We start from the raw sequence: 51,151 nt of genomic DNA, 5'->3' as shown, positions 1-51,151 counted from the left end.
ATTTGATTCTGGAGCCATAGGCCTCGTTTACCAGACGGTTAGATGAACTTGTCTCTTAAAGTAGATTACGCTAACCGGATTACGTTTGCACAATAAAAGCAGCGGCAGTCGAGGTCTTTCGAGTTCCTAGTCCGTCACTACTTTTTTACGAGTCGGTCTAATTCAGTTTGTCGGGTGATCGTGTCGTTAAGATTGGATCCGGAAACGGATTGGCAAGAAATCTCGGCCCTATACGATGCCCTGCCCAGGTGGCACCATCTCCCATAGTGGAAATGAACCGTGCGGTTGCAATATCGAACATATGGACCAGAGGCAGGGTTGGAGATTGTTGAGTCTTTACTTTTGGACCCGGCGTTGAAGAACTATCATTTGCTTCCGAGCGTTAAGGGTAATTTTCTTCTAAAGCTGGGGAGAAAGAGGGAAGCATTTGAAGAATTCCAGCGTGCTGCTTCGTTAACACAAAATGTACAGGAACAGAAATACCTATTAAAACAGGCGAAAGATTGTATGGAATAAAAATACATTAAAGTTTTGTCGATTTCAGAATTATTTTCTTTTGACATAAAAACTCCTCCGTATGCTGTTATTTTGGTTGGCGAACCAAAAATATTTAGCACCTCGGGAGAGTTTTTTTCATACAACGCTGAAAGCTTTTTGGAACCCTAGGCCTAGCCTAGGGTTTTCTTTTCTATAATAAAAAGGAGCTGATTCAGCGCATCGTGTGCAATGTATCAGCTCCTATAAAATTAAAACATGCTCCCATAATCCTAGCTTTCCCTTTGCTGGAATAAATTCATCCAGCATCTGCATATCCTCAACTACCCAAGCATAACCTCCCAATTTAAAGTCACCCATAAAATAGTCATTCCCTGATACGATTCGACCATCCTCCAGAATGGCCCATGTCTCATTGTTTTCAGTTACCTTCAAACAATCTACAAGTTTGCATACAGCAATGATCTGGCCAGTTGGAAGATTCTCTGGTGTGTATCCGTGCTTACCAAGCAACGACTTTATGGCTATATGGTTAGAGACGTCTTTATCTATTTTTTTACTTGTGTGAATGGCAAGTGGCCCCCGATAATTCGTTCTCCATGACCTTGTTTCATATGTTGTCTCTCTATGGACAAAAAGGCTTGCCCATGGCTGGATCATTGATAAAACCTTCATTCTGACAGCCTCCAACCTATAGAATTTTATTTTGATTATAGAGTGTCCCTGTAAAGGAATATTATGAGCAAAAGGCAGAATATCAGTTCACGGAGATCCAATTTATGAGGCATGAGTCATGACCAGTGATCATTAATATCAAATATTAATCAGCAAACTATTTTTGTTGGGTTTTACAAACTCACTAGATGTGATTGGGCACGAACTTACACATGGAGTGACCCAGTTCACAAGCGGGCTAGAATATGAAAAGCAGCCTGGAGCTTTAAACGAACATCTCTCGGATGTTTTTAGGATTGCTATAAAGCAATATCATTAAAACAATCAGGACAGGATGCAGACTGGTTAATCGGTTGCTGACTTAGATTAAAAACAAATAAAATGATTTGAAGAGAAAATAATAAAAACGTTGATTTATATGGGTTTTAAAAGTTCCGTAACACGGTATAAAAACATCAATTTATTAAGTTCGAGAAGATAGGCTCGGTAAGGTGAGGGTGAAAAATTGACCACTAAACTGACCAGTTTTTGACCACCGGTTTTGGGAATGAGCACAGTTGCGAATTCCCATGGTTATAATAAATAAGGCTAGTTTGTAATCAGAACTTCAACTTTAATGTATTTAAATATGTGCTAACTTTGCAATAGTGCTAATTTCATGCGGATTTTAGTCATCATCAAGCATAGAAAGACACGCAGTATATGTTCCGCACACAGGTTCACATTGGAACCTTCAAACCATTTTTAAACCCTTACACTATTAGGTGTAAGGGGGTTTCATATGCCTGTAAGACTTTAGAAAGTAACCAAGCCGTAACTGCATACCTTCTATAGAGGTGATGCGAGGTGCATATCAAAATCATTGAAGGAACTTCTACTGACAAAATCAGGTATTCTTGCTACTCTTATCTTAAAGATAAGTACAGAAGGGAGAAGCTCAATGATCGCGATCTATGCAAGGGTGAGTACAGAGGAGCAGGTAAAGAAGGGCTTCAGCTTGGAGGATCAGATCAAGGAATGCAGAAAGAAGGCAAAGACAGATGAAGTGATGGAGTATGTAGACCGAGGAGTTTCTGGAGAAATCCTTGATCGGCACGCTTTGACTAAATTACGAAATGACGTTAAAGAAGGGTTGATCACTAAAGTCATATGCTTAGATCCTGACCGGCTTTCTAGAAAGTTAATGAATCAGCTAATCATTACAGATGAAATTGAAAAACGGGGTGTGCAGCTCGTTTTTGTCAACGGGGAGTATACGAAGACTCCTGAAGGTAACCTTTTCTATAGTATGCGTGGAGCCATTGCGGAATTTGAAAAAGCAAAAATTAACGAGCGGATGAGCCGGGGGAGAAAAGAGAAGGCCCGGCAAGGGAAGGTTTTACGGAACTTTCAGATTTACGGATATGATTATGATAAAGAACATGGGAAAATAGTCATAAATGAAGAAGAAGCAAAAGTAATACATCTCATATTTGATCTGTTTACCCAGCCGAATACGATGGTTGAAGGCATCAATGGTATCGCAAAATATTTAACGAGCAAAGGGATACCTACCAAAAGGGGCGCAAAAGTATGGCATCGCCAGGTGGTTCGGCAGCTACTGATGAACAGAGTGTATACGGGAGAGTTTTATCAAAACCGTTGGAACACAGAAGGTATGCTAGGGAACAAGTATAAGTCCAAAGAAGACCGTGTTCCTATGACTGTCCGGCCAAAAGACGAATGGATACGAATCGAATGTCCTTCCATCATTGAAGAAGAGATATTTGAGCATGCTCAAATCTTATTGAATGAATCAAGGCGTAGATGGGCCAAAAAAAGTAAGAGTGAATATCTATTAAGTGGATTATTGCGTTGTGGTGATTGTAACAATACGATGGTTGGCGTTAAAACAAAAAACTGGGGACAGACCGTTTTTATTTATACTGATAAAAAGAATACCTCGGGTGCAAAAAATCCAGGTTGCGGTAGAAAAGTCTATGTCCCCAAATTAGATGAGGAAGTATGGGAGACAATTTTAGAATGGTTAAATGCCCCGGAGGAAATTGCAGCTGCGACCGAAAGAGAGGAGGAAGAAAAACCTATCCATTTTGAGGAGATTGAAATTGAACGGCTTCAGTCAGAAATCAAAAAAGTAAAAGCTGGACGAAAAAGACTGCTGAACTTATTCACTCAAGGATTGGATCTTTCTGAAGAAGAAATAAAGCACTCATTAAAAGAACTGAAAGAAAAAGAAATGCGTTTGCAAAAGGATTTAGATGAACTGGAAGCGAAGAAGAAAAATAACGAACAACATATATACGGGAAAAAGTTATTGGAAGAGGCTGCGGAATTTTACTTCTCGAGAGGAAAAGAGGAGTTAAGCTTTGAAGATAAAAAATCCCTTTTGCGGCATGTGATAAAAGAAATTAGAGTGTATGAGGACAGTATTCAAATCTACACATTCTGATTGGTAATATTTAACGCAATGTAATGACATTAGAATGGAAATCCTCATGCACCTGCGGGCGTTGAAGAAGACGAAAAAGGATGTTTCGCTTCATGATCCAATCGGTACGGATAAGGAAGGCAATGAAATTACCCTGATCGATGTGCTGAAAGCGGAAACCGAGGATGTTGTGGATGCCATTCAGCTGAAGATGCAGAAAAAGAAGATCTATGACTACATTCATGTGTTAGATGACCGTGAGAAGGAAGTGATTGTCGGCCGGTTCGGCCTGGATCTTCAGAAGGAAAAAACACAGCGGGAGATCGCGAAAATGCTGGGGATCTCCAGGAGCTATGTCTCTAGGATTGAAAAAAGGGCACTGATGAAGCTGTTTCATGAGTTTTACAGAAGCCGGCAGCAGGGGCAGAAGGAGAAGCCTTCGTAACTGGAGAGACCCTTACCTACCCAGACGGTAAGGGTTTTTTTATTTTAGTAATGATAAGGCTGCGGATCTGCTGGAAAAGACGATGAAAATAAAATCCCCAGACGATGTGTCAGGGGATTTCTTTTACTGCCGTTTATCGCCATCACAACATTAACTTCTTTGGTTTTATTATGACTGCGGAGGCCATTTCCTGTTTAATACATTAATAAATGTCTTAACATTCTTCTTATCTTGTAAAATCGGGGAATAAATGTAGGAAAGCGTCCTGTTAAAGGACTTATTCTTTAATTTGATCATCGTAAGATTGTTGTGCTGTACGTCTCTTTCTATAACACTTCGGGATAGTAGTGACAGCCCCTCGCCTTTAATAATGGTTTCTTTGATGCCTTGATTACTGCTGATGGTGAGCAGTGATTTAACTTTCAAGCCATTTGAGCGGATGACGTGGTTCAAGTATTCACGTGTACCTGAACCGACTTCCCTGGTTACCCATGGCTGACTTTGAAGATCAGACACTGTCACTTCTTGTTTATGAGCGAGTTCGTGATGGTTAGAGGAAACAATAAATAACTCATCTTCCATAAAAGCGTGTACGGACAGCTCCTTTTCATTGGTTTGCCCTTCAATTAATCCGATATCAACTTGATACATCCTAACGGATTTAACGATTTCATCCGTATTGCCGATTAGAACCTGAAGCTCAAGCTCTGGATATTCTTTTTGGAGGTCAATAAGTAAAGCAGGCAATATATACTCGCCAATTGTAAAACTTGCGCCAATCTTTAAAACTCCTTTAATAGAATTGTGGTGTTCCAGGATATCTTGTCTCGTCTGTTCATAGATAGTGATCATTCGCTTTGCCCTGTCGTATAAGATCTCGCCTGTGGGAGTGATTTGTAATAATTTTGGAGAGCGCAAAAATAATGTGGTCTGAAATTCTTTTTCAAGATTTTTGACATGTAAACTTACACTCGGCTGTGACATGAGAAGTATTTCAGCCGTTTTAGTAAAATTTTTAACTTCAGCAAGGGTTACAAATGTTTTTAATGCATCATAGTGCAATAGGATCCCACCTTATTATTAGAAAAGTTAATAGTTGCAATAATTTTTATTTATTTTACTAATATACTCTCTTTAGGTAAAGTAGGAAATAAAACTTTTTAACTTTAAAACCTACTTAATGGATAGGGAAAAAGTGAAATGCATGATTGACAAATGGTTTTTACTGTCAATAAAAAACAGAAAATTATGTTTATAATCCTTTGTGAGGTGATATTTTGAAACTTCAAGTAACAAACAGTCCTTTTACTCAAGAGCAGGCAGACCTCCTTAACCGATTGCTGCCGACATTCTCAGAATCACAAAAAGTCTGGCTCAGTGGTTATTTGGCCGCGTCCCAACACGTTTCCGTTCCGGGGGCATCAGAAGCTGCGGAGGTTCAATTCCCTTCGGAGCAGACCATTTCAAAAGAAGTGACCATTCTTTATGGATCACAGACAGGAAACGCACAAGGGGTAGCGGAAACCGGAGGAAAAATGCTGGAAGGCCGCGGCTTTCAAGTAAATGTATTATCTATGAACGATTTCAAGCCGAATCAAATAAAAAAGATTCAAAACTTGCTAATTGTAGTGAGCACACATGGAGAAGGCGATCCGCCGGATAATGCGCTGTCGTTCCATGAATTTCTGCATGGGAAAAGAGCGCCAAAGCTCGAGGAACTTCGTTTTTCTGTTTTGTCGCTTGGAGATAGTTCGTATGAGCATTTCTGTCAGACGGGAAAAGAATTTGATCAGGCGCTGGAAGAGCTTGGCGGCACAAGGCTTTATCCGCGAGTTGACTGCGATCTTGACTATGATGAGCCTGCGGCAGAATGGTTCGAGGGAGTGCTGGGCGGCTTAAATGAACCGCAGCGAGGCAATGCTGCACCTTCTCAAGCCACAGTACCTCAAACAGGGGAGACGGAGTATTCCAGAACGAATCCATTTCATGCGGAAATACTGGAAACAATTAATTTGAATGGGCGCGGTTCGAATAAAGAAACGACCCATCTTGAGCTGTCGCTTGAAGAGTCAGGACTCACATTTGAACCAGGGGACAGCCTCGGAATCTATCCTGAAAACGATCCATCACTCGTGGAACTGCTTCTTGAAGAAATGAATTGGGATCCGGAAGAAATTGTGACGGTCAATAAACAAGGAGATGTTCGTTCACTTAAAGAGGCGCTCATCTCTTCCTTTGAAATAACAGTCCTAACCAAACCGCTTCTTGAAAAGGCTGCACACCTGTCAGAGAATAAAGAGCTGCGTGAGCTTTTATCACCTGGAAGTGAAGAGAGGTTAAAAGAGTATCTTGAAGGGCGTGATTTGCTTGATTTGCTCCGTGACTTTGGCCCTTGGGGTGTTTCGCCGCAGGAATTTATCTCTATACTCCGGAAAATGCCAGCCCGGCTATATTCGATTGCGAGCAGCCTATCTGCAAACCCGGATGAAGTGCATCTGACAATTGGTGCCCTTAGGTACGAATCACATGGACGTGAGCGAAAAGGCGTTTGCTCCATACTTTGCGCCGAACGGCTTCAGCCAGGGGACACGCTGCCTGTTTTCATCCAGCACAATCAAAATTTTAAGCTGCCCAAGAATCCGGATACACCGATTATTATGGTAGGTCCTGGAACGGGAATTGCCCCATTCCGCTCGTTTCTGCAGGAGCGTGAAGAAATGGGAGCAGAAGGGAAATCATGGCTGTTCTTCGGGGACCAGCATTTTGTTTCGGATTTTCTTTACCAGACGGAATGGCAAAAATGGCTCAAAAACGGAGTACTGACGAAAATGGATGTCGCTTTTTCACGTGACACCAGTGAAAAAATATATGTGCAGCACCGTATGCTTGAACACAGCAAGGAACTGTTTGAGTGGCTGCAAGAAGGAGCAGTATTTTATGTTTGCGGCGATGAGAAAAAAATGGCTCATGACGTTCACAGCACTCTCCTTGAAATTATCGAAAAAGAAGGGAACATGAGCCGTGAGAAAGCTGAAGACTATCTTGCCGGCATGCAGCAGCAAAAACGATATCAGCGTGATGTATACTGAGTTCAATTTGAAAGGAGTTTTGTAACATGGTGAACCGAATTTTAAAGGCGCCGGACGGCCCGCCAAGCGATGTTGAGCGCATTAAAGAAGAGAGTAATTATTTGCGCGGTACATTGGCGGAATCGATGCTGGAACCGATCAGCAGCGGAATCCCTGACGATGACAACCGCCTGATGAAACATCATGGCAGCTATTTGCAGGATAACCGGGATCTTCGCAATGAGCGCCAGAAGAAAAAACTGGAACCGGCTTATCAGTTCATGCTTCGTCTCCGGTTACCAGGCGGAGTGGCTACACCGGCTCAATGGCTTGTCATGGATGAACTTGCCCGAAAAAACGGCAACGGTACCTTAAAACTGACAACACGCATGACGTTTCAGATGCATGGTATTTTAAAATGGAACATGAAAAAGACGATTCAGGAAATCCATGCTTCCCTTCTGGATACAATCGCAGCATGCGGAGATGTGAACAGGAACGTCATGTGCAATCCGAATCCCTATCAATCAGAGATCCATTCAGAAGTGTATGAATGGTCGAAGCGATTAAGCGATTATTTATTGCCGCGCACAAGAGCGTACCACGAACTATGGCTGGATGAAGAGAAAGTGGCAGCTACCCCGGAAGTGGAAGAAGTTGAACCGATGTATGGACCGCTTTACTTGCCGCGAAAATTCAAGATCGGGATCGCCGTTCCACCGTCAAATGATATTGATGTCTTTTCTCAGGATCTCGGTTTTATCGCAATTATCGAAGATGGCAAGCTAGTTGGTTTTAATGTAGCCATCGGCGGCGGCATGGGCATGAGCCACGGCGATAAAACAACGTATCCGCAACTCGCTAGAGTCATCGGTTTCTGCAGGCCGGATCAGATACTGGATCTGGCTGAAAAAGTGATAACTATCCAGCGGGACTATGGAAACCGCTCCAAACGGAAAAATGCACGGTTTAAGTACACAGTTGACCGGCTGGGACTAGAAACGGTCAAGGCTGAATTGGAAAACCGCCTCGGCTGGAGCTTAGAAGTAGAGAAACCTTTTCATTTTAATGATAACGGCGACCGTTACGGTTGGGTGCAAGGTGTTCAAGGGAATTGGCATTATACGCTGTTTATCGAAGGCGGTCGCATTGCAGATTTTGATAATTACAAGCTGAAGACAGGTTTGCGTGAAATTGCCAAAATCCATACTGGAGATTTCCGTCTTACGGCGAATCAAAACCTGATCATTGCCAATATATCGTCCGAGAAGAAGAAAGAAATCAGCGAATTAATGGAACATTATGGTTTGACAGACGGCAAGCATCATTCAGCACTTCGCCGCAGTTCCATGGCCTGCGTCGCTCTTCCAACCTGCGGGCTGGCGATGGCGGAGGCCGAACGTTATTTACCGGTCCTAATTGATAAAATTGAAGCCATTGTCGATGAAAACGGCCTTCGTAACGAAGAAATTACGATCCGCATGACGGGCTGCCCGAATGGGTGTGCTCGCCATGCATTGGGTGAAATTGGCTTCATCGGAAAAGCTCCCGGGAAATACAATATGTATCTGGGTGCGGCTTTTGACGGCAGCCGCCTGAGCAAAATGTACCGCGAAAACATCGGGGAGGAAGAAATTTTAAGCGAGCTCAGAGTTCTTCTTTCCAGCTATGCGAAAGATCGGCAGGAGGGTGAGCACTTCGGTGACTTTGTGATCCGAACTGGAGTTGTCAAAGAAGTAACAGATGGGACAAACTTTCATGATTAAATAAAAAACAAGCCAGCTGTTGTTGCTGGCTTGTTTTTGTCTTTATTAGAATTTCCCGCCGAACGTTTCGTAGATGAGGAGTGCATTTAAAAAGATAATCAGCGTAGCTACGATCACCAGTAAAACATTTGTAAACGGGCGGTTCGCATAGGTGCCCATGATCTTTTTGCTGCGGGTGAACATGATCAGCGGGATGATGGTAAAAGGCAGCTGCAGGCTGAGTACAACCTGGCTGATAACGAGCGCTTTCCATGTATCAATGCCCATTCCGATTATGATCAGCGCTGGGATCATCGTTACAACCCTTCTGATCCAGATCGGCAGTTTAACGTTCAAAAACCCTTCCAATATATACTGTCCTGCCATCGTTCCTGTTACCGATGAGGATAAACCTGCAGAGAGCAGGGCGATCGCAAAAGCGAGGCTGGCAAACCCGCCAAGCAATGGTGTAAGTGTAGAATAAGCATCCTCGATGGATGTGACGCTCACTCCGTTTTTAAAGAACACCGCGGCAGCCACAATAATCATTGATGAGTTAATGAACCAGGCGATGTTCAAAGCTAAAAGAGAATCGACAATGGCAAATTTGTAGACCCGGTAGTTATAGTTTGGCTGGTTCTTCTTTAAACGATTTTTCACAACCGAAGAGTGAAGAAAAATATTATGCGGCATCACAGTTGCACCAAGCATTCCAATAGCAACCAAAATGCTGGCAGAGTTTAAATGAGGTACAACCATATGGTAGCCGATTTGCCCCAGATCGGGTTTGGCATAAAATAATTCCACGATATACACGGCGGCTACAACAAGCACAAACGCCAAAATAATTTGTTCAATAAAACGATATCCATACTTATGAAGAAGCAGGATTCCAAATGTAACCGCGGCACCGATTAACGCAGCAGGAAATAAAGGAATGCCAAGCAGTATATAGATTCCGAGCGCAGCACCTAGAAATTCCGCGAGGTCTGTAGCCATAGCTGCAAGTTCTGCTGTAATCCATAAAAACACGGCAACCGGTTTTGAAAAATGCTCACGGCAGTTTTCTGCCAATGATTTTCCCGTTGCTACACCAAGTTTTGCAGCTGTAATCTGTAAAAGGATCGCCATTAAGTTACTTAGCAGTAGAACCCATAATAACGTATAGCCAAAAGTGGCCCCGCCTTCAATGTTAGTTGCCCAGTTCCCTGGATCGATATAACCGACACTCACGAGAAACGCTGGCCCGAGAAAAGGAAACGCTTTGCGAAGTTTACCTCTTTTAGGGAAAGCAGGAGCCAAGGCTTTACTATTCATCGTTTCTCACCTTCCTTGCAATAGGAGTCACAGGGTGTCCTTCAGGTTAAAAAGTTTCCTTTGTTCAACTTTTTGAGAATTGACTATAATATATGCGAGGAATCAGGAAAATGCAACAATTTAGAACCAAAAAGGAAGCATCATTTTCTATGCTTCCTTTGAACCTGTCACAGCACTTATGGCACGTTTAGAAAAATACTCAGAACGATAATAACGGCAGCATAGGAGGAAACCGTTTTTAAAATGCCTAATCATTATGGCTTTGTCCTTTTCAAAAAGCACCCGACCAGAACGGCCAGCAGGAAAGGGATGATAAAGCTGCTTCCGGTAAAAGCTGGGTACTCTGGAGCAAAGGTATAATGTATGGTTAAAAAATTTCTGTATAACGATAAATTGTGTAAATAGGAATAACATTATTCCAGCGATGGAAATCCAGGCTGGAGCCTGTTCGAATCGAATGGCGCTCGCCAAATACATAATGAAAAGAAAAATAATGGCAGGTACACTCATCAACATGAGAAAAAAGAAGACGACAGTCATCAAGGTAGAAGATGCCGGGTTAATCCAGTCTTGTGGTTGTAAGGGCTTGGCTCGCTGCAACCACTTTAGAATGTGCAGAGGGTTGAACTGGTGATTATGGGGAATAGATGTAATAAGAAAATTACATAGAAGGAGGCTGCGGTGTATGCAGGAAGCCTTGTTGTTTGCCGTTATGATGCTTACTCTTGTGTATTTTATGTATCTTTGCATTAAAGAATAGGTTTAGAGCTCTTTTCCTGCAGAGGAAAAGAGTTTTTTCATTTTAAATAAACTAAATGGTCGATTTTTATTGGAAATTTCTTTATAATGGAAAAAGATCGAATATTTAATTAACAAGGGGGATAACCATGCTATTACAAGGATTGCGCGAGAGCTGGGATTTGGATTCCATATTCAGCGGAGGAAGCAGATCAGAAGAGTTTCTTACTGCTATCTCCAACATTGAAGCACAGCTGGCTGCACTAAACAAGAAGATAGAAAACTTTCAGTTAGATTCAATGGAAGCGGTTGTGAAAGACGTGCAGGAGACCGCTGCTTTACTGAATGAATGCATCTCCTTTGTAGGGTGTCTTACAGCCCAGGACGTAAATGACAAGCAAGCTTTAACTCTCCGTGGAAAGCTGGAGTCCATGAATGCCATTTATTCTACGATTTTGGTGCTCTTAGACAATAAGATGGCAGAGATTCCTGATGGAGACTGGAACAAAGCGTTAGAAGGAGAATATTTGTCCAGTGTTGCTTTTTCGCTGAACGAAAGAAGAAACCTTGCTTCCCAAAAATTATCTTATGAACAAGAAGCACTGATGAACGACCTGGCAGTTGATGGCTATCACAGCTGGTCTACTCTCTATGACACAGTCGTAGGGAAAATCGGCATTGAAGTTGAACAGAACGGCAAGAAAGAAACGCTTTCTGTCGGACAGGCGGAAAACCGAATGACCAGTGCGGACAGACAGGAAAGAGAAACGGTGTTTACAAAATATACAGAGGCATGGGCACAGCAGGGTGATTATTGTGCGGAAGCATTAAATCATATTGCAGGGTTCCGCAACAGTGTATATAGGCACCGCCAATGGGATGATGTGCTGAAAGAACCGCTTGATATCAACCGCATGTCAGCCGACACACTGAATGCGATGTGGCAGGCGATCGATGAGAATAAAAACCTTTTTGTGTCCTATCTGGACAGAAAAGCTTCTCTCCTTGGTTTGGAGAAATTAAGCTGGCATGATGTCGATGCACCTTTATCCAGTGCGGACAGCAAAATGAGCTATGATGAAGCCGCAAACTTTATTGTCGAGCAGTTTCAGTCCTTCAGCCCGAAGATGGCGGAATTCTCAAAAAAAGCGTTCGAAAAGCAGTGGATTGAAGCTGAAGACCGAACAGGTAAACGGCCTGGAGGTTTTTGCACGGGCTTCCCGGTGAAAAATGAAACACGTATCTTCATGACGTTTTCCGGTACGCCTAGCAATGTATCCACTCTGGCGCATGAATTAGGGCATGCCTTCCATTCTCATGTCATGGATGATATGCCGTACCTGGCTACAGAGTATGCCATGAATGTAGCAGAAACGGCATCTACTTTCGCTGAGTTGGTCGTATCGGATGCAGCGGTTAAAAATGCAAAAACGAAAGAAGAAAAAATCGCCTTGCTTGAAGATAAAGCACAGCGTTCTGTAGCCTTTTTTATGAATATCCATGCCCGCTTCCTGTTTGAAACCAGATTTTACGAAGAACGCAAAAAGGGGCTTGTATCCGTAGAACGATTGAACGAATTAATGACAGAAGCTCAAAAGGAAGCGTTCTGCAATTCTTTGGAAAGCTATCATCCATATTTCTGGGCTTCTAAACTTCATTTCTATATTACGGATGTTCCATTCTACAATTTTCCGTATACTTTTGGATACTTGTTCAGCGCCTGTATTTATGCGATAGCCAAACAGGAAGGCAGCAGTTTCGAGAAGAAATACATCGCTCTTCTTAGAGATACGGCAAGCATGACAGTAGAGGAATTAGCATTGAAACATTTGAATGAAGATGTTACCAAACCGGCGTTCTGGAAAAAAGGCGTTGAAGTTGCGATGGAAGATGTAAAAGAATTTCTTGAATTGACAAAGTAAACGGCAGAAAAAACCATGGCCTGGGCCATGGTTTTTTACTTACCGTTTTTGTATAGAGATCGAACTGATCATTAAAAAAGAAAAAGCGATGATGAAAAACATAAAAACATAGGAGGGCACAAACGGGATCAGAAGGTAGCACATAGCGATGATGCACCCTGCTACAGTAATGGGAACTCCAACGAAGGATCCGTTGAATTCCGTAATATTAAACCGTGCCAGACGAATTGCGCCGCATACGATAAATAGAATAGTAAAAATAATGCCGGGAACTCCAAATTCAAAAAGGGAGCCTTGATACAGCAAGAATGCGGGTGCAATTCCAAAGGAAATTAAATCACAAAGAGAATCGAGCTGCTTGCCAAATTCTGATTCTATGTTTAACTTTCGAGCAACCATGCCATCGAATCTGTCAAAAAGACCTGCTAGAAAAATGAGGATAAAGCCGACTTTTAAATCATCTTTGAAAATAAACATGAGGGCAAGGGCACCCAATGAGAGGTTGATCAGCGTTAGTATGTTGGCCGCCTGGCCTTTCATTTTCTTAACAGTAGAGTCGATCCTCTCTCTTTCAATCATAAACATAACATCACATCACTCCCTGTACCTTTCTACATCTGAATGGAAAGAGTACTCGTGTATTAAAAATATTCACTGTTAATGAAATATATTTGATTCTTATCATTATATGTTAATTTTGTAAAATTGGAAAGGGGATAATTGGCAATAAGTCCCTGTCTCAAAAGCTGTTCTTGAAAACAAATGGACAGAGATGCAGGATCCACTCGATACGTTAGGTCGAGCAATAAATGCAAGCGCCCGTGTAAAAAGTTAAGGAATTTTTCTGTTTCTTCCTATTAAATAGAAAAACAGAAAAAGTGAAGGATGGGACGAGCAAAGAAATATTGTATATCATTTCCAGGAAATATACACTCTAAGAAAAGAGCAATAGAAATCTGGGCATAAAAAAACCCATCATTTAATGATGGGCCTTCCAAAAGTGGCTACTGAGCTGATTCTGAAGTGATCTCCGTTCAATCTCTTTTTGTATTAAAGAAATAAAGTCTGTGCTCAACTGAAGTTCTTTTGCCTTGAAATAGGATTCAATCAACAGTTCGTCCGATAAGTTTTCCATAAGTGAGATGCCAATCGGGTGGCATGTTCACCTCCTGTTTTTAATACATAAATGATGGATTTTCATCGTTGAATGTGTCATGATTTCTCTTCGATCCGCATAAAATATAAGTTCTGGTAATTTTCTAAATTCAGCTTAACATGAAACAGTAATCAGAACAATCGTTCGAATATCCACAATGTTTGGTGGATAACTTGTGGGTATATTGTAGATAAGACAGAAGATTCTGCTCATTGCATAGGAGGATAATGTTAATAAAGTTATCCACATTGTCGGAATGCGAACATTTTGTCGAAAACTTTTCCTGAAAACAATAAAAAAGTTGTTACCCGTCGAATAACTGGTACAATGTAAAAGTGTAAACTGAATGAATAGTATAGAGGTGTCCAGCATGTTAAAAAATTTTTTGCCGGATGAACACGTCCAGAGCGTTTTTGATATAACTCCTGAAATGCTAGTCCAACGTAATGTGAAAGGGATCATTACAGATTTGGATAATACCCTGGTGGAATGGGATCGTCCAGAAGCTACTCCCGAACTGCTAAAATGGTTTAGTTCTTTTAAAGAGAAGGGAATTTTAATTACCATCGTTTCAAATAATACACAGCAGCGTGTGAGCAGTTTCTCCGACCCTGTTAAAATACCATTTATTTATAGTGCAAGAAAACCAATGTCGCGTGCATTTAAGCGGGCCATTCGCGATATGAAGCTTCAACGGGAAGAGATTGTAGTGATCGGTGACCAGCTGCTGACGGACGTACTCGGAGGGAACCGACTGGGTCTCCACACGATCATGGTTGTCCCTGTAGCAAGCACCGACGGACTTTGGACACGAGTGAACAGGAAAATTGAAAGAATGATCTTATCATGGATGAAAAGGAAAGGCATGCTTAACTGGGAGGAATAAGATTGAAGGAACAAATCATTTGTATCGGATGCGGAGCACCTATACAGACCGAAAATAAGGACAAGCTGGGCTATGCACCGCCGTCCAGTTTAAAACGGGATGCTGTGATCTGCCAACGCTGTTTCCGGCTAAAACATTATAACGAAATACAAGATGTCAGCCTTACTGACGATGATTACCGCAAGATTATTTCAGGTATTGGAGATACAGATGCTCTGGTCGTCAAGATCGTTGACATTTTTGATTTCAATGGCTCATGGCTTCCGGGTATTCACCGCTACATCGGCCGCAACAAGCTGATGCTGGTGGGAAACAAGGTCGACTTGCTTCCAAAATCCGTCAATAAGAACAGGCTTACTCAATGGATGTCCTCTATGGCAAAAGACCTCGGCGTAAAAGCTGAAGAAGTGCATCTTGTTTCCGCAGCAAAAGGCACAGGATTGCTGGAGGTTGCTGAAAGAATTGATGAACTGAGAGAAGGCAAGGATGTATATGTAGTCGGCTGTACTAATGTTGGAAAATCAACGTTCATCAATGGGTTGATCAAACAGCTCGGCACAGAACAGGAAGACATCATAACAACTTCTCATTTTCCAGGCACTACCTTGAACCTGATTGATATTCCGCTGGATGCTGAAACAGCGCTCTTTGATACACCAGGAATTATCAACCATCATCAAATGGCTCACTTTGTCGGGAAAGACGAATTAAAAATTATCATGCCTAAAAAAGAAATCAAGCCGATGGTCTATCAGGTCAATGAGGGCCAGACTTTATTTTTAGGCGGACTGGCGAGGTTTGATTACATCAGTGGAGGAAGAAGGTCGTTTGTCTGCCACGTTTCTAATGAATTAAACATTCATCGAACGAAGCTTGAGAACGCGGATGAACTGTACAAGAACCATCTGGGTGAACTATTGTCACCTCCTTCTGATCCAGAGAAACTGCCGCCTTTGAGAAGACATGAGTTTAAAATTAAAGAACAAGACACGGACGTCGTCTTTTCAGGCCTGGGCTGGATTACGGTCAAAGAGCCGGGCGCACTTATCGCTGCTTATGCACCCGAAGGGGTAGCCGTGACCTTGCGGCCATCACTCATATAATGGGGCGTGACGAAATGAAAAAATTAGTCGGTTTGATCGGATATCCTGTCAGCCATTCCATGTCTCCGGAGATGCAAAACGCCGCTTTTCAAAAATCAGGTCTTCCTTTTTTTTATGAAAAATATGAAGTTCATCCGGACCGCCTGGAAGAGGCAGTTAATGATTTAAGGACAAAAGGATTTGCAGGCTGGAATGTAACCATTCCGCATAAACAAGCCATCATGCCTTTTCTGGATGAAATTTCAGAAGGTGCCAGGAAGATCGGCGCCGTCAACACGGTTGTGAATGAGCATGGCAAGCTGGTTGGGTATAATACGGACGGTGCAGGTTTTGTAAAAGGATTAATGAGGCATGTGCATTTTCCTATTGAACATGCAAATGTTCTTATTATTGGAGCCGGCGGTGCTTCAAGAGCGGTCGCTTACGCTTTGGCTCAAGCAGGTCCAAAATCGATAGTCATCACGAATCGTACAATGGAAAAAGCAAGGGATATTCATAATGAGTGCCTGAGGAAGCAGGACTCCGTTATGGGCTTGGAGGAAGCGGAAGCCTCTCTTTCAGTTTTTCAAATTGTGATTAACACTACATCCATTGGTATGAAGAACGACGGAAGCACTCCTATGGATCTCAGTCTTCTTGTGCCTGGTACCGTGCTTTCGGATATCATTTACAACCCGTTTAAAACGGTTTTTCTGCAGGAGGGTGAGGAGCGAGGTGCCGTCATCGACAACGGAGTGGCTATGCTCGTTCTGCAGGGTGCGCTCGCTTTTGAAAAGTGGACAGGTGTTCAGCCTGACGTCGAGCTGATGGAAAAGATCGTGTTGGAGAAATTAGGAGGAAATTATGTTAACAGGTAAACAAAAACGTTTTTTACGATCAAAAGCAAATCCGATTCAGCCTATTTTTCAAGTAGGAAAAGGCGGAGTCAACAGCAATATGGTGAAACAGATTTCGGATGCTCTTGAAGCTCGTGAATTAATTAAGGTCAGCATCCTGCAAAATTGCGAGGAGAGCAAGGAGGATGTTGCCGAAGCCTTGGTTAAAGGAGCAAAAGCTCACCTCGTGCAAGTCATTGGAAATATAATTGTCCTCTACAAGGAATCAAAAGAAAATAAAGAGATCATACTTCCGTAAAGGATTGATGATATGGCGAGAATCGGTATTTTCGGCGGCTCTTTCCACCCTCCTCATAACGGGCATCTTCTCATTGCACAGGAGGCTCTAGCCGCATTTTCACTCGACAGGGTCGTTTGGCTTCCAGCGAACCACCCCCCCCATAAGGAGCTGATATCCGGAGTTTCTTCAGAGGACCGAATGGAATTGGTTCGGGCTGCGATCCAGGGTAATTCTAAATTTTCCCTCTCTCTTATTGAGTTTGAAAGACAGGGCCCTTCATATACTATAGATACGATCAGGGAGCTGAAAAAGAGGGAACCAGCCCATGACTATTTTTTCATTATTGGAGGGGACATGGCTGATTCCTTGTCGACCTGGCGGGGGATTGATGAACTGAGCCGGCTTGTGACCTTTATCGGGATCAACCGCAGCGGTCATCCACTTGATGAATGCAATAACCCTTATGGTGTCCAGATGCTCGAAGTGCCTCTATTTGATGTTTCTTCGACATTGATCAGAAAAAGGATAGCCGCTGGAGAAAATACCAAATATTTAATTCCGGATGCAGTAAGAAATATGATAGAGGTGAAGGGACTTTATGGATCGGGAAAGAGCCCTTAAAATCGTTAAGGAACATTTAACTGAACATCGGTATATTCATACACTCGGTGTCATGGAAACGGCATTGGAGCTTGCGGACCGCTTTGGAGCGGACAGACATAAAGCCGAACTCGCAGCAATCTTTCATGATTACGCCAAATTCCGTTCAAAAGATGAAATGCGGGAAGTTGTCAAGCAGCAAGGCATGCCAGAAAGTCTGCTTCATTATGGCACAGAGCTCTTGCATGCGCCGGTTGGTGCATTCCTGGTCAAGCAGGAAGCTGGGATCGAGGATCATGAAATCCTGGAGGCTATTGCCAGTCATACGACAGGAAGAGTCGGTATGGGTACGCTCGAAAAAATTATCTTCCTGGCGGATTATATCGAACCGGGCAGGAAGTTTCCTGGAGTGGATCAAGTTCGCTTGCTGGCTGAAGAAAATCTTGAACTTGCTTGTATTCAGGCCTTGAAAAATACAGTAGGATTCTTGATGAAACAAAATCAATTGATCTACCCGGAAACGATTTACACATACAACAGCTTGCTGGCTGAAGTTAAAAACAAAAATGTGAATGGAGGAATATGATTTTGAAAGAACAGGAACTTATTGAGCTAGTCGTAAAAGCGGTGGATGACAAACGCGCTGAAAATATTATGATCCTTGATATGAAAGGCATTTCCCTTGTTGCTGATTACTTTTTAATTTGTCATGGGAACTCAGAAAAGCAGGTTCAGGCGATCGCTAAAGAAATTAAAGATGTTGCTGCTGAAAAAGAAATCTATATCAAACGGATGGAAGGCTATGATCAGGCAAGATGGGTTCTTGTAGATATGGGAGATATGGTCGTGCATGTTTTCCACCGCGATGAACGATCTTATTATAATCTCGAGAAACTGTGGGGAGATGCTCCGACAGTTGACCTGAATACAATCCTTTCCTAATAAAGGAGCAGCGATGAGCTATCAACAATTTGCCTATTATTACGATCAGTTAATGGAGGATGCCCCATACAATCAATGGATTTCTTTTTTTGAACAAGCGGTCCAGTCGTATGGTTCAAAGGTAAGCAATGTTCTCGATCTTGGCTGCGGAACAGGTTCGCTCTCCATACGTTTATCAAAACAAGGCTATGATGTAACTGGAGTGGATCTGTCAGATGATATGCTCGCGATAGCCAAAGAGAAATCGATCCAGCAGAAAGTGCCGGTTCAATATTTCCAGCAGGATATGACGCAACTTGAAGGACTTCAGGAATTCGATGCGGCCGTTATTTTTTGTGATTCGTTAAACTATATTCTTACTGAAGATAAGGTTTTGGCAGCTTTTCAGTCCGTCTATCAACATTTAAAGGAAGACGGCCTCTTTTTATTCGACGTACACAGTCTTTATAAAATTCATAACATATTTATGGGCAGCACGTTTGGCTCTAACGAAGAGCAGCTTTCATTTATTTGGCAATGCTTTGAGGGGGAAGAACCCGATAGTATTGAACATGAACTTAGCTTTTTTGTTCAAGAGAATGAAAACCGCTATATACGATTTGATGAAGTACATATTCAAAGGACCTTTCCAACTGAAGTTTATAAAACTATGCTTGAAAGCACAGGGTTTCAAATCCTGGCTGTATCCGGGGACTTTACCCAGGATTCGATTCAGCCTGAAGCTGAACGAATCTTCTTCATCTGCAAAAAATAAAAAATAAGCCATGGATTGGCTTATTTTTTATTTTATTATTCAGCAGGAATACTTTACGTTTTGCCGAATCATTACTTTAATTCTTCTTTTACCTCGAACTGCTCACTGATTTTTTCACATTCCTCGTGATATTTTGCATGCGTGCGGCCGATGACTTTATCGAAAACATCACCTGCTCCCTCATTTAATATTTTTATTCCTTCACCGGTGATTCCGCCCTTCACACAGACCTTCTCAATAAGCGACGGCAAGGAAAACACTTCTGTCTCCAGCAATTTACCCATCCCGATGATCATTTCACTTGCAAGCAAAGTAGCCTGGTTTCTTGTCAGTTCAGTTTTTTTGATGGAACTGTCAACAAAGCACTGTACGAGGTACCCAATAAACGCAGGACCGCAGCTTGCGATGTCAGATGAGATCCGTGTCACATTTTCATCGATGATCACCGGTTTAGAGATAAACGACATCAAGGATAAGAGTTTCTCCTGGTATTCCGTGTGGCATTTTGCACCAAAAGTGATCAATGATGTTCCTGACAGGGCCCGATTTGTAATGCTGGGAATGGCACGGGCTACACTGCAATCCAGCAAGTTTTCAATTTGTTCGCAGGAAATGGGACTCGTGATGGAAACGACGAGTTTATGTCTGGATATAAACTTTTTGTTTTCAGAAAGAACCTCATAGAATTGATGCGGCTTTACACAGATGAAAAGGATATCGGCAAAGCGGATCACCTCTTCAGCTGAAGTTCCCACTCGAAGTTTGGGGTGGACAGACTGGAGCCGTTCGGCTTTAGCAAGCGTACGATTGGTGACCATTATACGAGAAGGCTGTACAGCCGATGATTCTATGAAAGATGACACTAAAATGCTCCCCATGTTTCCAGTTCCAATAAAACCTAGTTTCACGTTAACTCCTCCTCTCCCTTATCTTTCCTACCTTGATGTTTATGTTGGATATCCAAAGAATATGAAAATTGAAAAAACGAAAAGGAGGTGAATGATGATCAAAAATTTTGATCGTGTCTTTCGCACACTTAAGTTCGTTCTGCCTGTCGGGGCGGGTTTGTTAGCGATTTTCATCTATTTTTCAGGAAGAATTCCGCCAGTGAAACAGACCGAAGGCATACCTTCGGAGCTGACGGAGGGAAAAGAGGGCCATACGATGGGAAAAAAAGACTTCACTCCTATGGAACCCGAAACCCAGGTAATTGAGATTGATATTAAAGGCGCTGTAAGGAAACCGGGAGTGTACAAGATGGAACAGGGAGACCGTGTAATTGACGCGGTCAATCGAGCGGGAGGATTAACAGGCAAGGCGGAAGAGAAAGGAGTCAATCTGTCTGCACGGGTGAAAGATGAGATGCTTCTTTACATTCCGTCCAAAGGGGAAGAGCCGTCAGAGCGATTGCCTGGGGTGACGGAAACTGGGGAACAGGATATGGCTGGTGAACCAAAAGTCAATATTAATACGGCGGGGGAACAGGAATTGGAAACTTTGAATGGCATTGGTCCATCTAAAGCGAAAGCCATCATCGCGTACCGTGAAGACAACGGGCCGTTTAAGACCATTGAAGATTTACTGAACGTACCTGGAATCGGGGAAAAGTCACTGGAAAACATAAAAGAACTGATTAACATTGATTAAGTTACCGTTGACTCAGAGCAGCGGAATTGCCTAAACTTAATACAAATAGATTGGAGGAGAAATGATGGACCGTATTTCCTGGGATGAATATTTTATGGCACAGAGCCATCTTCTTGCCTATAGAAGTACATGTACTAGACTTGCGGTGGGGGCAACGATCGTAAGAGATAAAAGAATTATTGCGGGTGGATACAATGGTTCCATATCCGGTGGAGTCCATTGTATCGATGAAGGCTGTTATGTTATTGATGGCCATTGTGTCCGCACCATTCATGCCGAGATGAATGCTATTTTGCAGTGTGCTAAGTTTGGAGTACCTGTTGAAGATGCTGAAATGTATGTTACACATTTTCCGTGTTTGCATTGTTGCCGGACTATCATACAGAGCGGAATTAAGACCCTTTACTATGCTGCTGATTATAAGAACCACCCATATGCCATCGAACAATTCAAGGAAGCAGGACTGGTTGTGAAGCAGGTTCCCTTTAATGAACAAGATATTAACCCTCATTACATAGAACAGATGGAACTAACCTTTGAACTGCTGCGGGCAGTACAAGAAGGGGGATCGGATGATCAAGATAAACTGGAAGCGCTGAAACGTAAAGCGCAGCAGCTTTACCCCCATTCCCCGAACCTGAAGTAAGGGATGAAAGCCGGTTACTTATGTGCAATAAGTGCAGCGGCAGGAGTGTTGCTGTCATCTCATCATTACATCTGGGCGATCGCCGGCGTCGCTCTTTTTTATTTCAAAAAAGGCGCGAAATCCCTTACGATCGGCCTTTGTTTAGCCTTTTTCATCTTCTTCTATGCCTATTACCAGGTGATCGATGGACAAAACGTAACCAAGCTTTCCGGTGATGAACGAAAATTTACCGGAACCGTTATGACCATTCCGGAAATTGATGGGGATTATTTGTCGTTCAGGTTTCAAACCAAAGGAGAGAGGGTTCAACTTCAATATACCATTCCATCTGAAACGATGAAGAAACATCTTAAGCAGAAGCTTCATCAGGGGATGGTCTGCACCTTGGACGGTGAATTGATCGTTCCCGAGGGCCGGAGGAATTTTGCTGGTATGGATTATGCTTCTTATTTAAAAAGAGCGAACATTCACTGGACACTGAATGCAGCACACCTTGCACCCTCGGATTGCAGGGGCAAAGCTACGGGGCTATTGGGGCGAACAGCGGCTCTTCGAGAAATGGGCGTCCGGCTGATCGAAAGACAGGTTGACGAGGATGTATCCGGGCTGGTCAATGCTCTAGTGTTCGGCTATCGTCAAAATATACCCCGCAACATTGATGATGTCTATCAGCGGATGGGTTTGTCCCATCTGCTTGCCGTATCGGGGTTTAATGTGGCAATTGTCATGGGCCTGCTTTTTGCGTGCAGTCTTCGCCTGGGTATCACTAGGGAAAAAGCATTTCTGGTCATTGCGGGAATCCTTCCTCTGTATGTATTGATGACCGGCAGTGAAGCTTCGATCGTCCGTGCTGGCATGATGGGTATCGCGCTGCTTATTTTAAGGCGGTACCGCAGGAATATCCATCCGCTGACTGCTGTAAGCGGTGTCTGTCTCTTGATGATTCTGTACAACCCCTATTACGTTTTCCAGCTGGGCTTTCAGCTTTCTTTTATCAATGTATTTGCTTTGCTCATTTCCTCCCGCGCCATCTTTAGCCGGTATACTTCCTATCTTGCTCAGGCTCTAGTTACCACCCTCATATGCCAAATTGTTTCATTCCCGATCCTCGTCTTTCATTTTTATGAAATTTCTTTGTGGTCAGTACCCTTAAACCTATTGTTTATACCTTTATTCTCTTTTGCTGTTCTCCCTCTTGCCTGTCTGTCGCTTCCGGTATCAATACTATCGTTCACTTCAGGTAAAATTCTCCTTCAACTCCCTGCGATTCTTTTAAAGTTCACCAATTCAATTCTCCTTCACATCGAGCAATACAATATTAATTTAGTGTTCGGGCAGCCTCCTGTCTATATCATTCCGATCTATTATATAGGCATTTTCTATCTCTTTTTTCAATGGGAACAATACGGGTCTCATCGCCGTCTGCTCTATCCTGCCGCTTTTCTTTTCATAATAGGAGCGCTGCATTGGAATTTTCACTCTTTTAATCCGGAAACGAAAATTACCTATTTAAATGTAGGGCAGGGTGACAGTATCTTAATTGAACTTCCATTCAGGAGAGAAGTGTATTTGATCGATACCGGCGGCTCGTTGGATTTCAAAAAGGAAGAATGGAGAAAAAGAAAGAGCGATTATAATGTCACGGAAGAAGTGGTGCTTCCTGTGTTGAAGGCGAGAGGAATCCGGAATATCGGGAAATTAATTTTAACGCATGGGGACATGGATCATATTGGGGGAGCGGAAGCGGTCTTAAATGGAATCAAGGTAAGTGAGCTGCTGTATCCAAAAGGAGCACTTGATGGAATGCTGGAAACGGCAGTTCTGAATTATGCAGCAGAGCTCAATGTTCCAATCAAAGTAACTCACCGTGGACAAAGCTGGTCAGTGGGGAGTGGTGATGTTTTTTATGTTCTATCTCCCTTTGGAGATGAGAGGGACAGCAATGCGAGGTCAATTGTCCTTTTAGCGCATATCAAACCCTTTTCTTTTCTTTTAACCGGAGATTTAGAAGAAGAGGGAGAGAAACGCATTCTACAACAAGGCGATTCGGTGAAGGCGGATTTTTTAAAGGCCGGCCATCATGGGAGCAAAACTTCGTCCTCGAAGGCTTTTATAGAAGCTGCAGATCCCGTATATGCTGTTATTTCAGCGGGTAAAAACAACCGATACGGCCATCCACATGCTGACGTCTTGGCACGTTTCAAAGCCCAAGGTACGGCTCTTTTAAGAACGGATCAGGTGGGCGATATTGAAATCACGGTGAAGGACAATAAAATTAAGATCCTGACGAGTGTAAACGGATCCAAATAAAAAGAAGCCCCTGCAGGGCTTCTTTTTTCGGTTATGTAGCGATAAGTTTAATGATTACTCCCAGTGCAAAGATTAACGTGAAAAAACCAAAGGACCAAACAAAGCCCATTCCTGAATCGATTAAATCATTGCGCTTGCTCTGGACGTCTTTTTCAAACTGATTCATTTCCGCAACCCTCCCGTTTCGTAAATAAGTATAAGTCATCCTGATAAAAAAATCCATATTTGATTGCTAAACCCATGTTTTTTAGAATGCGCATTCATTTCCTTTTTTGCTAACTGTTGTAACCAATACGAAAGCTCTGCATAGGATATCATAACATTAAAAGAAAAGAACGGTTTCTCGCTGATTGCCGGGAGTCCCGGGGTCTTGGTGATCGGCGTTTAATATAAATGAAGAAGCAGCTCAGCTGCTTCTTCTTTTTATCATCCTATTGAAAAAAACAGCTTTACAACTTACGATAGAAACAGAGAAAGTTTGAGGTGAATGGTTTTGTCGATCGTCCCATTACAAAAAAAATTGAAACAACAAAGGTTTTCTCCCTTTTATGTACTGTACGGAACAGAATCTTACATTATTGAACAAGCCGTTTCCGCTATTGTTAAATATTCACTGAATGAAGAAGATAAGGATTTTAACTTCTCTGTGTATGACTATATGGAAACCCCAATTCAGGCGATTATGGAGGATGCTGAAACTCTTCCCTTTATGGGAGACCGGCGCGTCGTCGTTGTGAAGAATGCTTACTTTTTAACGGGTGTGAAAGATAAGAGTAAAGTTGAGCATGACCTTACGACAGTCGAAAGGTACATTCAAGAACCTGCTGAATTTACGCTTCTCGTCTTTGTTGTTCCAGCGGAGAAGCTGGACGAACGTAAGAAAATCGTGAAAACCCTGAAAAAATCGGGCGAGCTGGTTGCGGCAACGCCACTCAGCGGTGATTCAGCGGTGGAATGGATCAAGGACCGGGCGATGCAGAAGCAGGTGCATATCGACACTGATGCTGCACAGTATTTAACGGCCAAGGTTGGAAATGAGCTGATGGCACTCATTCAAGAGTTGGACAAGCTCGCGTTATACGCTGGGGAGGGGGGCAATATATCGATATCGGTCATCGATGAACTCGTACCGAGAACACTGGAAGATAATATCTTTTCGCTTATTGATGATATCGTCCACAAAAAAATTGATGCAGCACTAAGAACCTTTTATGATCTGGCAAAGCAGAATGAAGAACCGATTAAAATTCTCTCGCTCATGGCTAGGCAGTTTCGTATTATCTACGGGGTTAAAGAGCTTTTTGCCAAAGGATATGGTGAAAAACAGATTGCGGGAGCTTTAAAACTGCATCCCTACGCTGTTAAGCTGGCTTCGAGGCAGGCAAGGCTTTTTGAAGAAGAAGAACTGCTTCAAATGCTCGATCGAATAGCCGAAGCTGATTATGAGATGAAAACAGGAAAGATGGATAAACAGCTGATCTTGGAGCTGATTATGCTGAAGATGGCCAATTAACAAAACGTCCAGACGATGGGAAACCGTCGCCGGACGTTTTGTTGTATTCCCCGAGCCGCATTTAGCAGCATGGGGAGCTGTACTTAGAAAAAATGAATGTTTTTGAGTAAAATTTTTGCAGTGAGTTCTTAATTGCCCAGTTTGGCAGTCCATTTGCTGTTGGGGCACTGAAATGGGCTGCTTTTACCTGAAAAGGAATGGGACCAAATTTTTTATGTTCAAAAAAATCAATTTATGCGGAAAATCCGGTCATTTGTTCAACTCGTTTACGAAAAAGTTCGACGCATTCTTTTTGAGCTGAATAATCATCTATGGGTGATAGGTAGAGGAGTGTCATTTTTCTCGAAGTGCCTTATTCACATAAGCGCTTCGAAAAAAAACATAAAGGTATGTCATGTTTTGAATGCAGCTGTTAGGTGCATTCAAAAAAGACACTAAAAAACGACCGGTAAGGTCGTTTCATGGTGTCATTTTCCCGTAATTATGCGTTGATTCCGTTTAACGCTTTTGCAAGACGAGACTTCTGACGTGAAGCTGCATTTTTATGGATAAGTCCTTTAGTTGCCGCTTTATCAACTTTTTTAGTAGCAACAGTGAAAGCCTCTTTCGCACCTTCAGTATCGTTGTTAGCGACCTTAGTTTCGAAGTTTTTCACAGCTGTACGCATAGCAGACTTTAAAGAAGCATTATGAGCACGGTTCTTATCGTTTGTTTTTACACGTTTAATAGCAGATTTAATATTAGCCAATCCATTCACCTCCCTAACATTGCAACTGGATTGCAAAAAAATAGGACACAGAGTATTTTATCAGTTTAATTCTTCAATTGCAATACAAGAATGAAATGGCTTTTTGAGGGAAAAAATAGAGACAATATATCTCTAACACAGGACGGTGCCAAAATGAATAATAAAGATTTGGATTTGAACAATTATAATATTCGAACGGACTTAGCGATCGAAGCGCATGAAATGCTGGTTAATGAAGAAAAGATGAAGGAAAAAGAAAGCGAAGTTAATGGCATCATCATAAAAGAACGGGATCATGATGGCATTAAATACACTAGAGTAGAGATTGATGAAAATGGGGCGCAGGCGACCGGGAAGAAGCCGGGTACATACTTAACCTTCGAGATGCAGGGGATTCGGGAAAAGGATTCAGCACTGCAGGAGCGGGTTCAGGAAGTATTCGCCCGTGACTTTAAGGAGTTTATTAATGAACTTGGAATTCAGGATGATGACACTTGCTTGGTGGTGGGCCTTGGAAACTGGAATGTTACTCCGGATTCTCTCGGTCCGAACGTCGTGGAAAATCTATTGATCACCAAACACTTATTTGCGGTTTCGCCGGAAAATGTAGAGGAAGGATTCCGGCCGGTCTGTGCCATTTCGCCAGGGGTTATGGGGATTACCGGAATCGAGACGAGCGATATTATTGAAGGTGTCATTCGAAAAGTCAATCCCGATTTTGTGATTGCGATCGACGCTTTAGCATCCAGGTCTCTCGAGAGGGTCAACACGACGATACAAATCTCTGACAGCGGGATACATCCAGGATCGGGTGTTGGAAACAAGAGAAAAGAACTTAGTAAAGAAACACTGGGGATTCCTGTTATTGCGATTGGCATTCCTACCGTTGTTGATGCAGTAACGATCACCAGCGACGCCATTGATTTTATTCTTAAGCATTTCGGACGGGAGATAAAAGATAAGGATAAACCGTCTAAATCTCTTGCGCCGTCATGGATGACCTTTGGAGAAAAAAGGGTACTGAAAGATGATGATCTTCCACCAGAAGCAGAGCGGCAATCGTTCTTAGGGATGGTAGGTAATCTTGATGATGATGAAAAAAGGATGCTGATCCGGGAAGTTCTTTCTCCAATCGGCCATAATTTAATGGTGACACCCAAAGAAGTGGATACGTTTATAGAGGATATGGCTAATGTCCTGGCCGTAGGTTTAAATACAGCTCTTCACAGGCAGGTTGACCAATCCAACAGCTCTTCATATACGCACTGACACATAAAGGGACAAGCTGTTTCATAGGATGTAGTAAATGACATAAGTGAACGGGGGGGTCCGGTGGGTAAATTCATGTTAAAATGTTTCCTGATTACGGCTGTTCTCTTTTTCGGTGTCCTGCTTGGGATGCAGAGGGCTTCAGTTGGGATGAACCATCTAAAAGGCAATGAAGATACTGGCAAAGCATTGGCGTTAAAGGAAACGAAAGGCCATACGGATGCTGAGGTTCTGGGTACAGCGATCGGTGCACAAGATTTAACCGCGAAACAGAAACAGTTAGAAGATTCGAGAGCCTTTAACTTTTTTTCCTCTATGGGTGAAAAAGTATCCGTGCTGGTGTCAGCGATTTTCCAAGCAGTCATCGGACTGATTTCAGCCATATTTTCCCAGATATTCGGGTCATTAAGCTGACAGTTATTTTTCAAAGAGAAAAATAGCTGTTTTTTCATGGCGTTTATCCAGCCGCAGCACTTTTCCAAACGGCTGTTACTTTTCAACAGGTACGGCATTGAACAACCGACCTTGTATTGCTATAATCTAAAATAGTGTACTTTGCGCAAAACGTAGGAGTGAAATGAATGAATCGAGAACAAAAACTGGCCAGGCAATCAAGGATCCGCAACTTTTCCATCATTGCTCATATTGACCACGGGAAATCCACGCTGGCTGACCGCATCCTTGAGAAAACCAGCGCCTTGACCCAGAGAGAAATGAAGGAGCAGCTTCTAGACTCCATGGACCTCGAACGTGAACGGGGAATCACCATTAAGCTGAATGCTGTTCAGTTGAACTACAAAGCTAAGGATGGGGAAATATATACTTTTCACCTGATCGATACACCAGGACACGTAGACTTTACGTATGAAGTTTCAAGGAGTCTTGCCGCTTGTGAAGGGGCACTTTTGATCGTTGATGCTGCTCAGGGAATTGAAGCTCAAACCCTTGCCAACGTTTACTTGGCTCTGGAGAATGATCTGGAAATCCTTCCAGTCATCAATAAGATCGACCTTCCGAGTGCTGAACCAGAGAGAGTAAGGCAGGAAGTGGAAGACATCATCGGCCTTGATGCTTCAGAGGCAGTTTTGGCTTCAGCCAAAGCAGGCATCGGAATCGAAGAAATACTTGAGCAGATCGTAGAAAAGGTACCAGCGCCTTCAGGTGACCCGGATGGTCCGTTGCAAGCTCTTATTTTCGACTCACTGTACGATCCATATCGCGGAGTCGTAACCTATATCCGTGTGACTGAGGGAACAGTTAAAGTCGGAGATAAAATTAAAATGATGGCGACAAAGAAAGAATTTGAAGTAGTGGAACTCGGTGTGTTCACTCCGAAAGCCGTGAACAAAGACTTCTTAACGGTCGGTGATGTAGGTTATTTAACGGCCGCTATAAAAAATGTAGGGGACACTCAAGTCGGAGATACGATTACGAGTGCAGTTAAACCAGCGAGCCAACCGCTTCCTGGCTACCGGAAAATGAATCCGATGGTATATTGCGGATTGTATCCTGTCGATAATGCCAAATACAATGATTTGCGCGAAGCGTTAGAACGTCTTGTACTCAATGATTCTGCTCTTCAATATGAACCTGAGACCTCCCAAGCACTCGGCTTCGGCTACCGCTGCGGTTTTTTGGGCCTTCTTCATATGGAGATTATTCAAGAGAGGATCGAGCGTGAATTCAATATCGACCTTATTGCTACGGCACCCAGTGTTATCTACAATGTTTCATTGACGGACGGCCAAAAATTAACAGTCGATAACCCGGCCAATATGCCGGAGGCACAGCTTTTGCAAACCGTTGAAGAGCCGTATGTAAAAGCAACCATAATGACACCAAACGATTATGTTGGCACAATCATGGAGATCTGCCAGAAAAAACGCGGGATTTTCCAGACCATGGATTACCTTGAAAACAACAGGGTCAATGTCCATTATGAGATTCCATTATCGGAAATCGTATATGATTTCTTCGATCAGTTGAAATCGAGCACAAAAGGCTATGCGTCCCTTGACTATGAGCTGATCGGCTATAAACCATCGAAGCTTGTGAAGATGGACATCCTTTTAAACGGAGAGAAAATCGATGCATTATCCGTCATTGTGCATAAGGATTTTGCTTATGAACGCGGAAAGGCCGTGGTTGAAAAACTTAAGGAACTGATTCCGCGCCAGCAGTTTGAGGTGCCGATCCAAGCTTCCATCGGACAAAAAATCATCGCGCGGTCGAATATTAAGGCACTGCGCAAGAATGTACTCGCTAAATGTTACGGCGGAGATATCTCGCGTAAACGTAAGCTGCTTGAAAAGCAAAAAGAAGGTAAAAAACGAATGAAAACAATCGGGCGCGTGGATGTTCCGCAGGAAGCATTCATGGCTGTTCTGAGAATGGACAACGATTGATCTGAAATGTATAAGCGACAGGATGAGACCGCATATTATTTTGCGGTCTTTCACAAATTTTAGACACGAAAGCAGGGATCACATGCCAGGATCGGCTTACTTTCATATCCCGTTCTGTGTGAACATATGCCATTATTGCGATTTTAACAAGGTATTTTTAAAAGGGCAGCCTGTTGATGAATATCTGGCCTATATGGAAAAAGAAATGATCAACACAATCAGGAAGACCCCCTTTTCCAAATTGAAAACGATTTTTATTGGCGGAGGAACTCCTACTGCCCTTGAATATGAGCAATTCGAAACGTTTCTCAATATGGTTAACCGCCATTTCTCTTCTGATGACCTTGATGAATTCACGGTAGAAGCTAATCCGGAACAAACCGATCGTAAGAAACTTGAAATCATGCAAGCATCGGGCGTAAACCGGCTTAGTATCGGTGTTCAGGCTTTTCAGGAGCACCTGTTAAAAGAACTCGGAAGGACACATGTGAAAGAGGATGTGTTTCGCACGGTGTCAGAAGCCAAAGCTGTAGGCATAGAGAATATTTCCCTGGATATCATGTTCGGATTGCCCGGACAAAACGTTGATATGCTGAAGGAATCACTTCAATTCGCATTTTCGATGGACGTGCCCCATTTTTCGGCCTATTCTCTTCAGCTTGAAAAAAAGACCGTTTTCTACAATCGTGCAATGAAAGGGGACTTGCTGCTGCCGGAGCAGGAGGTAGAAGCGAGGATGTACGAAGTGCTCATGGAAGAGATGCATAAGCACGGATATGTACAGTATGAAATTTCAAACTTTGCAAGGCCAGGTTATGAAAGCAAGCACAATCTGCAATACTGGAATAATAACGAATATTACGGTATAGGCGCCGGCGCTCATAGTTATGTGAACGGCAAGCGTATGGCGAATGCAGGGCCACTCAAGAAATATATGGCGTTAATCGATGAGACGGGCTTTCCTTACGTTCATTCTGAAAAACTGACTGCATCCGCAAAAATGGAGGAAGAGCTGTTCATGGGATTAAGAAAAATGGACGGGGTGTCCGATGCCCGTTTTAGACAAAGATACGGAACTTCCATGTTCACTGTCTTTGGTCCTCAGATCGATGCATTGCTGGTAAAGGGATGGCTTAAAAAGTCGGGTGACAAGGTATCACTGACCAAGGAAGGAACATTTTTGGGAAATGAAGTTTTTCAGGAGTTTATCGGTGTGGTTTAATCGTTGACAATCTTCCGTTGCTTTTGGTAATTTAATATTAGATTTAGCACTCACTCTTTCGGAGTGCTAACAGCCTCGGAGGTGAAAGGATGTTATCTGAAAGACAGCTTTTTATACTTCAAGTGCTGATTGATGATTACATCCAGCATGTTGAACCTGTAGGATCTAGGACCATCTCCAAAAGAGAAGATGTCCACTTCAGTCCGGCTACGATCCGGAATGAGCTGGCGGACTTGGAGGATTTGGGTTTTCTAGAGAAGACGCATACTTCATCAGGCAGGATTCCGTCAGAGAAAGGATACCGTTTTTATGTGGATCACCTGCTGAGCCCAACGATACTAACAACAGCGGATATCTTCAATATACAGGCATTATTCAACGAAAAACTGGAAGAGACTGAACGTATTTTCGAGCAATCTGCTAAAATTCTTTCTGAACTTACCAACTACACATCTATTATTCTTGGGCCAGAAGCGATTGAAACGACCTTAAAGCACATTCAGCTGATTCCGTTAGGCTCCCAGCAGGCCGTTGCTATCTTCGTAACGAGTACAGGACATGTTGAAAACAGGCATGTCATCCTGCCGGAAGGAATCGCACCCGAAGAGATCGAGAAGCTGGTCAACATTTTAAACGAAAAACTGGCAGGGGTACCTCTCGCTGAACTACACAAGAAAATCAGGGATGAGCTCAATGTTGTTTTCAGAAAGTATTTGAAGAACCATCAACAGGCTTCATTGTTTATTGATGATATTTTTAAATGGAGCAACAAAGATAAGGTCTTTTTTGGCGGAAAAACCAAAATGCTGTATCAGCCTGAATTCAGGGATGTAGAAAAAGTCCGAATTCTTTTGGATGCCCTGGAGGAAAAAACGGTCATTGAACAGCTGCTGACGGCAAATAATGATGGCATTACCGTAACGATCGGCCAGGAAAATCAGGTGGAAGCGGTCAAGAACTGCAGCCTGATTAAAGCGTCCTATTCTTTTCATGGAAAACATATTGGAACGATTTCCCTGATCGGCCCGACCCGGATGGAATATAAACGGGTTATCGGTTTGCTCGACACGATCAGCAAGGAGTTTACGAACTTATTTAACGCAAGATTTTAACTCAACAAATAAAACCCCATTATTTTAGGGAGGTGACAACATGGAAGACAAACAAAAGGAAACCGCTGACTTTGAACAAACAGATGCTGCAGAAGCGTATCTAGATGCTGATCAGCCATTCGAGACTTCAGATTCAGAGGATAAAGAGGAGACGGTTGAGGCAACGGAAGAACAGCAGAGAATTTTAGAACTTGAAACCCGTCTTGCTGATACTGAAAACCGCTTGCTTCGCGTTCAGGCTGACTATGAAAACTTCAAGCGGCGCACACGTGAAGACAACGCTGCCCAGTTGAAATATAAATCACAGAGCCTTTTGACACAGCTGCTCCCTGCTCTTGATAATTTTGAAAGAGCTTTGGATATAAAGGTTGAGGATCCCCAAGCCGCTTCTGTCCTTCAAGGGGTGGAAATGGTACACCGCCAGCTGCTTGAGGCCATGAAGAGCGAAGGCTTGGAAGTGATCGATTCTCAAGGCGCAGCGTTTGACCCAAACCTGCATCAGGCTGTCATGCAAGTACAGGATGAAGAGTATGAATCCAACGTAGTTGTTGAAACCCTGCAGAAGGGATACAAACTCAAGGATCGTGTCATTCGTCCGGCAATGGTTAAAGTAAATCAGTAATATTAAGTTCTTTAATATTACATATAAAAGTGGAGGGTATGTAACATGAGCAAAATTATTGGAATTGACTTAGGTACAACAAACTCTTGTGTTGCCGTCATGGAAGGCGGAGAAGCTACGGTTATCCCTAATCCTGAAGGCAACCGGACAACTCCTTCAGTTGTCGCTTTTAAAGATGGCGAGCGTTCTGTAGGGGAAGTTGCAAAGCGCCAGGCTGTCACTAACCCAAATACAATCATCTCCATCAAGCGCCACATGGGAACAAACCATAAAGTGGATGCAGAAGGAAAAGAGTATACTCCTCAAGAAATCTCTGCCATCATCCTTCAAAAGTTAAAAAATGATGCTGAAAGCTACCTTGGAGAAAAAGTTGAGCGTGCGGTTATTACTGTTCCTGCTTATTTTAATGATGCACAGCGTCAGGCGACAAAAGATGCAGGGCAAATTGCAGGTCTTCAAGTAGAACGTATCATCAACGAACCTACAGCAGCAGCGCTTGCTTATGGTTTGGAAGAAGATAACGATCAAAAAATCCTGGTATTTGACCTTGGCGGCGGTACATTTGACGTATCCATCCTTGAAATCGGCGATGGGAACTTCGATGTAATCGCAACATCTGGTGATAATGAACTGGGCGGAGACGATTTTGACCAAGTGATCATCGACTATCTTGTTGATCAGTTCAAAAAAGAGAACGGGATCGATCTTTCTCAAGATAAAATGGCGCTTCAGCGTTTAAAAGATGCTGCTGAAAAAGCAAAAAAAGAACTTTCCGGTGTCACTCAAACTCAAATCTCACTTCCGTTTATTACAGCGGATGCAACCGGACCTAAACATTTAGAGGTTTCCATGAGCCGTGCGAAATTTGAAGAGCTCTCTTCTGATTTGGTTGAACGCACGATGGGTCCAACGCGACAAGCCCTAAACGATGCTGGCTTCTCTCCAAGCGATATCGATAAAGTCATCTTGGTTGGTGGTTCTACACGTATTCCTGCTGTACAGGAAGCGATCAAGAAGTTTACTGGAAAAGATCCGTTTAAAGGAGTTAACCCTGATGAAGTGGTTGCACTTGGTGCTGCGATTCAGGGCGGTGTCATTACAGGAGACGTTAAAGATGTAGTCCTTGTTGACGTAACTCCGCTTTCCTTAGGAATTGAAACACTTGGCGGTGTATTTACGAAGCTGATCGACCGTAATACGGCGATTCCTACTACAAAATCCCAGGTGTTCTCAACCGCAGCGGATAATCAGCCATCAGTTGATATTCACGTCCTTCAAGGTGAACGTGAAATGGCTGCTCACAATAAAACACTCGGCCGCTTCCAGCTAACGGATATTCCTCCGGCTCCACGCGGAGTTCCACAGATCGAAGTATCCTTTGATATCGATGCGAACGGAATCGTAAATGTTCGTGCGAAAGATCTTGGAACGAATAAAGAACAATCGATCACTATTAAATCTTCTTCAGGACTTTCAGATGAAGAAATCGAAAAAATGGTGAAGGATGCAGAAGAGAACGCTGAAGCGGATAAGAAGAAACGTGAAGAGATCGATCTCCGCAACGAAGCAGATCAGTTGATCTTCGCTACCGACAAGACGCTGAAAGATCTTGAAGGAAAAGTGGAAGAAGCTGAAGTAACAAAAGCAAATGACGCGAAAGAAGATCTTAAAAAAGCTCTTGAAGGCCAAGATATTGAAGCCATAAAAACAGCAAAAGACGCATTGAACGAGATCGTTCAGCAGCTTTCTGTTAAACTTTATGAGCAAGCTGCACAGGCACAGCAAGCCGCTCAAGGCCAGGAGCCAGGCGAGAAAAAAGCCGATGACAACGTTGTCGATGCTGAGTATGAAGAAATGAATGACGACGAAAAGAAATAATAGCTGGTGATCAGTGATGAAAAAGTCAAAGTCAGGCGAGCATCTTGGCTTTGACTTTTTTCCGTTTTGTCGATTAAATATCTTTTCACATATTTAAAGATCTTTCTTGAAAAAAGAATTGGAACAATGGTAAGATAATTTTTATGTGAAGATTCGGGAGTGGGATTTCTATGAGTAAACGAGATTACTATGAAGTACTCGGACTGGACAAAAATGCATCCAGCGATGAAATAAAAAAAGCTTACCGGAAACTGACAAAGCAATACCATCCGGATGTTAATAAGGAAGCAGATGCAGCTGATAAATTTAAAGAGGTCCGTGAAGCATACGATACATTGAAGGATCCTCAGAAAAAAGCGCAGTACGACCAATTCGGACATGCGGATCCAAATCAGGGGTTCGGCGGATTCGGTGGCGCTGGTGCTGACTTTGGCGGTTTCGGAGATATCTTTGATATGTTCTTTGGAGGCGGCGGTGGCAGAAGAAATCCAAATGCACCCCGTCAGGGATCTGATTTACAATACAATATGAATCTGAAATTTGAAGAAGCGGTTTTCGGCAAGGAAACAGAAATTGAAATCCCTAAGGAAGAAACATGCGGCACCTGTCATGGTTCTGGAGCGAAGCCAGGCACAAAACCAGAGACCTGTACCCATTGTAAGGGATCCGGCCAGCTTAATGTTGAGCAGAACACACCTTTTGGCAGAATCGTTAATAAACGGGTTTGCCAATACTGCAGCGGTACGGGAAAACTCATTAAAGAAAAGTGCGGAACGTGCCACGGTAAAGGGAAAGTAACGACTACAAAGAAGGTTAAAGTTAAAATTCCTGCAGGAGTTGACAACGGCCAGCAGATCAGATTGGCAGGACATGGTGAACCGGGCGTTAATGGAGGTCCGGCCGGAGATCTGTATGTTGTATTCAGAGTACTTCCCCATGAATTTTTCGAAAGAGACGGAGACGATATTTTCTGCGAAATGCCGATTACGTTCGCCCAAGCTGCTTTAGGTGACGAAATTGAAGTGCCGACGCTGCACGGACGCATTAAATTGAAGATTCCAGCAGGTACTCAAACAGGAACTCATTTCCGCATAAGAGGCAAAGGGGTCCAAAACGTCAGGGGAAGAGGCCAGGGTGACCAGCATATCCAGGTGAAAGTATTGACTCCTACGAAATTATCCGAAAAGCAGAAGCAATTGCTCCGCGATTTCGCAGAAATTGGCGGGGATGTGCCTGATGAGCATGAAGAATCATTTTTTGATAAAGTGAAAAGAGCCTTCAAAGGCGAGTAAAGGATCACGAGTAAAGGATCATAGGAATGGAGTTGATAGAATTGAAATGGTCAGAAATTAGTATTCACACTACCCAGGAAGCGGTTGAACCCATCTCAAACATTCTACATGAAGCAGGTGCAAGCGGAGTAGTGATTGAAGATCCGGAAGATTTAATTAAAGAGAGGTCCTCCGTTTTTGGGGAAATCTATCAACTCGATCCTAATGATTATCCTGAAGAGGGTGTCATCGTTAAGGCTTACTTGCCCGTTACTAGCTTTCTCGGAGAGACCGTCGATGAAATTAAAGAAGCGATCAATAATCTAATGACCTATGATATCGACCTGGGACATAATAAGGTTACGATCAGTGAAGTAAATGAAGAGGAATGGGCAACAGCTTGGAAGAAATACTACAAGCCGGTTAAGATCTCTGAAAAAATTACCATCACACCAACTTGGGAAGACTATAAGCCCGTTAGTTCTGATGAAGTGATCATTGAACTTGACCCCGGAATGGCGTTTGGCACCGGAACCCATCCTACGACGGTCATGTGTTTGCAGGCGATTGAAAAATATCTGCAAAAAGACGATGAAATGATCGATGTTGGAACAGGCTCTGGGGTTTTGAGTATCGCTGCGGCCCACTTGGGAGCGAAACATGTACAGGCATATGATCTGGATGAGGTAGCAGTGGCGAGTGCCCGGCTTAATGTAAAATTAAATAAAGTGGCCGGTTCTGTTACTGTAAATCAAAATAATCTTCTGAACGGGATTGAAGGACCTGTTGATCTGATCGCAGGAAATCTGCTCGCAGAAATCATTTTGCGATTTGTCCCAGATGCCGCAAGGGTACTTAAAAAAGGCGGATTATTCATTACATCCGGCATCATACAAGGGAAAAAGAATGATGTGAAGGATGAATTGAAAAGAAACGGCTTCTCAATCGTTGAAATATTGGAAATGGAAGACTGGGTAGCCATCATTGCACGAAATGATGATCCATTATCAAAAGAGGTCTGAGCCATGCAGAGATACTTTGTCTCCCCTGCAGATATGACTGATTTATCCGTGACGATTACGGGTGATGATGCCAACCATATTGCTAAGGTTATGAGAATGGAAGTCGGCGACCGTGTGATCTGTTCTGATAATCAAGGCAGAGTCGCACTTTGCGAAATAAAACAAATAGAACGTGATTCCATCTACACCAGCATCATCGAACCGATTGAGGAAAGCAAAGAGAGTCCGATCCGGGTGACCATTGCCCAGGGAATTCCAAAAGGGGACAAGCTTGAAGCTATTGTGCAAAAAGGCACGGAATTAGGGGCGCAAGCTTTTTTGCCTTTTTCATCTTCGAGGTGTATTGTTAAATGGGATGAAAAGAAGGGTCAGAAAAAAAAACAGCGGCTCGAGAAGATCGCAAAAGAAGCAGCAGAGCAATCTCATCGAAGCCGTATACCGTACGTTTTACCACCTGTTTCTTTTAAGTCCCTATTAAAAAAAGCCGCAGATTTTGACTATAAAATCGTGGCCTATGAGGAAGATGCGAAAATAGGAGAGACCCAGCGTCTTGCTAAGCTTTTAAACGAGATGGCTCCGGGAGTATCTGTCTTGTGTGCCATCGGACCTGAAGGCGGTTTGAGCCAGCAGGAAGTTGATGAGTTAATTGAAGCGGGCTTTATATCCTGCGGCCTGGGACCCAGAATACTTCGTACGGAAACGGCCAGCTCTTATATCCTATCCGCAATTTCTTATCATTTTGAATTAATGAGGTGATTGAAATGCCGTCAGTGGCTTTTCATACATTAGGCTGTAAAGTAAACCATTACGAAACTGAGGCGATCTGGCAGCTGTTCCAAGGTAACGGCTATGAGCGCAGAGACTTTGAACAAACAGCTGACGTTTATGTAATCAATACATGTACTGTAACCAATACAGGCGATAAAAAAAGCCGGCAGGTCATCCGACGTGCCATCCGAAAAAATCCCGATGCGGTCATTTGCGTTACGGGATGCTATGCCCAGACTTCACCTGCTGAAATCATGGCGATTCCTGGCGTTGACATTGTTGTCGGCACACAGGACAGATCTAAGATGCTTGACTATATTGAGCAATATAAAGAAGAGCGCCTTCCGATCAATGGGGTAAGCAATATTATGAAAGCGCGCGTTTATGAGGAACTGGATGTTCCTTCCTTTACAGACCGAACGCGTGCGTCACTCAAGATTCAGGAAGGATGCAATAACTTCTGTACGTTCTGTATTATTCCATGGGCAAGGGGGCTTCTTCGGTCCCGAGATTCGAAAGAAGTTATCCATCAGGCACAGCAGCTGGTGAATGCCGGCTATAAAGAAATCGTACTGACGGGCATTCATACGGCTGGTTATGGAGAAGACTTAAAAGATTATAATTTTGCCATGCTTCTCTCTGAATTGGATGAAAAGGTGGACGGGCTCAAGCGGCTTCGTATCTCCTCCATTGAAGCAAGCCAAATTACAGATGAGGTGATTGAAGTGATGGACCGCTCCGATAAAATCGTTCCTCACCTCCATATTCCTCTTCAGTCAGGTTCCAATACGGTTCTGCAAAGAATGCGAAGAAAATACACGATGGAACTGTTTGCCGAGCGGATCACAAAACTGAAAAAAGCTTTGCCTGGATTAGCGATTACATCAGATGTTATCGTTGGATTCCCTGGCGAAACGGAAGAAGAATTTATGGAAACATACAATTTCATTCGAGACCATAAATTCTCTGAACTTCATGTTTTTCCGTATTCCAAAAGGACAGGTACTCCTGCGGCACGAATGGATGACCAAGTTCCTGAAGATACTAAGAACGAACGAGTCCACCGACTGATTGAGCTTTCAAACCAGCTGGCAAAAGAATATGCTTCCGATTACGAAGGGGAAGTTGTTGAAGTCATCCCAGAAGAAGAGTATAAGGAAGAAGCAGGTACAGGCTTGTACGTCGGCTATACTCCAAACTATTTGAAAGTCAGATTTCCGGCGAATGAGGGAATGATTGGAAAACAGGTGCTGGTGAAACTTCAGAAAGCAGGCTACCCATACAGTGACGGGCAGTTTGTTAAAGTGCTGGATGATCAGGCTTCAAAACAGATCGTAAACCTATAATTGCAAACATATTCAGTCCGGTCCAACCGGACTTTCTTTTGTCTATTGAAAACTCGATTTTATAGTCAAGTTTTGGTAAGATATTAAAGAATGTACTATTGTCTGAAGGGATGATTGATGATGTCTGTTATGGATCTAGCAAGATTAATTGACCACACCGCATTAAAACCGGAGACCACGAAGGAAGATATTTTGAAACTTTGTTCCGAAGCAAAAGAATATAACTTTTTCTCTGTATGCGTGAATCCAACATGGGTGTATACTGCCTTTGAACAGCTAAAAGGATCAGATGTTGCGGTATGTACAGTAATCGGATTTCCTCTTGGGGCAAGCACTCCGGAAGTAAAGGCGTTTGAGACGCGAAACGCGATTGAAAACGGTGCTACCGAAGTGGATATGGTCATAAACATTGGAGCTTTAAAAGGACAGGACTACGACCTTGTAGAACGCGATGTCCGTGCAGTTGTTGAGGCTGCCAAAGGTAAAGCTTTGACAAAAGCCATCATTGAAACATCCTTGCTTACTGATGAAGAAAAAATAAAAGCGTGTGAGATTGCGGTTAAAGCCGGAATCAATTTTGTGAAGACATCCACAGGCTTCTCTACAGCAGGCGCCACAGTTGAAGATATCGCTTTGATGCGCAAGACCGTCGGCCCAAATATCGGTGTCAAAGCTTCAGGCGGAGTACGCGACCGGGAGACCACTTTAGCCATGGTTGAAGCAGGTGCATCAAGAATTGGCGCAAGTGCAGGGATTGCCATCGTAAAAGGCGAAGATTCCAATTCTGATTATTAAAACAAAGCGGTTTCTTATTGACCATTATGGAATGGTATATTATAATGGCAAAAGATATGTGACGCATTCCTGACATGATTTTAATGCTGGAATGGTCTGGAGGGAGGGAAAGAAAATGGCAGAAACTCGTGTTCGTAAGAACGAATCCATTGATGATGCTCTTCGTCGTTTTAAAAGATCCGTTTCCAAAGATGGAACTTTGGCAGAAGTTAAAAAGCGCAAGCATTATGAAAAGCCAAGCGTGAAACGTAAGAAGAAGGCTGAGGCAGCAAGAAAGCGCAAGTTCTAAGAGAGGTGTAAGTTATGAGTCTTCTTGATCCATTAAACCAGGATATGAAACAAGCGATGAAGGACAAAAACAAGCAAAAGCTTTCTGTGATTCGTATGTTGAAGGCTTCTCTTCAAAACGAATCAATCAAGCTCGGGCACGACCTGAATGAAGAAGAAGAGCTCACTGTTCTTGCACGTGAAATGAAACAAAGAAAAGACTCCCTCCAAGAATTTGAAAAAGCCGGCCGTAATGACTTAGCGGATGCGTTAAAAGACGAAATTGTCATCATTACGGAATACATGCCGGAGCAGTTAACTGAACAAGAAGTTAAAGACATCGTCCTGGCAGCAATTGAACAAGTTGGAGCCGTATCTAAAGCAGATATGGGGAAAGTGATGGGAGCGGTAATGCCTAAAGTTAAAGGCAAAGCCGATGGTGCTCTCGTCAATCGCCTTGTCCAACAAAATTTATCTTAAACTCGAACAGACGTCTGAGAGGTTGCAACCTCGAGGGCGTCTTTTTGCATTTCGTTCAATAAGATTGAGCAGATGCAGACCCCAATAACTCATCAAGTTAAATAAATGTGAGATCTTTTTCCAATATTTGAAACTTTTCGCTCGTGACCGCGTATTGATTATAGAGGGTACAAAAGGGGGGACGAAATTGAGATTTGGTCGATTTATTTTTTTTCTTGCAATCATCATCATACCTCTGATGGCTTCAGTTCAACCTGCAAGCGGTGAAGGAAGCGGCCAAAAGGTGTATGTCATCCCTGTTCAGCAAGAGATCGAGAGAGGGCTTGAAGCGTTCTTAAAACGCAGTATTAAAGATGCTGAAAATGCAGGGGCAGACCACATTATCTTTGAAATCAACACGCCTGGTGGAAGAGTGGATTCTGCTAGTAAAATCGCAGAAATAATAAGAGATACGAAAATACCTACGACCGCCTACATAGTGAAGGAAGCCTTTTCGGCAGGAGCGTATATAGCATTGAATGCCGATGAAATTGTAATGAAACCCTCTACTGCGATCGGTTCAGCAGCAGTGATCGACTCTAGGGGAAATACAGCCGGGAAGAAAGCAAAATCAGCATGGATTGCAGAAATGGAAGCCGCTGCAGAGCTAAATAACCGAGATCCAAAGTATGCCCGGGCGATGGCTGATGATGATATGGAAATAAGAGAACTCGGGCTAAAAAGAGGAGAATTATTAACGATGACTGCTAATCAGGCAGTTAAAGTCGGCTATGCCGAAAGGATTGTAAATAACCGTTCCGAGCTCCTTTCTTATTTAAAACTGGAAGATGCTTCTGTAACAAAGGAAAAGCAAAGTCTGGCCGAAAAAGTAGCCCGGTTTGTAACAAATCCGGTCGTAGTCCCGATCTTGCTTTCCGTTGGTTTTCTCGGAATGGTCATTGAGCTGTTCACAGCAGGTTTCGGAATTGCTGGAATCATAGGAATCTCTTCAATGTTTCTCTATTTTTTTGGACACCTTCTGGCAGGGCTGGCGGGGTGGGAATCCATTGCCTTGTTTATTTTAGGCATCATTCTGCTGCTGCTCGAAGTGTTTGTCCCCGGGGGAATTGTAGGAATACTGGGGCTGGCGGCAGTGATTGCGAGCCTGGTGATGGCAGCAGGATCCATAACCTCCATTGTAACCTCGATGGGAATCGCGCTCCTGGTGACAATCCTTGGTGCATTTCTATTCCTTAAGTTCTTTGGATACAAGGGGCCTCTGAGAAAACTGGTCTTGTTTGACAGTACGAGTACAGAGAAAGGCTATATTTCCAGTAAACAGCGTCAGGATCTAACTGGCCGTATTGCGGAATCCATCACTCCACTAAGGCCTTCGGGAACCGCAGAGCTTGATGGTGAATATTTGGATGTTGTGACAGAAGGGTCTTTCATTCAAAAAGGGAAGCCGGTTAGAATCGTAAAGGTTCAGGGATCAAGAATTGTAGTAAGAGAAATGAAAGACTATCATGAAGGAGGAATGTAAATGTTTACAGGCCCAATTGCAACGCTAATTCTGATTGGTATCATAGTAATCATACTGGCCGTGTTATTTACCTTTGTTCCAGTCGCTTTATGGATCTCGGCGCTGGCTGCAGGTGTCAGGGTCGGAATCTTTACATTGGTTGGCATGAGGTTAAGAAGGGTTATCCCTTCAAGAGTCATTAATCCACTGATCAAGGCTCAGAAAGCCGGGCTTAATCTAACGACCAACCAGCTTGAAAGCCATTATCTCGCAGGTGGTAATGTAGACCGTGTGGTCAACGCGTTAATTGCCGCACACCGTGCGGATATTGAGCTCAGCTTCGAACGTTCTGCTGCTATTGATTTGGCAGGGAGAGACGTGCTGGAAGCCGTACAGATGAGTGTTAATCCAAAGGTCATCGAAACACCTTTTATTGCCGGTGTAGCGCTCAATGGTATTGAAGTGAAAGCAAAGGCGAGAATCACAGTGAGAGCCAATATCGAACGGCTCGTCGGTGGTGCCGGAGAAGAAACGGTAATCGCAAGGGTTGGTGAGGGTATCGTATCTACGATTGGTTCTAGCGAGAATCATAAGAAAGTGCTGGAGAACCCTGATACCATTTCACAAACGGTTCTTTCTAAAGGCTTAGATTCAGGCACGGCCTTTGAAATTTTGTCCATAGATATTGCAGATATTGATATCGGAAAAAATATCGGCGCAGCCCTGCAGACGGACCAGGCCCTCGCAGATAAGAATATCGCGCAGGCGAAGGCCGAAGAGAGAAGGGCTATGGCCGTTGCGAACGAACAGGAAATGATCGCAAAAGTCCAGGAGATGCGTGCGAAAGTAGTAGAAGCGGAGGCAGAAGTTCCTTTAGCCATGGCAGAAGCGCTCCGATCCGGAAAACTCGGTGTACTTGATTATGCGAACCTAACCAATGTAATGGCTGATACTTCGATGCGTGAATCCATAGGAAAATCTGCCGATCCGAATGGTGACGATGAACTTCCAGGGAAAAAAGGAAAATAATCATGGAACATATCTTGGATGCTCTCGTAGATTTGATTCCTTTCTTGATTTTTATTGGAGCCGGCTTGTTCGGGTTAATGAAGAAAAGGCTGGAGCGGAAATTTTCAGCCCATCCCAAACGAACGGTCAAGAAGCAAGGAAATGCAAGTTCGATTTCCCAGCCTGATGCGGAAGAATCAAAAGGGAAAGCGTCTCAGTTGCCGAAAGCAGCCTACCAGCAAGCCAGAAAGAGAGCGCAAGAAGCATTTCCGATAGAGCCTTTAAAGAGCAACCGTTATAAAGACAGAAGCGATGAGATTATAACAATGAAGATGAATAAAGAGAACATTGTACAAGGAATCGTTTGGTCCGAGATTCTCGGAAAACCACGGGCCTACAATCCTTTGCATATACGAAAAAAATAACCGGTTATGAAAAGACGGCCAGATTGGGCCGTCTTTTTTTATTTAGGTGTGATAGTTTATCCCACATCTTCATAAAAATGAGATGAGAGGGGTGTTGCGGATGGCAAAGTGGAGACAGCAGGTAACAAAATGGCTTGTGGAAAAATTGGATCTCCCTGCGGATGCCATGATGGATCTGCCCCGTATTACGATGATTGGCCAGTTACATATTTATATAGAGAATCACCGGGGTGTCATTGCTTTTTCAAAAGAGGAGCTAAAACTCCGACTAAAGCAAGGAAATCTTGTGATCAAGGGCCAGGAGTTTGTAATAAAAACTATTTTGCCGGAAGAAATTCTGCTTGAAGGCAGTATAGAAGGTGTCTACTATGACAAAGCCACGTAAAACTGTGGACAGGAGGCTGTTATGAAAAAGGACTGGCTGGAGCCGATTAACAGTTATGTAAAAGTTGAAATACGCGGAGAAGGCATAGCAGAATTGATTAACGCATGCCTCGCACAAAATATCTCGATTTGGAATATTAAACGAACAAATGAGAATGCCGTTTCAGCTTGTCTTTATACGAAGAATATAAAGGGGTTCCGGCCTCTCTTAAAACAAACAGGCTGTAAAATTCGTTTTTTAGAAAAAAACGGACTCCCGTTCTGGGCTGCCAGAATGTGGAGAAGGAACGGACTTATATTAGGTCTTGCAGGGTTTTTGGTCATCCTGTTTTTATTATCCAACATGGTTTGGAATATTAAAGTGACAGGAGCAAATCCTAAAACAGAATACCAGCTGCTGAATGCGGCTAAGGAACTGGGCATAAAAAAAGGGAAATTTATTTTCCTTCTGCCGAACGTCAGGCAGCTTCAACAGCAGCTGACCAACGCTATGGATAATGTGACATGGATCGGAGTAAGCCTGAATGGGACAACCTATAACTTTCAGGTAGTGGAAAAAGAGATCCCGGAGCGTAAAAAAGCTCTTTCTCCAAGACATTTAGTCGCAAAGAAAGATGCGGTAATCTATGACATGTTCGTAGAAAAAGGACAACCTGTAGTTGCTCCGCATCAATTTGTTTATAAGGGAAGCTTATTGGTCTCAGGATATATCGGAAAAGAAGGCAAAACTAAGCTTGTACCCGCAAAAGGTGTAGTATGGGGGGAAACCTGGTATACGACGAATGTGACGATCCCGCTGGAAACAAAATTTCAGACTTATACAGGAAGTTCGATCATACAGCATAAGCTTAATTTATTTGGTCTGAGGATTCCGATTTGGGGATGGAAAGACGGGGAATATAAATCAAAAGAAGTCAGTGAAAATGAAACCCCGCTGAAGTTCTGGAAGTGGACGCTCCCGATGTCCTATATTAAAAAAGAAATCAGGGAAACAGATGGTGTAAAAAGAGTGTATACGAAAGCGGAAGCGATGGACGCAGGCAAGGCTATGGCAAGAAAAGAAGTGAGAAAACTGCTCGCCCATGATGCCAAAATTAGAGAAGAAAAAATTTTGCACCAGTCCGTATCTAATGGTAAAGTAAATTTATCGATGCACTACCAGGTAATTGAAAATATTGCATCTGAACAACCTATACTTATCCAACAAGGAGACTGAGTAGTTTGTCAGAACCCATTAAATTACAGCGATTACAACTAGAAACTCAAGGGGAAGCCCAAGCGCTTTTTGGACCAAATGATGCCTTTCTGAACATTATTGAGGATAAGCTGGAGGTTACGATTGTAACAAGAGGCGAAGATATTTCTGTTACTGGAACATCCGACACCGTCCAAAAAGTGGAGGATGTCTTAATGGTACTCTTGAACCTTATCCGAAAAGGGATTCACATTTCAGAAAGAGACATCGTTTACGCGGTTCAGCTTGCTGAAAGGGGCATGCTTGAGGAAATCACCGAATTATATCAACAGGAGATTACAACCAACGTTAAAGGTAAACCAATCAGGGTGAAGACACTCGGTCAGCGCCATTATGTAACTGCAATGAAAAGAGGAGACCTTGTTTTTGGCATTGGTCCAGCGGGAACAGGAAAAACATATCTGGCTGTCGTGATGGCTGTCACTGCTTTAAAAGAAGGGAAAATAAAAAAAATCGTACTGACAAGGCCGGCGGTTGAAGCAGGTGAGAGCCTCGGATTCCTGCCTGGTGACTTAAAGGAAAAGGTCGATCCATATTTACGCCCCTTGTACGATGCACTTCACGATCTATTGGGAATGGAGCATACAGAGCGGCTTCTCGAAAGGGGCACGATTGAAATTGCCCCGCTTGCCTACATGAGAGGCCGGACTCTTGATGAATGTTTCGTTATTTTGGATGAAGCACAGAATACATCTCCGGAACAAATGAAAATGTTTTTAACACGCCTTGGTTTTGGTTCGAAAATGGTGATTACAGGGGATCTGACACAAATTGATCTGCCGAAAGGAAAGGAATCAGGGCTGAAGATCGCCGAGCGGACACTCAATGGTGTTCCAGGTATACAATTCATATTCTTAAAACAGCTGGATGTAGTAAGACACCCGCTTGTGCAAAGAATTATATCAGCATACGAAAAGACGGAGAAGTAGAAAAAACGTTCGGGTTCATGAAAAACCTGAACGTTTTTTCTTTTTTTATTAAATATACATTCTATGTCCAGTTTTTGTTAATATGAAGATAACAAAAAGGTGAGACAGGCGGGGGATGTTCAAGTTGACGAATAAGATAAAAAAACATTTTCGCATTAAAAAGAGTCTGCAAAATAAATGGAATTTCTTTATGTTTGGTTTACTCGCTCTTATCATCTACGCAAGCCTGCTCAGCAATGTAACTCCCGATACGGTAGATGTCGGGCCGTACTCCATTTCCCCGCGTGATATCCAATCACCCATCACGATTGAAATGAAAGAAGAAACACTGAAAAAGCAAAACGATGCCGCTGATAAAGTGGAGAATATTTATTCCTATGACGAAGACAGTCCGCTGAAACAGGCAGAGAAGTCCAATGAGATATTTAAGGCGATCGAGAAGATCAATGAGGCGGAGAAGGACAATAAAAAAGATAAAGAACCGCTCACATTGGAGCAGAAAATCGATCAGATCAAGGGGATGGTCGGAAACGATCAGATTTCACCTGAAGCCTATACTGCCTTGTTCAATGCTTCACCGACTGAACTTAGAACAGGGAGAGATCTTGCAAGTTCAGTGATCAATGACACGCTTAAAAATAGGATCAGGGTTGATCAGATTGAGTTTTTCCGTGATCGTGCAGAAGATAAGATTCAGCAGAATTCGAATTTTTCGGGCGCGTTAAAAAATGCGGTTGTTGAACTGACGAGAAGCAATATTATCTCCAATTATCTTCTGGACGTGGACAAGACCAAATTGGCAAAGCAAAAGGCTATTGATGAAGCAGAGCCGGTTGAAATTAAAGAAGGAGAGATCATCGTCCGAGAGGGGGACGTCGTTACACCGGAGAAATTCAGGCAGCTTAAGCTGGTAGGACTTCTTGATAAGGAAATTGCCATTTATCCGTATTTGGGCCTTCTGCTTTTTGTTCTGATTTTAGTCATGGGCTTGTATTATTTTATAAGGGAATCTCTAAAAGCTACGGTTCCTCTGCAAAAAAAACAGATAATGCTGTATGTCATCCTGGTCACTTTTTCCCTGATCGTAATGAAACTGACAAGCTTTATTGATAAACTCGAGGTTACTGGTATCTTCTTTGTGGTACCGATCGCTGCAGGGGCTATGATGATAAAAATGCTTCTTAATGAGTTTACAGCCATCCTGTCCAGTGTGTTATTTGCCGTTTGTGCCACCCTGATCTTTAATGAAGGATCAACAGGTACGTTTAATTTTCCTTTAGGCATCTATGTATTGCTCGGGTGCATCGCAGGCATCATTTATTTAGGAAAACGGCATCTCAAAACAAGAATTTTAAAGTCTGGAGTATTGGTTTCCTTCGTAAATATTTTATCAATATTGATCATTCTTTTGCTTCAGAACGGGAAGTACTCCCCGGTTCAAATCGGAGTGGAGATTGGATTCGGCTTTTTATCAGGCTGCCTCGCATCTGTTTTGACTCTAGGGCTGATGCCGGTATTCGAATCCTGGTTCGGCATCTTATCCACAACAAGGCTGATCGAACTTTCAAACCCTAATCATCCGCTGTTGAGAAAACTTCTGATCGAAGCTCCTGGTACCTATCATCATTCCGTTATGGTGGCTAACCTGTCAGAAGCCGGCTGTGAATCGATAGGAGCAAACGGCCTTCTTGCCAGAGTGGGATCTTACTATCATGATCTGGGTAAAACGAAACGGCCGCATTTCTTCATCGAAAACCAGATGAACATGGAAAATCCGCATGATAAACTGACACCGCAATTGAGCAAGACGATCATTATTGCCCATCCGTATGATGGGGCGGAAATGTTGAAAGAATATAAGCTGCCGGGAGAAATTATTGATATCGCTGAACAGCATCACGGAACATCCTTGCTGCAATATTTTTATCACAAGGCAACAGAGATGAGCAACTCCGAGATTCAGGAATCAGATTTCAGGTATCCTGGGCCAAAAGCACAGTCCCGAGAAGCGGCGGTAGTAGGAATTGCAGACGGTGTAGAAGCGGCTGTCCGCTCGCTATCCAAACCGACACCGGTTAAAATTGAAGCGATCATCCGAAAAATTATCACAGAACGCCTGGAGGATGGGCAGTTCGATGAATGTGATCTTACGTTTAAAGAATTAAATACGGTTGCGAAAACACTCAGTGAAACACTAAACGGGATATTTCATTCGAGGATTGAATATCCTGAGCAGCAAATCAAAAAGAAGGTGGACTAATAATGAGCTTACACATTGATTTTACAGACGAAACAGAACGAATAACTCCGGAGCAAACGGAAGAATTAACAAACCTTTTAAACCATGCAGCCGTTATGGAAGGTATCCCTGATGAAACAGAGCTCTCTGTTACCTTTGTAACCAATGAACGGATTCACGAGATCAATAAACAATATCGGGACAAAGATACACCTACGGATGTCATCTCTTTTGCGATGGAAGAAATGGGAGAGGGAGAAATGGAGATTACCGGTGCAGACTTGCCGAGAACACTTGGCGACATCATCATCTCTGTAGAAATTGCCAAAGGCCAGGCGGAAGAGTATGGCCATTCTTTCATGAGAGAGCTTGGTTTCCTGACCGTACATGGATTTCTTCATCTCTTAGGCTATGATCATATGAACGAGCAAGATGAAAAGAAAATGTTCGGCCGTCAAGATCAAATTTTAAACGAGTACGGGCTGACCCGATAAGATGGGGCCATCAGCCCGCAGGTTTGTTAGAAGTTTTGGATATGCCTGGGAGGGAATCAAAGCTGCGGTTTCCGGTGAACAAAACATCAAAATTCATCTTGGTGTGGGCTGTTTCGTTCTACTGGCCGCCTACGCCCTTCATTTTTCAGCCGAGAGGTTTGCTATTTTGCTGCTTGTCATTGGCGCAGTGATCTGTCTGGAAATCATGAATACAGCCTTGGAACGTGTTGTGGACCTGGTCACGGACGATTTTCATCCATTGGCGAAACAAGCCAAAGATATGGCGGCAGGTGCGGTTTTGGTTTTTTCGGTAATTGCTGTTATAATCGGATTACTCCTATTTTTTAAACCTGCCTTACACTATTTCTCATAGATGTCAGCCGCTAAAACAAGAACCGGGCTGCTACTGAAAGGTGGAACTCGAAATGGAAAAAGAAAATTTGATTAAGGAAGCGGTTTCAGCAAGAGAATTTGCTTATGTGCCATATTCAAAATTTAAGGTAGGCGCTGCACTTTTAACAAAAGATGGGAAAGTGTACCGGGGTGCAAATATTGAAAATGCAGCTTACAGTGTAACAAACTGCGCAGAACGGACTGCGCTGTTCAAAGCGGTATCAGAAGGAGACAAAGCGTTTGCCGCACTAGCAGTCGTCGCAGAGACCGACCGGCCCGTACCGCCTTGCGGAGCGTGCAGACAAGTGATCTCAGAATTTTGCCCGCCTGGCATGAAAGTTTATTTGACCAATTTAAAAGGAGACATTAAGGAGACGACTGTGGAGGAATTGCTCCCAGGGGCGTTTTCACCGGGGGATTTAAATGAATAAAACAGGTTACAAATCAGGCTTTGTTTCGATTATCGGAAGGCCGAACGTTGGAAAATCAACATTATTGAATCATATCATCGGCCAAAAGATCGCGATTATGAGTGACAAGCCGCAGACAACTAGAAATAAGATCCAAGGAGTGTATACAACGGATCAAGCACAGGTTATTTTTATCGACACTCCGGGTATCCATAAACCAAAGCATCGCCTTGGCGATTTTATGACTAAAATCGCTCAGCAGACATTAAGGGAAGTAGATTTAATCCTATTTGTCATCAATGCTGAAGAAGGATATGGAAGAGGAGATCAGTTTATTATCGATAGACTGAAGGACATCAAACAGCCGATCTTCCTTGTCATTAACAAAATCGATACCATTCATCCTGACCAGCTTCTGCCTCTGATTGACTTTTACAGGGACAAGGTGGAGGTACAGGAAGTCATCCCGATTTCGGCTCTTCAGGGCAACAACGTCAATACCCTCATGAACCAGATCACAGATTACCTGGAGGAGGGGCCGCAATATTATCCCGAGGACCAGGTAACCGATCATCCTGAACGGTTTATTGTCAGTGAACTGATCCGTGAAAAAGTACTGCATCTTACGAGAGAAGAAATTCCTCATTCGATTGCTGTCGTAATCGAACAAATGCAGCGCCGGGATGACCGTGATGTGGTTTTTATTAATGCCACGATCATTGTTGAACGAAAATCCCAAAAAGGAATCATTATTGGGAAACAGGGTTCGATGCTGAAAGAGGTTGGTAAACGGGCTCGGACGGATATTGAAAATTTACTGGGATCTAAAGTTTTTTTGGAGCTTTTTGTCAAGGTTCAGAATGATTGGAGAAACAAGCTGAGCAACTTAAAAGAATTTGGATTTAACGAAGACGAATATTGATCTTCCATATTTTCCTTCACATGAAAACGATATTTAAGGCAAACCTAGAGGCAAGGGAGTTTTAAAAAACAACGTGAAAGGTGGAGCATTCCGATGAAAGAATTTACCTGGAAGGTATTTTGCGAAACGGGCAGTATTGATACCTATTTGTTGTTTAAAGAACTTGAGGTCGACATGTCAACCAGTGGGGCGCAGCAAGAAGATCAGCAAGCACAATTTGACTCTCCCATCCAATAAGGTGCCTTCATTAAATGACCTGGTGGTGGTGCAATCATGCTGCAAAAGGTTGAAGGAATCGTCATCAGAAAAGTGGACTACGGCGAAACTAACGTAATTCTTACTCTTTTTACGAGAGAAAACGGTAAAATCGGTGTTATGGCAAGAGGGGCGAAGAAACCAAAAAGTCGCCTCTCTTCTGTTGCGCAGCTATTTACATATGGACATTTTGTTTTTCAGCAAAGCAGGGGGCTGGGGTCTCTC

General features: G+C 43.1%; 52 protein-coding genes and 2 pseudogenes (1 of these 54 running past the window's edge). 46 read left to right on the top strand and 8 right to left on the bottom strand.

The features are described from left to right. Positions 1 to 318 precede the first annotated feature (318 nt). Positions 319 to 516 carry a hypothetical protein gene (locus QYF49_RS25830; protein ID WP_354005845.1) on the top strand — a complete coding sequence of 66 codons (198 nt, stop codon included), beginning with the start codon at positions 319 to 321 and terminating at the stop codon, positions 514 to 516. Positions 517 to 738: 222 nt separating this feature from the next. Here the strand turns inward: QYF49_RS25830 and QYF49_RS17885 are convergent, their stop codons facing one another. Next, the gene (locus QYF49_RS17885; protein ID WP_290400947.1) at positions 739 to 1,170 is read right to left on the bottom strand and encodes an ASCH domain-containing protein; all 432 of its coding nucleotides are present in this window, start codon (positions 1,168 to 1,170) and stop codon (positions 739 to 741) included. Between the two features lie 172 nt (positions 1,171 to 1,342). Between QYF49_RS17885 and QYF49_RS17880 the strand changes: the two are divergent. The 3 genes and pseudogenes from QYF49_RS17880 to QYF49_RS17870 form a co-directional block, all read left to right on the top strand. Beyond that, positions 1,343 to 1,524, top strand: a pseudogene (locus tag QYF49_RS17880) (M4 family metallopeptidase); the annotation flags it as partial. A gap of 586 nt (positions 1,525 to 2,110) precedes the next feature. Beyond that, entirely contained in the window at positions 2,111 to 3,619 is a 1,509-nt protein-coding gene (locus QYF49_RS17875; protein WP_290400946.1) for a recombinase family protein, read from the top strand. Positions 3,620 to 3,647: 28 nt separating this feature from the next. Beyond that, positions 3,648 to 4,043: pseudogene (locus QYF49_RS17870) on the top strand (sigma-70 family RNA polymerase sigma factor); the annotation flags it as partial. 168 nt (positions 4,044 to 4,211) lie between these two features. On the opposite strand, the gene QYF49_RS17865 reads toward QYF49_RS17870, so the two are convergent. Further along, the gene (locus tag QYF49_RS17865; protein ID WP_290400945.1) at positions 4,212 to 5,105 is read right to left on the bottom strand and encodes a LysR family transcriptional regulator; all 894 of its coding nucleotides are present in this window, start codon (positions 5,103 to 5,105) and stop codon (positions 4,212 to 4,214) included. 215 nt (positions 5,106 to 5,320) lie between these two features. Here QYF49_RS17865 and QYF49_RS17860 point away from each other — a divergent pair, with 215 nt between their 5' ends. Both QYF49_RS17860 and cysI read left to right on the top strand, forming a co-directional pair. Beyond that, complete coding sequence (locus tag QYF49_RS17860) at positions 5,321 to 7,132, top strand: assimilatory sulfite reductase (NADPH) flavoprotein subunit (RefSeq protein WP_290400944.1); 1,812 nt, start codon at positions 5,321 to 5,323, stop codon at positions 7,130 to 7,132. A gap of 26 nt (positions 7,133 to 7,158) precedes the next feature. After that, a complete protein-coding gene (gene cysI, locus QYF49_RS17855) occupies positions 7,159 to 8,877 on the top strand; it encodes an assimilatory sulfite reductase (NADPH) hemoprotein subunit (protein WP_290400943.1) in 1,719 nt (572 codons plus the stop codon). Between the two features lie 45 nt (positions 8,878 to 8,922). Here the strand turns inward: cysI and QYF49_RS17850 are convergent, their stop codons facing one another. Further along, positions 8,923 to 10,173 (bottom strand): Nramp family divalent metal transporter, encoded by a 1,251-nt coding sequence (locus QYF49_RS17850; protein ID WP_290400942.1) that lies wholly within the window; start codon positions 10,171 to 10,173, stop codon positions 8,923 to 8,925. Between the two features lie 887 nt (positions 10,174 to 11,060). Between QYF49_RS17850 and QYF49_RS17845 the strand changes: the two genes are divergently transcribed. Then, positions 11,061 to 12,833, top strand: a complete 1,773-nt coding sequence (locus QYF49_RS17845; RefSeq protein ID WP_290400941.1) for a M3 family oligoendopeptidase — start codon at positions 11,061 to 11,063, stop codon at positions 12,831 to 12,833. A 39-nt stretch (positions 12,834 to 12,872) separates the two neighbouring features. Here the strand turns inward: QYF49_RS17845 and pssA are convergent, their stop codons facing one another. Together pssA and QYF49_RS17835 are read right to left on the bottom strand one after the other, a co-directional pair. Next, positions 12,873 to 13,418, bottom strand: a complete 546-nt coding sequence (gene pssA / locus QYF49_RS17840; RefSeq protein ID WP_290400940.1) for a CDP-diacylglycerol--serine O-phosphatidyltransferase — start codon at positions 13,416 to 13,418, stop codon at positions 12,873 to 12,875. A 394-nt stretch (positions 13,419 to 13,812) separates the two neighbouring features. Next, a complete protein-coding gene (locus tag QYF49_RS17835) occupies positions 13,813 to 13,968 on the bottom strand; it encodes a sporulation histidine kinase inhibitor Sda (RefSeq protein WP_290400939.1) in 156 nt (51 codons plus the stop codon). Positions 13,969 to 14,359: 391 nt separating this feature from the next. Between QYF49_RS17835 and QYF49_RS17830 the strand changes: the two genes are divergently transcribed. The 8 genes from QYF49_RS17830 to QYF49_RS17795 are packed head-to-tail and all read left to right on the top strand — an operon-like array spanning position 14,360 to position 19,390. After that, a complete protein-coding gene (locus QYF49_RS17830; RefSeq protein WP_290400938.1) occupies positions 14,360 to 14,875 on the top strand; it encodes a YqeG family HAD IIIA-type phosphatase in 516 nt (171 codons plus the stop codon). Between the two features lie 2 nt (positions 14,876 to 14,877). Then, the gene (gene yqeH, locus QYF49_RS17825) at positions 14,878 to 15,978 is read left to right on the top strand and encodes a ribosome biogenesis GTPase YqeH (RefSeq protein ID WP_290400937.1); all 1,101 of its coding nucleotides are present in this window, start codon (positions 14,878 to 14,880) and stop codon (positions 15,976 to 15,978) included. A 14-nt stretch (positions 15,979 to 15,992) separates the two neighbouring features. Further along, on the top strand, positions 15,993 to 16,835 hold the full coding sequence (gene aroE / locus QYF49_RS17820; RefSeq protein ID WP_290400936.1) for a shikimate dehydrogenase: 843 nt from the start codon (positions 15,993 to 15,995) through the stop codon (positions 16,833 to 16,835). Further along, positions 16,822 to 17,112 carry a ribosome assembly RNA-binding protein YhbY gene (gene yhbY / locus QYF49_RS17815; RefSeq protein WP_290400935.1) on the top strand — a complete coding sequence of 97 codons (291 nt, stop codon included), beginning with the start codon at positions 16,822 to 16,824 and terminating at the stop codon, positions 17,110 to 17,112. Before aroE ends, yhbY begins: the two co-directional genes overlap by 14 nt. 12 nt (positions 17,113 to 17,124) lie before the next feature. Then, the gene (locus QYF49_RS17810; RefSeq protein ID WP_290400934.1) at positions 17,125 to 17,715 is read left to right on the top strand and encodes a nicotinate-nucleotide adenylyltransferase; all 591 of its coding nucleotides are present in this window, start codon (positions 17,125 to 17,127) and stop codon (positions 17,713 to 17,715) included. Further along, positions 17,693 to 18,280: a bis(5'-nucleosyl)-tetraphosphatase (symmetrical) YqeK gene (yqeK, locus tag QYF49_RS17805; RefSeq protein WP_290400933.1), complete on the top strand. Its 588-nt coding sequence runs from the start codon at positions 17,693 to 17,695 to the stop codon at positions 18,278 to 18,280. The genes QYF49_RS17810 and yqeK overlap by 23 nt, the downstream gene beginning before the upstream one ends. Further along, positions 18,277 to 18,636 (top strand): ribosome silencing factor, encoded by a 360-nt coding sequence (gene rsfS, locus QYF49_RS17800; protein WP_425589601.1) that lies wholly within the window; start codon positions 18,277 to 18,279, stop codon positions 18,634 to 18,636. The genes yqeK and rsfS overlap by 4 nt, the downstream gene beginning before the upstream one ends. 13 nt (positions 18,637 to 18,649) lie before the next feature. Then, positions 18,650 to 19,390, top strand: coding sequence for a class I SAM-dependent DNA methyltransferase (locus QYF49_RS17795; RefSeq protein ID WP_290400931.1), 741 nt, complete (start codon positions 18,650 to 18,652; stop codon positions 19,388 to 19,390). Positions 19,391 to 19,461: 71 nt separating this feature from the next. On the opposite strand, the gene comER is transcribed toward QYF49_RS17795, so the two are convergent. After that, positions 19,462 to 20,298 (bottom strand): late competence protein ComER, encoded by an 837-nt coding sequence (comER, locus tag QYF49_RS17790; protein WP_290400930.1) that lies wholly within the window; start codon positions 20,296 to 20,298, stop codon positions 19,462 to 19,464. A gap of 91 nt (positions 20,299 to 20,389) precedes the next feature. Between comER and QYF49_RS17785 the strand changes: the two genes are divergently transcribed. The 3 genes from QYF49_RS17785 to QYF49_RS17775 all read left to right on the top strand — a co-directional run bounded on the left by QYF49_RS17785 (position 20,390) and on the right by QYF49_RS17775 (position 23,993). Continuing rightward, positions 20,390 to 21,037, top strand: coding sequence for a helix-hairpin-helix domain-containing protein (locus tag QYF49_RS17785; protein ID WP_290400929.1), 648 nt, complete (start codon positions 20,390 to 20,392; stop codon positions 21,035 to 21,037). Between the two features lie 64 nt (positions 21,038 to 21,101). Then, positions 21,102 to 21,683 carry a ComE operon protein 2 gene (locus QYF49_RS17780; RefSeq protein WP_290400975.1) on the top strand — a complete coding sequence of 194 codons (582 nt, stop codon included), beginning with the start codon at positions 21,102 to 21,104 and terminating at the stop codon, positions 21,681 to 21,683. Between the two features lie 3 nt (positions 21,684 to 21,686). Further along, a complete protein-coding gene (locus QYF49_RS17775; protein WP_290400928.1) occupies positions 21,687 to 23,993 on the top strand; it encodes a DNA internalization-related competence protein ComEC/Rec2 in 2,307 nt (768 codons plus the stop codon). 31 nt (positions 23,994 to 24,024) lie between these two features. On the opposite strand, the gene QYF49_RS17770 is transcribed toward QYF49_RS17775, so the two are convergent. After that, complete coding sequence (locus QYF49_RS17770; RefSeq protein WP_289486104.1) at positions 24,025 to 24,159, bottom strand: YqzM family protein; 135 nt, start codon at positions 24,157 to 24,159, stop codon at positions 24,025 to 24,027. Positions 24,160 to 24,486: 327 nt separating this feature from the next. Here QYF49_RS17770 and holA point away from each other — a divergent pair, with 327 nt between their 5' ends. Beyond that, positions 24,487 to 25,506, top strand: coding sequence for a DNA polymerase III subunit delta (holA, locus tag QYF49_RS17765; RefSeq protein WP_425589600.1), 1,020 nt, complete (start codon positions 24,487 to 24,489; stop codon positions 25,504 to 25,506). 481 nt (positions 25,507 to 25,987) lie between these two features. Here holA and rpsT read toward each other — a convergent pair whose 3' ends face one another. Beyond that, positions 25,988 to 26,254 (bottom strand): 30S ribosomal protein S20, encoded by a 267-nt coding sequence (rpsT, locus tag QYF49_RS17760; RefSeq protein ID WP_290400926.1) that lies wholly within the window; start codon positions 26,252 to 26,254, stop codon positions 25,988 to 25,990. Between the two features lie 153 nt (positions 26,255 to 26,407). Between rpsT and gpr the strand changes: the two genes are divergently transcribed. The 27 genes from gpr to recO all read left to right on the top strand — a co-directional run. Then, positions 26,408 to 27,523 (top strand): GPR endopeptidase, encoded by a 1,116-nt coding sequence (gpr, locus tag QYF49_RS17755; protein WP_290400925.1) that lies wholly within the window; start codon positions 26,408 to 26,410, stop codon positions 27,521 to 27,523. Between the two features lie 75 nt (positions 27,524 to 27,598). Beyond that, on the top strand, positions 27,599 to 27,937 hold the full coding sequence (locus QYF49_RS17750) for a DUF3679 domain-containing protein (RefSeq protein WP_290400924.1): 339 nt from the start codon (positions 27,599 to 27,601) through the stop codon (positions 27,935 to 27,937). Positions 27,938 to 28,104: 167 nt separating this feature from the next. Continuing rightward, complete coding sequence (gene lepA, locus QYF49_RS17745) at positions 28,105 to 29,928, top strand: translation elongation factor 4 (protein ID WP_290400923.1); 1,824 nt, start codon at positions 28,105 to 28,107, stop codon at positions 29,926 to 29,928. A gap of 82 nt (positions 29,929 to 30,010) precedes the next feature. Next, positions 30,011 to 31,150, top strand: coding sequence for a radical SAM family heme chaperone HemW (gene hemW / locus QYF49_RS17740; RefSeq protein ID WP_290400922.1), 1,140 nt, complete (start codon positions 30,011 to 30,013; stop codon positions 31,148 to 31,150). 89 nt (positions 31,151 to 31,239) lie between these two features. Next, positions 31,240 to 32,262, top strand: coding sequence for a heat-inducible transcriptional repressor HrcA (gene hrcA / locus QYF49_RS17735; protein WP_290400921.1), 1,023 nt, complete (start codon positions 31,240 to 31,242; stop codon positions 32,260 to 32,262). A gap of 40 nt (positions 32,263 to 32,302) precedes the next feature. Then, entirely contained in the window at positions 32,303 to 32,884 is a 582-nt protein-coding gene (grpE, locus tag QYF49_RS17730) for a nucleotide exchange factor GrpE (protein ID WP_290400920.1), read from the top strand. Between the two features lie 45 nt (positions 32,885 to 32,929). Next, complete coding sequence (dnaK, locus tag QYF49_RS17725) at positions 32,930 to 34,762, top strand: molecular chaperone DnaK (protein ID WP_290400919.1); 1,833 nt, start codon at positions 32,930 to 32,932, stop codon at positions 34,760 to 34,762. A 170-nt stretch (positions 34,763 to 34,932) separates the two neighbouring features. After that, positions 34,933 to 36,054 carry a molecular chaperone DnaJ gene (gene dnaJ / locus QYF49_RS17720; protein WP_290400918.1) on the top strand — a complete coding sequence of 374 codons (1,122 nt, stop codon included), beginning with the start codon at positions 34,933 to 34,935 and terminating at the stop codon, positions 36,052 to 36,054. A gap of 41 nt (positions 36,055 to 36,095) precedes the next feature. Further along, complete coding sequence (gene prmA, locus QYF49_RS17715) at positions 36,096 to 37,055, top strand: 50S ribosomal protein L11 methyltransferase (protein ID WP_290400917.1); 960 nt, start codon at positions 36,096 to 36,098, stop codon at positions 37,053 to 37,055. A 3-nt stretch (positions 37,056 to 37,058) separates the two neighbouring features. Continuing rightward, the gene (locus tag QYF49_RS17710) at positions 37,059 to 37,811 is read left to right on the top strand and encodes a 16S rRNA (uracil(1498)-N(3))-methyltransferase (protein WP_290400916.1); all 753 of its coding nucleotides are present in this window, start codon (positions 37,059 to 37,061) and stop codon (positions 37,809 to 37,811) included. Between the two features lie 5 nt (positions 37,812 to 37,816). Then, positions 37,817 to 39,169: a tRNA (N(6)-L-threonylcarbamoyladenosine(37)-C(2))-methylthiotransferase MtaB gene (gene mtaB, locus QYF49_RS17705; RefSeq protein ID WP_290400915.1), complete on the top strand. Its 1,353-nt coding sequence runs from the start codon at positions 37,817 to 37,819 to the stop codon at positions 39,167 to 39,169. Between the two features lie 129 nt (positions 39,170 to 39,298). Next, positions 39,299 to 39,964 (top strand): deoxyribose-phosphate aldolase, encoded by a 666-nt coding sequence (gene deoC, locus QYF49_RS17700; protein WP_290400974.1) that lies wholly within the window; start codon positions 39,299 to 39,301, stop codon positions 39,962 to 39,964. A gap of 115 nt (positions 39,965 to 40,079) precedes the next feature. Further along, entirely contained in the window at positions 40,080 to 40,253 is a 174-nt protein-coding gene (gene rpsU, locus QYF49_RS17695; RefSeq protein WP_007202240.1) for a 30S ribosomal protein S21, read from the top strand. A gap of 14 nt (positions 40,254 to 40,267) precedes the next feature. Then, positions 40,268 to 40,711: a GatB/YqeY domain-containing protein gene (locus tag QYF49_RS17690; protein ID WP_290400914.1), complete on the top strand. Its 444-nt coding sequence runs from the start codon at positions 40,268 to 40,270 to the stop codon at positions 40,709 to 40,711. Between the two features lie 187 nt (positions 40,712 to 40,898). Continuing rightward, complete coding sequence (locus QYF49_RS17685; protein WP_290400913.1) at positions 40,899 to 42,233, top strand: NfeD family protein; 1,335 nt, start codon at positions 40,899 to 40,901, stop codon at positions 42,231 to 42,233. Further along, positions 42,234 to 43,241 (top strand): flotillin-like protein FloA, encoded by a 1,008-nt coding sequence (gene floA / locus QYF49_RS17680; RefSeq protein WP_290400912.1) that lies wholly within the window; start codon positions 42,234 to 42,236, stop codon positions 43,239 to 43,241. A 2-nt stretch (positions 43,242 to 43,243) separates the two neighbouring features. Next, complete coding sequence (locus QYF49_RS17675; RefSeq protein ID WP_290400911.1) at positions 43,244 to 43,645, top strand: hypothetical protein; 402 nt, start codon at positions 43,244 to 43,246, stop codon at positions 43,643 to 43,645. Between the two features lie 100 nt (positions 43,646 to 43,745). Beyond that, a complete protein-coding gene (gene yqfC / locus QYF49_RS17670) occupies positions 43,746 to 44,030 on the top strand; it encodes a sporulation protein YqfC (protein WP_290400910.1) in 285 nt (94 codons plus the stop codon). Positions 44,031 to 44,051: 21 nt separating this feature from the next. Next, complete coding sequence (gene yqfD / locus QYF49_RS17665; protein ID WP_290400909.1) at positions 44,052 to 45,245, top strand: sporulation protein YqfD; 1,194 nt, start codon at positions 44,052 to 44,054, stop codon at positions 45,243 to 45,245. Positions 45,246 to 45,250: 5 nt separating this feature from the next. Next, positions 45,251 to 46,213, top strand: coding sequence for a PhoH family protein (locus QYF49_RS17660; protein ID WP_290400908.1), 963 nt, complete (start codon positions 45,251 to 45,253; stop codon positions 46,211 to 46,213). 124 nt (positions 46,214 to 46,337) lie between these two features. Further along, on the top strand, positions 46,338 to 48,473 hold the full coding sequence (locus QYF49_RS17655) for an HD family phosphohydrolase (protein ID WP_290400907.1): 2,136 nt from the start codon (positions 46,338 to 46,340) through the stop codon (positions 48,471 to 48,473). A 2-nt stretch (positions 48,474 to 48,475) separates the two neighbouring features. Continuing rightward, the gene (ybeY, locus tag QYF49_RS17650; RefSeq protein ID WP_290400906.1) at positions 48,476 to 48,946 is read left to right on the top strand and encodes an rRNA maturation RNase YbeY; all 471 of its coding nucleotides are present in this window, start codon (positions 48,476 to 48,478) and stop codon (positions 48,944 to 48,946) included. 1 nt (position 48,947) lies between these two features. Beyond that, positions 48,948 to 49,319 carry a diacylglycerol kinase family protein gene (locus QYF49_RS17645; RefSeq protein WP_290400905.1) on the top strand — a complete coding sequence of 124 codons (372 nt, stop codon included), beginning with the start codon at positions 48,948 to 48,950 and terminating at the stop codon, positions 49,317 to 49,319. 52 nt (positions 49,320 to 49,371) lie between these two features. Beyond that, complete coding sequence (locus QYF49_RS17640) at positions 49,372 to 49,770, top strand: cytidine deaminase (RefSeq protein WP_290400904.1); 399 nt, start codon at positions 49,372 to 49,374, stop codon at positions 49,768 to 49,770. After that, on the top strand, positions 49,763 to 50,671 hold the full coding sequence (era, locus tag QYF49_RS17635; RefSeq protein ID WP_290400903.1) for a GTPase Era: 909 nt from the start codon (positions 49,763 to 49,765) through the stop codon (positions 50,669 to 50,671). Before QYF49_RS17640 ends, era begins: the two co-directional genes overlap by 8 nt. Before the next feature lie 93 nt (positions 50,672 to 50,764). Continuing rightward, positions 50,765 to 50,908, top strand: coding sequence for a YqzL family protein (locus tag QYF49_RS17630; RefSeq protein WP_290400902.1), 144 nt, complete (start codon positions 50,765 to 50,767; stop codon positions 50,906 to 50,908). Positions 50,909 to 50,944: 36 nt separating this feature from the next. Next, positions 50,945 to 51,151, top strand: partial view of a DNA repair protein RecO gene (gene recO / locus QYF49_RS17625; RefSeq protein ID WP_290400901.1) — the 5' portion only. Its footprint extends 537 nt past the window's final position; 207 of the gene's 744 nt are visible here — the first part of the coding sequence; its start codon is at positions 50,945 to 50,947; its stop codon lies beyond the right edge, outside the window.

The organism is Fictibacillus terranigra, assembly GCF_030412265.1.
Classification (GTDB): Bacteria; Bacillota; Bacilli; order Bacillales; family Fictibacillaceae; genus Fictibacillus_C; species Fictibacillus_C terrinigri.
This window is presented reverse-complemented; position numbering and strand designations above follow the sequence as displayed.

Bases quoted from the DNA above. Each gene is read 5' to 3' on its own strand.
- QYF49_RS17885 (WP_290400947.1), bottom strand. From the start codon at position 1,170: ATGAAGGTTTTATCAATGATCCAGCCATGGGCAAGCCTTTTTGTCCAT.
- QYF49_RS17875 (WP_290400946.1), top strand. From the start codon at position 2,111: ATGATCGCGATCTATGCAAGGGTGAGTACAGAGGAGCAGGTAAAGAAG.
- cysI (WP_290400943.1), top strand. From the start codon at position 7,159: ATGGTGAACCGAATTTTAAAGGCGCCGGACGGCCCGCCAAGCGATGTT.
- QYF49_RS17850 (WP_290400942.1), bottom strand. From the start codon at position 10,173: ATGAATAGTAAAGCCTTGGCTCCTGCTTTCCCTAAAAGAGGTAAACTT.
- QYF49_RS17845 (WP_290400941.1), top strand. From the start codon at position 11,061: ATGCTATTACAAGGATTGCGCGAGAGCTGGGATTTGGATTCCATATTC.
- pssA (WP_290400940.1), bottom strand. From the start codon at position 13,418: ATGTTTATGATTGAAAGAGAGAGGATCGACTCTACTGTTAAGAAAATG.
- QYF49_RS17835 (WP_290400939.1), bottom strand. From the start codon at position 13,968: ATGGAAAACTTATCGGACGAACTGTTGATTGAATCCTATTTCAAGGCA.
- QYF49_RS17830 (WP_290400938.1), top strand. From the start codon at position 14,360: ATGTTAAAAAATTTTTTGCCGGATGAACACGTCCAGAGCGTTTTTGAT.
- aroE (WP_290400936.1), top strand. From the start codon at position 15,993: ATGAAAAAATTAGTCGGTTTGATCGGATATCCTGTCAGCCATTCCATG.
- yhbY (WP_290400935.1), top strand. From the start codon at position 16,822: ATGTTAACAGGTAAACAAAAACGTTTTTTACGATCAAAAGCAAATCCG.
- QYF49_RS17810 (WP_290400934.1), top strand. From the start codon at position 17,125: ATGGCGAGAATCGGTATTTTCGGCGGCTCTTTCCACCCTCCTCATAAC.
- yqeK (WP_290400933.1), top strand. From the start codon at position 17,693: ATGGATCGGGAAAGAGCCCTTAAAATCGTTAAGGAACATTTAACTGAA.
- rsfS (WP_425589601.1), top strand. From the start codon at position 18,277: ATGATTTTGAAAGAACAGGAACTTATTGAGCTAGTCGTAAAAGCGGTG.
- QYF49_RS17795 (WP_290400931.1), top strand. From the start codon at position 18,650: ATGAGCTATCAACAATTTGCCTATTATTACGATCAGTTAATGGAGGAT.
- QYF49_RS17785 (WP_290400929.1), top strand. From the start codon at position 20,390: ATGATGATCAAAAATTTTGATCGTGTCTTTCGCACACTTAAGTTCGTT.
- QYF49_RS17780 (WP_290400975.1), top strand. From the start codon at position 21,102: ATGGACCGTATTTCCTGGGATGAATATTTTATGGCACAGAGCCATCTT.
- QYF49_RS17775 (WP_290400928.1), top strand. From the start codon at position 21,687: ATGAAAGCCGGTTACTTATGTGCAATAAGTGCAGCGGCAGGAGTGTTG.
- QYF49_RS17770 (WP_289486104.1), bottom strand. From the start codon at position 24,159: ATGAATCAGTTTGAAAAAGACGTCCAGAGCAAGCGCAATGATTTAATC.
- gpr (WP_290400925.1), top strand. From the start codon at position 26,408: ATGAATAATAAAGATTTGGATTTGAACAATTATAATATTCGAACGGAC.
- QYF49_RS17750 (WP_290400924.1), top strand. From the start codon at position 27,599: ATGTTAAAATGTTTCCTGATTACGGCTGTTCTCTTTTTCGGTGTCCTG.
- lepA (WP_290400923.1), top strand. From the start codon at position 28,105: ATGAATCGAGAACAAAAACTGGCCAGGCAATCAAGGATCCGCAACTTT.
- hemW (WP_290400922.1), top strand. From the start codon at position 30,011: ATGCCAGGATCGGCTTACTTTCATATCCCGTTCTGTGTGAACATATGC.
- hrcA (WP_290400921.1), top strand. From the start codon at position 31,240: ATGTTATCTGAAAGACAGCTTTTTATACTTCAAGTGCTGATTGATGAT.
- grpE (WP_290400920.1), top strand. From the start codon at position 32,303: ATGGAAGACAAACAAAAGGAAACCGCTGACTTTGAACAAACAGATGCT.
- dnaK (WP_290400919.1), top strand. From the start codon at position 32,930: ATGAGCAAAATTATTGGAATTGACTTAGGTACAACAAACTCTTGTGTT.
- dnaJ (WP_290400918.1), top strand. From the start codon at position 34,933: ATGAGTAAACGAGATTACTATGAAGTACTCGGACTGGACAAAAATGCA.
- QYF49_RS17710 (WP_290400916.1), top strand. From the start codon at position 37,059: ATGCAGAGATACTTTGTCTCCCCTGCAGATATGACTGATTTATCCGTG.
- mtaB (WP_290400915.1), top strand. From the start codon at position 37,817: ATGCCGTCAGTGGCTTTTCATACATTAGGCTGTAAAGTAAACCATTAC.
- deoC (WP_290400974.1), top strand. From the start codon at position 39,299: ATGGATCTAGCAAGATTAATTGACCACACCGCATTAAAACCGGAGACC.
- rpsU (WP_007202240.1), top strand. From the start codon at position 40,080: ATGGCAGAAACTCGTGTTCGTAAGAACGAATCCATTGATGATGCTCTT.
- QYF49_RS17690 (WP_290400914.1), top strand. From the start codon at position 40,268: ATGAGTCTTCTTGATCCATTAAACCAGGATATGAAACAAGCGATGAAG.
- floA (WP_290400912.1), top strand. From the start codon at position 42,234: ATGTTTACAGGCCCAATTGCAACGCTAATTCTGATTGGTATCATAGTA.
- QYF49_RS17675 (WP_290400911.1), top strand. From the start codon at position 43,244: ATGGAACATATCTTGGATGCTCTCGTAGATTTGATTCCTTTCTTGATT.
- yqfC (WP_290400910.1), top strand. From the start codon at position 43,746: ATGGCAAAGTGGAGACAGCAGGTAACAAAATGGCTTGTGGAAAAATTG.
- yqfD (WP_290400909.1), top strand. From the start codon at position 44,052: ATGAAAAAGGACTGGCTGGAGCCGATTAACAGTTATGTAAAAGTTGAA.
- ybeY (WP_290400906.1), top strand. From the start codon at position 48,476: ATGAGCTTACACATTGATTTTACAGACGAAACAGAACGAATAACTCCG.
- QYF49_RS17645 (WP_290400905.1), top strand. From the start codon at position 48,948: ATGGGGCCATCAGCCCGCAGGTTTGTTAGAAGTTTTGGATATGCCTGG.
- QYF49_RS17640 (WP_290400904.1), top strand. From the start codon at position 49,372: ATGGAAAAAGAAAATTTGATTAAGGAAGCGGTTTCAGCAAGAGAATTT.
- era (WP_290400903.1), top strand. From the start codon at position 49,763: ATGAATAAAACAGGTTACAAATCAGGCTTTGTTTCGATTATCGGAAGG.
- QYF49_RS17630 (WP_290400902.1), top strand. From the start codon at position 50,765: ATGAAAGAATTTACCTGGAAGGTATTTTGCGAAACGGGCAGTATTGAT.